The 55,104-nt window shown below is 61.7% G+C and carries 57 protein-coding genes and 1 tRNA gene (2 of these 58 cut by a window edge); 30 read left to right on the top strand and 28 right to left on the bottom strand.

Going from position 1 to position 55,104, the window contains the following annotated elements; translation table 11 throughout:
• Positions 1-1,149, bottom strand: partial view of a bifunctional 2-C-methyl-D-erythritol 4-phosphate cytidylyltransferase/2-C-methyl-D-erythritol 2,4-cyclodiphosphate synthase gene (locus FHT75_RS16190; protein WP_063475520.1) — the 5' portion only. 66 nt of this gene lie to the left of the window's left edge; 1,149 of the gene's 1,215 nt are visible here — the first part of the coding sequence; it begins with the start codon at positions 1,147-1,149; its stop codon lies beyond the left edge, outside the window.
• Positions 1,150-1,293: 144 nt separating this feature from the next.
• On the opposite strand from FHT75_RS16190, the gene dusB reads away from it, so the two are divergent.
• Genes dusB through ntrC form a run of 3 tightly spaced genes read left to right on the top strand, consistent with a single transcriptional unit; the run spans position 1,294 to position 4,912 of the window.
• Positions 1,294-2,310, top strand: a complete 1,017-nt coding sequence (gene dusB, locus FHT75_RS16185; RefSeq protein ID WP_176707382.1) for a tRNA dihydrouridine synthase DusB — start codon at positions 1,294-1,296, stop codon at positions 2,308-2,310.
• A complete protein-coding gene (locus FHT75_RS16180; protein ID WP_047615002.1) occupies positions 2,307-3,464 on the top strand; it encodes a two-component system sensor histidine kinase NtrB in 1,158 nt (385 codons plus the stop codon). Before dusB ends, FHT75_RS16180 begins: the two co-directional genes overlap by 4 nt.
• Complete coding sequence (gene ntrC / locus FHT75_RS16175) at positions 3,461-4,912, top strand: nitrogen regulation protein NR(I) (RefSeq protein ID WP_047615004.1); 1,452 nt, start codon at positions 3,461-3,463, stop codon at positions 4,910-4,912. Before FHT75_RS16180 ends, ntrC begins: the two co-directional genes overlap by 4 nt.
• A 124-nt stretch (positions 4,913-5,036) precedes the next feature.
• Here the strand turns inward: ntrC and FHT75_RS16170 are convergent, their stop codons facing one another.
• The gene (locus FHT75_RS16170; RefSeq protein WP_047615750.1) at positions 5,037-5,387 is read right to left on the bottom strand and encodes a TraR/DksA family transcriptional regulator; all 351 of its coding nucleotides are present in this window, start codon (positions 5,385-5,387) and stop codon (positions 5,037-5,039) included.
• 259 nt (positions 5,388-5,646) lie between these two features.
• Entirely contained in the window at positions 5,647-6,531 is an 885-nt protein-coding gene (locus tag FHT75_RS16165; protein ID WP_063475521.1) for a universal stress protein, read from the bottom strand.
• Between the two features lie 167 nt (positions 6,532-6,698).
• Between FHT75_RS16165 and FHT75_RS16160 the strand changes: the two genes are divergently transcribed.
• Positions 6,699-7,394, top strand: a complete 696-nt coding sequence (locus FHT75_RS16160; RefSeq protein ID WP_047615010.1) for a VIT family protein — start codon at positions 6,699-6,701, stop codon at positions 7,392-7,394.
• A gap of 110 nt (positions 7,395-7,504) precedes the next feature.
• Here FHT75_RS16160 and FHT75_RS16155 read toward each other — a convergent pair whose 3' ends face one another.
• From FHT75_RS16155 to FHT75_RS16130, 6 genes are all read right to left on the bottom strand, one after another.
• Positions 7,505-7,894 carry a DUF302 domain-containing protein gene (locus tag FHT75_RS16155; RefSeq protein ID WP_063475522.1) on the bottom strand — a complete coding sequence of 130 codons (390 nt, stop codon included), beginning with the start codon at positions 7,892-7,894 and terminating at the stop codon, positions 7,505-7,507.
• Positions 7,895-7,953: 59 nt separating this feature from the next.
• Positions 7,954-8,337 carry a hypothetical protein gene (locus tag FHT75_RS16150; RefSeq protein ID WP_063475523.1) on the bottom strand — a complete coding sequence of 128 codons (384 nt, stop codon included), beginning with the start codon at positions 8,335-8,337 and terminating at the stop codon, positions 7,954-7,956.
• Positions 8,338-8,495: 158 nt separating this feature from the next.
• Complete coding sequence (locus FHT75_RS16145; RefSeq protein WP_063475524.1) at positions 8,496-9,416, bottom strand: FAD:protein FMN transferase; 921 nt, start codon at positions 9,414-9,416, stop codon at positions 8,496-8,498.
• A gap of 1 nt (position 9,417) precedes the next feature.
• Positions 9,418-11,616, bottom strand: a complete 2,199-nt coding sequence (locus tag FHT75_RS16140; protein WP_063475525.1) for a PepSY domain-containing protein — start codon at positions 11,614-11,616, stop codon at positions 9,418-9,420.
• A 17-nt stretch (positions 11,617-11,633) separates the two neighbouring features.
• On the bottom strand, positions 11,634-12,104 hold the full coding sequence (locus tag FHT75_RS16135; protein ID WP_047615764.1) for a DUF2271 domain-containing protein: 471 nt from the start codon (positions 12,102-12,104) through the stop codon (positions 11,634-11,636).
• 34 nt (positions 12,105-12,138) lie between these two features.
• Positions 12,139-12,459: a hypothetical protein gene (locus tag FHT75_RS16130; protein WP_063475526.1), complete on the bottom strand. Its 321-nt coding sequence runs from the start codon at positions 12,457-12,459 to the stop codon at positions 12,139-12,141.
• 187 nt (positions 12,460-12,646) lie between these two features.
• Between FHT75_RS16130 and FHT75_RS16125 the strand changes: the two genes are divergently transcribed.
• The gene (locus FHT75_RS16125) at positions 12,647-13,306 is read left to right on the top strand and encodes a response regulator transcription factor (RefSeq protein WP_097623125.1); all 660 of its coding nucleotides are present in this window, start codon (positions 12,647-12,649) and stop codon (positions 13,304-13,306) included.
• A 14-nt stretch (positions 13,307-13,320) separates the two neighbouring features.
• Entirely contained in the window at positions 13,321-14,673 is a 1,353-nt protein-coding gene (locus FHT75_RS16120) for a sensor histidine kinase (protein WP_245294590.1), read from the top strand.
• 89 nt (positions 14,674-14,762) lie between these two features.
• Here FHT75_RS16120 and FHT75_RS16115 read toward each other — a convergent pair whose 3' ends face one another.
• Positions 14,763-15,581 (bottom strand): DUF1206 domain-containing protein, encoded by an 819-nt coding sequence (locus tag FHT75_RS16115; protein ID WP_063475661.1) that lies wholly within the window; start codon positions 15,579-15,581, stop codon positions 14,763-14,765.
• A 350-nt stretch (positions 15,582-15,931) separates the two neighbouring features.
• Between FHT75_RS16115 and FHT75_RS16110 the strand changes: the two genes are divergently transcribed.
• From FHT75_RS16110 to hflX, 5 genes are all read left to right on the top strand, one after another.
• The gene (locus tag FHT75_RS16110; RefSeq protein WP_063475529.1) at positions 15,932-18,202 is read left to right on the top strand and encodes a sensor histidine kinase NtrY-like; all 2,271 of its coding nucleotides are present in this window, start codon (positions 15,932-15,934) and stop codon (positions 18,200-18,202) included.
• Positions 18,192-19,556 (top strand): sigma-54-dependent transcriptional regulator, encoded by a 1,365-nt coding sequence (locus FHT75_RS16105; RefSeq protein WP_047615027.1) that lies wholly within the window; start codon positions 18,192-18,194, stop codon positions 19,554-19,556. The genes FHT75_RS16110 and FHT75_RS16105 overlap by 11 nt, the downstream gene beginning before the upstream one ends.
• Positions 19,557-19,625: 69 nt before the next feature.
• On the top strand, positions 19,626-20,489 hold the full coding sequence (locus FHT75_RS16100; protein WP_047615029.1) for a D-amino-acid transaminase: 864 nt from the start codon (positions 19,626-19,628) through the stop codon (positions 20,487-20,489).
• A 111-nt stretch (positions 20,490-20,600) separates the two neighbouring features.
• Entirely contained in the window at positions 20,601-20,843 is a 243-nt protein-coding gene (gene hfq / locus FHT75_RS16095) for an RNA chaperone Hfq (protein ID WP_003539403.1), read from the top strand.
• Positions 20,844-20,920: 77 nt separating this feature from the next.
• Positions 20,921-22,246 (top strand): GTPase HflX, encoded by a 1,326-nt coding sequence (gene hflX, locus FHT75_RS16090; RefSeq protein WP_097623129.1) that lies wholly within the window; start codon positions 20,921-20,923, stop codon positions 22,244-22,246.
• 120 nt (positions 22,247-22,366) lie between these two features.
• On the opposite strand, the gene mazG is transcribed toward hflX, so the two are convergent.
• Together mazG and FHT75_RS16080 are read right to left on the bottom strand one after the other, a co-directional pair.
• Entirely contained in the window at positions 22,367-23,206 is an 840-nt protein-coding gene (gene mazG / locus FHT75_RS16085) for a nucleoside triphosphate pyrophosphohydrolase (protein ID WP_047615033.1), read from the bottom strand.
• Positions 23,207-23,212: 6 nt separating this feature from the next.
• Entirely contained in the window at positions 23,213-23,800 is a 588-nt protein-coding gene (locus tag FHT75_RS16080; protein WP_063475531.1) for a deaminase, read from the bottom strand.
• 268 nt (positions 23,801-24,068) lie between these two features.
• Between FHT75_RS16080 and cysG the strand changes: the two genes are divergently transcribed.
• From cysG to FHT75_RS16055, 5 genes are read left to right on the top strand one after another with little or no spacing between them, the layout of a single operon-like run.
• Positions 24,069-25,505, top strand: coding sequence for a siroheme synthase CysG (gene cysG, locus FHT75_RS16075; protein ID WP_063475662.1), 1,437 nt, complete (start codon positions 24,069-24,071; stop codon positions 25,503-25,505).
• Between the two features lie 2 nt (positions 25,506-25,507).
• Positions 25,508-25,822 (top strand): DUF2849 domain-containing protein, encoded by a 315-nt coding sequence (locus FHT75_RS16070; protein ID WP_011651871.1) that lies wholly within the window; start codon positions 25,508-25,510, stop codon positions 25,820-25,822.
• 8 nt (positions 25,823-25,830) lie between these two features.
• Complete coding sequence (locus tag FHT75_RS16065) at positions 25,831-27,501, top strand: nitrite/sulfite reductase (RefSeq protein ID WP_063475532.1); 1,671 nt, start codon at positions 25,831-25,833, stop codon at positions 27,499-27,501.
• Between the two features lie 10 nt (positions 27,502-27,511).
• Positions 27,512-28,024 carry a DUF934 domain-containing protein gene (locus tag FHT75_RS16060; protein WP_063475663.1) on the top strand — a complete coding sequence of 171 codons (513 nt, stop codon included), beginning with the start codon at positions 27,512-27,514 and terminating at the stop codon, positions 28,022-28,024.
• Between the two features lie 38 nt (positions 28,025-28,062).
• Positions 28,063-29,274, top strand: coding sequence for a UbiH/UbiF family hydroxylase (locus FHT75_RS16055; RefSeq protein ID WP_063475533.1), 1,212 nt, complete (start codon positions 28,063-28,065; stop codon positions 29,272-29,274).
• Here FHT75_RS16055 and FHT75_RS16050 read toward each other — a convergent pair.
• From FHT75_RS16050 to FHT75_RS16030, 5 genes are all read right to left on the bottom strand, one after another.
• Complete coding sequence (locus tag FHT75_RS16050; protein ID WP_063475534.1) at positions 29,242-30,204, bottom strand: AEC family transporter; 963 nt, start codon at positions 30,202-30,204, stop codon at positions 29,242-29,244. The two genes, FHT75_RS16055 and FHT75_RS16050, sit on opposite strands and share 33 nt — an antisense overlap.
• A gap of 157 nt (positions 30,205-30,361) precedes the next feature.
• A complete protein-coding gene (locus FHT75_RS16045; RefSeq protein ID WP_063475535.1) occupies positions 30,362-31,297 on the bottom strand; it encodes an MBL fold metallo-hydrolase in 936 nt (311 codons plus the stop codon).
• Between the two features lie 255 nt (positions 31,298-31,552).
• A complete protein-coding gene (locus FHT75_RS16040; RefSeq protein WP_063475536.1) occupies positions 31,553-32,347 on the bottom strand; it encodes a potassium channel family protein in 795 nt (264 codons plus the stop codon).
• A 111-nt stretch (positions 32,348-32,458) separates the two neighbouring features.
• A complete protein-coding gene (locus tag FHT75_RS16035; RefSeq protein ID WP_063475664.1) occupies positions 32,459-33,229 on the bottom strand; it encodes an SDR family NAD(P)-dependent oxidoreductase in 771 nt (256 codons plus the stop codon).
• A 266-nt stretch (positions 33,230-33,495) separates the two neighbouring features.
• Positions 33,496-34,245: a cytochrome c biogenesis CcdA family protein gene (locus FHT75_RS16030; protein WP_063475537.1), complete on the bottom strand. Its 750-nt coding sequence runs from the start codon at positions 34,243-34,245 to the stop codon at positions 33,496-33,498.
• Positions 34,246-34,475: 230 nt separating this feature from the next.
• On the opposite strand from FHT75_RS16030, the gene FHT75_RS16025 reads away from it, so the two are divergent.
• Together FHT75_RS16025 and FHT75_RS16020 are read left to right on the top strand one after the other, a co-directional pair.
• Positions 34,476-34,551 (top strand) — tRNA-Lys (locus FHT75_RS16025).
• Between the two features lie 481 nt (positions 34,552-35,032).
• Positions 35,033-35,236, top strand: a complete 204-nt coding sequence (locus tag FHT75_RS16020) for a CsbD family protein (protein ID WP_028758090.1) — start codon at positions 35,033-35,035, stop codon at positions 35,234-35,236.
• 71 nt (positions 35,237-35,307) lie between these two features.
• Here the strand turns inward: FHT75_RS16020 and FHT75_RS16015 are convergent, their stop codons facing one another.
• Positions 35,308-35,535, bottom strand: coding sequence for a hypothetical protein (locus FHT75_RS16015; RefSeq protein WP_063475538.1), 228 nt, complete (start codon positions 35,533-35,535; stop codon positions 35,308-35,310).
• Between the two features lie 166 nt (positions 35,536-35,701).
• Between FHT75_RS16015 and FHT75_RS16010 the strand changes: the two genes are divergently transcribed.
• On the top strand, positions 35,702-35,872 hold the full coding sequence (locus FHT75_RS16010) for a hypothetical protein (RefSeq protein ID WP_176707383.1): 171 nt from the start codon (positions 35,702-35,704) through the stop codon (positions 35,870-35,872).
• 330 nt (positions 35,873-36,202) lie between these two features.
• Positions 36,203-37,696 (top strand): FAD-dependent monooxygenase, encoded by a 1,494-nt coding sequence (locus tag FHT75_RS16005; RefSeq protein WP_063475539.1) that lies wholly within the window; start codon positions 36,203-36,205, stop codon positions 37,694-37,696.
• 26 nt (positions 37,697-37,722) lie between these two features.
• Here the strand turns inward: FHT75_RS16005 and FHT75_RS16000 are convergent, their stop codons facing one another.
• Together FHT75_RS16000 and FHT75_RS15995 are read right to left on the bottom strand one after the other, a co-directional pair.
• Positions 37,723-38,460 (bottom strand): hypothetical protein, encoded by a 738-nt coding sequence (locus FHT75_RS16000; protein WP_063475540.1) that lies wholly within the window; start codon positions 38,458-38,460, stop codon positions 37,723-37,725.
• Positions 38,461-38,989: 529 nt separating this feature from the next.
• Complete coding sequence (locus tag FHT75_RS15995; RefSeq protein WP_080759892.1) at positions 38,990-39,172, bottom strand: hypothetical protein; 183 nt, start codon at positions 39,170-39,172, stop codon at positions 38,990-38,992.
• A 317-nt stretch (positions 39,173-39,489) separates the two neighbouring features.
• Between FHT75_RS15995 and FHT75_RS15990 the strand changes: the two genes are divergently transcribed.
• Positions 39,490-39,783 carry a DUF982 domain-containing protein gene (locus tag FHT75_RS15990; protein ID WP_047615776.1) on the top strand — a complete coding sequence of 98 codons (294 nt, stop codon included), beginning with the start codon at positions 39,490-39,492 and terminating at the stop codon, positions 39,781-39,783.
• A gap of 172 nt (positions 39,784-39,955) precedes the next feature.
• Here the strand turns inward: FHT75_RS15990 and FHT75_RS15985 are convergent, their stop codons facing one another.
• Positions 39,956-40,783 (bottom strand): nickel-binding protein, encoded by an 828-nt coding sequence (locus FHT75_RS15985; RefSeq protein ID WP_028758097.1) that lies wholly within the window; start codon positions 40,781-40,783, stop codon positions 39,956-39,958.
• Between the two features lie 462 nt (positions 40,784-41,245).
• On the opposite strand from FHT75_RS15985, the gene FHT75_RS35855 reads away from it, so the two are divergent.
• The 3 genes from FHT75_RS35855 to FHT75_RS15970 all read left to right on the top strand — a co-directional run bounded on the left by FHT75_RS35855 (position 41,246) and on the right by FHT75_RS15970 (position 42,075).
• On the top strand, positions 41,246-41,503 hold the full coding sequence (locus tag FHT75_RS35855) for a DUF982 domain-containing protein (RefSeq protein WP_028758098.1): 258 nt from the start codon (positions 41,246-41,248) through the stop codon (positions 41,501-41,503).
• 120 nt (positions 41,504-41,623) lie between these two features.
• Positions 41,624-41,794: a hypothetical protein gene (locus tag FHT75_RS15975; protein ID WP_164735986.1), complete on the top strand. Its 171-nt coding sequence runs from the start codon at positions 41,624-41,626 to the stop codon at positions 41,792-41,794.
• Positions 41,794-42,075, top strand: a complete 282-nt coding sequence (locus tag FHT75_RS15970; RefSeq protein ID WP_063475541.1) for a hypothetical protein — start codon at positions 41,794-41,796, stop codon at positions 42,073-42,075. Before FHT75_RS15975 ends, FHT75_RS15970 begins: the two co-directional genes overlap by 1 nt.
• A 173-nt stretch (positions 42,076-42,248) precedes the next feature.
• On the opposite strand, the gene FHT75_RS15965 is transcribed toward FHT75_RS15970, so the two are convergent.
• Positions 42,249-43,742 (bottom strand): FAD-dependent oxidoreductase, encoded by a 1,494-nt coding sequence (locus FHT75_RS15965; protein WP_063475542.1) that lies wholly within the window; start codon positions 43,740-43,742, stop codon positions 42,249-42,251.
• 44 nt (positions 43,743-43,786) lie between these two features.
• On the opposite strand from FHT75_RS15965, the gene FHT75_RS15960 reads away from it, so the two are divergent.
• The gene (locus FHT75_RS15960; RefSeq protein WP_063475543.1) at positions 43,787-44,311 is read left to right on the top strand and encodes a MarR family winged helix-turn-helix transcriptional regulator; all 525 of its coding nucleotides are present in this window, start codon (positions 43,787-43,789) and stop codon (positions 44,309-44,311) included.
• A 110-nt stretch (positions 44,312-44,421) separates the two neighbouring features.
• Positions 44,422-44,898 (top strand): DUF2938 domain-containing protein, encoded by a 477-nt coding sequence (locus FHT75_RS15955; protein WP_063475544.1) that lies wholly within the window; start codon positions 44,422-44,424, stop codon positions 44,896-44,898.
• Positions 44,899-45,127: 229 nt separating this feature from the next.
• Here FHT75_RS15955 and FHT75_RS15950 read toward each other — a convergent pair whose 3' ends face one another.
• From FHT75_RS15950 to FHT75_RS15940, 3 genes are read right to left on the bottom strand one after another with little or no spacing between them, the layout of a single operon-like run.
• Entirely contained in the window at positions 45,128-45,769 is a 642-nt protein-coding gene (locus tag FHT75_RS15950) for a ThuA domain-containing protein (RefSeq protein WP_028758103.1), read from the bottom strand.
• Between the two features lie 18 nt (positions 45,770-45,787).
• On the bottom strand, positions 45,788-46,888 hold the full coding sequence (locus tag FHT75_RS15945) for a Gfo/Idh/MocA family protein (RefSeq protein ID WP_063475545.1): 1,101 nt from the start codon (positions 46,886-46,888) through the stop codon (positions 45,788-45,790).
• Between the two features lie 34 nt (positions 46,889-46,922).
• Positions 46,923-48,122 (bottom strand): ROK family transcriptional regulator, encoded by a 1,200-nt coding sequence (locus tag FHT75_RS15940; RefSeq protein WP_028758105.1) that lies wholly within the window; start codon positions 48,120-48,122, stop codon positions 46,923-46,925.
• A gap of 202 nt (positions 48,123-48,324) precedes the next feature.
• Between FHT75_RS15940 and FHT75_RS15935 the strand changes: the two genes are divergently transcribed.
• The 4 genes from FHT75_RS15935 to FHT75_RS15920 all read left to right on the top strand — a co-directional run bounded on the left by FHT75_RS15935 (position 48,325) and on the right by FHT75_RS15920 (position 52,599).
• On the top strand, positions 48,325-49,629 hold the full coding sequence (locus tag FHT75_RS15935; protein ID WP_183845046.1) for an ABC transporter substrate-binding protein: 1,305 nt from the start codon (positions 48,325-48,327) through the stop codon (positions 49,627-49,629).
• 81 nt (positions 49,630-49,710) lie between these two features.
• Positions 49,711-50,649 (top strand): carbohydrate ABC transporter permease, encoded by a 939-nt coding sequence (locus FHT75_RS15930; RefSeq protein ID WP_047615059.1) that lies wholly within the window; start codon positions 49,711-49,713, stop codon positions 50,647-50,649.
• Entirely contained in the window at positions 50,642-51,490 is an 849-nt protein-coding gene (locus FHT75_RS15925; protein ID WP_003539503.1) for a carbohydrate ABC transporter permease, read from the top strand. The genes FHT75_RS15930 and FHT75_RS15925 overlap by 8 nt, the downstream gene beginning before the upstream one ends.
• A complete protein-coding gene (locus FHT75_RS15920) occupies positions 51,376-52,599 on the top strand; it encodes an ABC transporter ATP-binding protein (protein WP_409527368.1) in 1,224 nt (407 codons plus the stop codon). The genes FHT75_RS15925 and FHT75_RS15920 overlap by 115 nt, the downstream gene beginning before the upstream one ends.
• Before the next feature lie 147 nt (positions 52,600-52,746).
• Here FHT75_RS15920 and kdgD read toward each other — a convergent pair whose 3' ends face one another.
• From kdgD to FHT75_RS15905, 3 genes are all read right to left on the bottom strand, one after another.
• On the bottom strand, positions 52,747-53,673 hold the full coding sequence (gene kdgD, locus FHT75_RS15915) for a 5-dehydro-4-deoxyglucarate dehydratase (RefSeq protein ID WP_028758110.1): 927 nt from the start codon (positions 53,671-53,673) through the stop codon (positions 52,747-52,749).
• Positions 53,674-53,703: 30 nt separating this feature from the next.
• A complete protein-coding gene (locus tag FHT75_RS15910) occupies positions 53,704-54,678 on the bottom strand; it encodes a mannonate dehydratase (protein WP_063475548.1) in 975 nt (324 codons plus the stop codon).
• A 65-nt stretch (positions 54,679-54,743) separates the two neighbouring features.
• On the bottom strand, positions 54,744-55,104 hold the 3' portion of the coding sequence (locus FHT75_RS15905) for a FadR/GntR family transcriptional regulator (protein WP_028758112.1). It continues 350 nt past the right edge of the window; only the last 361 of its 711 coding nucleotides appear in the window; the start codon falls outside the window, past its right edge; its stop codon occupies positions 54,744-54,746.

Below are 55,104 nucleotides of genomic sequence, written 5' to 3'. Positions count from 1 at the left end.
GAAGCCGATCGTCTCGTTGGTCGTCGCCTTGACCGAGCAGCGCTCGATATCGATGCCGAGATAATCCGACAGTTTCGCCCGCATGGCGTCGCGATGCGGGCCGACCCGCGGCGCTTCGGCGATCAGCGAGACATCGGCATTCATGATCGTGCCGCCGCGCTCGCGCACAATCCGGGCAGCGTGTTCGATGAAGATCTTTGAGGGCGCGCCCTTCCATTGCGGATCGGACGGTGGGAAATGATCGCCGATATCGCCGGCACCGCAGGTGGCAAGCAGCGCATCCGTCAGCGCATGCAGCGCGACGTCGGCATCGGAGTGGCCTTTGAGCTTCTGGTCATGCGGAATGAACACGCCGCAGAGTGTGACACCATCGCCGGCTTCGAGCTGGTGCACGTCGTAGCCGTTGCCGGTGCGCACGTCCGGAAGCAGCGAAGCCGACAGCTTACCGTCGGCCATGGCGATATCGTCCTTGACCGTCAGCTTGACGTTATCGGCCGTGCCCTCGACGATCGTCACCGGAATGCCCAGCCATTCGGCGATCGAAGCATCGTCGGTGAAATCGCTTCGTCCGCTGGCGGCCGCCTTCTCATGCGCATCGAGGATCGTTTCGAAGGCGAAGGATTGCGGCGTCTGCGCCGCATAGAGGTGCTCGCGCGAAACCGTCGCCAGCACGGTGCCGGTGCTGTCGGCGCGTTTCAGCGTATCGGTGACCGGGATCGCCGGCAACACCGCCTGCGCGCCGTTGCCAAGGCTGTCGGCAATACGATCCAGAAGCTCATGGTCGAAGAACGGCCGCACGGCATCATGGATCAGCACGTGGCTGATCTGCTTGTCCTTGAGGTATCTGAGGCCGGCCAGCACGGATTGCTGCCGGGTCGCGCCGCCATGCACCGTTTCGATCGGCGTTGCCGAGATGATGTGGCGGAAAGCTCTTGCAAACAGCGCCTCGTCATCGGGATGAATGACGACGACGATCTGCTTTGCCTCCCATGTCATGAAGTTTTCAAGCGTATGGACGATAACCGGCTTGCCGCCGATCATGCGATACTGCTTGGGGCCTTCCTTGGAGGATCCTGCGCGCTCGCCGCGGCCGGCGGCGACGATGACAATTCCAGCCGATATCGGTTGCTTAGAAGGCATTTGCAGCATAAATCCCCTAATTATGCGGAATTGACCCGAGTGCTCTAACGTCTTGCTTTGGCGTTTTCCAGCATCTGCCCGAAAAATATCAATTCCCATCCCAGCCCCCTTGGCAAGCTAGGGAATAGTGGCTAAAAATAATGCAGTTCTATTGTGTGCCCGAAAGATAATCATTTGATTTCCAAGGACCTCGCAGCGCCTTTCCGAATCGGACCTGTGTCCGTGCGGAACCGCGTTGTGCTGGCGCCGATGTCCGGCGTCACGGATATGCCCTTCCGCGAGCTTGCCTGGCGCTTCGGCGCCGGCCTCGTCGTCACCGAAATGGTGGCGAGCCGCGAATTGGTCAATGACACGGCCGAATCATGGTCGCGGCTGCGGGCTGCGGGCTTCCGGCCGCATATGGTGCAGCTTGCCGGACGCGAGGCGCACTGGATGGCGGAAGCCGCCAAGATCGCCGCCGATCATGGTGCCGATATCATCGACATCAATATGGGCTGCCCGGCCAAGAAAGTGATCGGCGGTTATTCCGGTTCGGCGCTGATGCGCGATCCCGATCACGCGCTCGGCCTCATCGAGGCGACGGTCAAGGCCGTCGACATTCCGGTGACGCTGAAGATGCGCCTCGGCTGGGATGAGAATTCGATCAATGCGCCCGACATCGCGCGCCGCGCCGAGGCGGCCGGTATCCAGCTTGTGACCATTCACGGGCGTACCCGCATGCAATTCTACGAAGGCCGTGCCGATTGGGACGCGATCCGCGCTGTCCGCGAGGTGATCTCCATACCGCTGATCGCCAATGGCGATGTCGAAACCGCAGGCGACGCGCAGGAAATATTGCGCCGCTCCGGCGCCGATGCCGTCATGATCGGCAGGGGCTGCCAGGGCAGACCGTGGCATGCCGGCGTCATATCAGGTGCGGCCGAGCCGCTGTCGCTTGAAATCGCCGATATCGCCGTCGAGCACTATCGGATGATGCTGGATTTTTACGGCGAAGCGGTGGCGATCCGCCATGCCCGCAAACACCTGGGCTGGTATCTCCAGCGTTTCGCCCCGGATCTCGCCGGCGGCGAAAAGGCTGCGATCATGACCTCGCGCAATCCCAGCGAGGTGGCTGCACGGCTTTACGATGCATTGGCGGCAGGTGTTGTCGACAGCCGGGAGGCGGCATGACGAAGGATATGACATCTCCGACCGATCAGGCCGGCGGAACCACCGTCGCCATGGCCGTGCTGAACGCCATCCAGAACCCCGTTATCATGGTCGACGAATCCGGCTTCGTCGTTTTCGCCAATTGGGAAGCGGAGGCCTTCTTCGGCGCCAGCGCCTCGCATCTGGCGCGGTACCGGATTTCGACCTTCATTCCCTTCGGCAGCCCGTTGCTGGCCTTGATCGATCAGGTGCGCGAGCGCAAGGCGCCGGTCAACGAATATCGCGTCGACCTGAGTTCGCCGCGCCTTGGCCAGGACAAGCTCGTCGATCTCTACGTCGCCCCGGTGCTCAGCGAACCCGGCGCCGTCGTCATCGTCTTTCAGGAACGCTCGATGGCCGATAAGATCGACCGGCAACTGACGCATCGCGCTGCTGCCCGCTCGGTGACCGGCCTCGCCTCGATGCTGGCGCACGAGATCAAGAACCCGCTTTCCGGCATACGCGGCGCTGCCCAGCTGCTCGAGCAGTCTGCGATCGACGACGACCGGGCGCTGACCCGGCTGATCTGCGACGAGACCGATCGCATCGTCTCGCTGGTCGATCGCATGGAAGTCTTTTCCGACGAACGTCCCGTCGACCGAATGCCGGTCAATATCCATTCCGTGCTCGATCATGTGAAGGCGGTCGCCAAGGCGGGTTTTGCCCGCAACATCCGCGTCACCGAGAGCTATGACCCGTCGCTGCCGGCCGTTTATGCCAATCGCGACCAGCTCGTGCAGGTCTTCCTCAATCTGGTGAAGAACGCCGCCGAAGCGGTCGGCGATCGGCCGGACGGCGAGATCATGCTGACGACGGCCTATCGCCCCGGCATCCGTCTGTCGGTCGCCGGCACCCGCGAAAAGATCTCGCTGCCGCTGGAATTCTGCGTCCACGACAATGGTCCCGGCGTTCCCTCCGATCTGTTGCCGCATCTCTTCGACCCGTTCATTACCACCAAGCCGAACGGCAGCGGCCTCGGCCTGGCGCTGGTCGCCAAGATCATCGGCGATCATGGCGGCATTATCGAATGCGACAGCCAGAACAGCCGCACGACATTCCGCGTTCTCATGCCGGCGTCGAAGGACGCCTCGCTCGAAGACGCCACTACCGCAAGCTCGACAGGACCTTCTCGATGACAGCCACGATCCTTGTTGCAGATGATGATGCGGCCATCCGGACCGTGCTCAACCAGGCTTTGAGCCGCGCCGGCTATGACGTCCGCATCACCTCCAACGCCGCTACCCTCTGGCGCTGGATTTCCGCCGGCGAGGGCGATCTTGTTGTCACCGACGTGGTGATGCCCGACGAGAACGCCTTCGACCTGCTGCCGCGTATCAAGAAGGCGCGTCCCGACCTGCCGGTTCTCGTCATGAGCGCGCAAAACACCTTCATGACCGCCATCAAGGCCTCCGAGAAGGGCGCCTACGACTATCTGCCGAAGCCCTTCGACCTGACCGAGTTGATCGGCATTATCGGCCGTGCGCTCGCCGAGCCGAAGCGCAAGCCCGCCAAGCTCGAAGAGGACATGCAGGACGGCATGCCGCTCGTCGGCCGGTCGGCGGCGATGCAGGAAATCTACCGCGTGCTCGCCCGCCTGATGCAGACGGACCTGACGCTGATGATCACCGGCGAATCCGGCACCGGCAAGGAGCTCGTCGCCCGCGCGCTGCATGACTATGGCAAGCGCCGCAACGGTCCCTTCGTCGCCATCAACATGGCGGCGATCCCGCGCGACCTGATCGAATCGGAACTCTTCGGCCACGAGAAGGGCGCCTTTACCGGCGCGCAGACCCGCTCGACCGGCCGCTTCGAGCAGGCCGAAGGCGGCACGCTCTTCCTCGACGAAATCGGCGACATGCCGATGGACGCCCAGACGCGGCTCTTACGCGTCCTGCAGCAGGGCGAATACACCACTGTCGGCGGCCGCACGCCGATCCGCACCGATGTGCGCATCGTCGCCGCCACCAACAAGGACCTGAAGCAGGCGATCAACCAGGGCCTGTTCCGCGAGGATCTCTATTACCGGCTCAATGTCGTGCCGCTGCGCCTGCCGCCGCTGCGCGACCGCGCCGAGGATATTCCCGATCTCGTGCGCCATTTCATCCAGCAGGCCGAAAAGGAAGGCCTCGGCTCCAAGCGCTTCGATCAGGAAGCCCTGGAACTGATGAAGGCCTATGCCTGGCCTGGCAACGTCCGCGAGCTGGAAAACCTCATCCGCCGTCTGATGGCGCTCTATCCGCAGGATGTCATCACCCGCGAGATCATCGACGCCGAGCTGCGCTCCGACGTGCCCGACAGCCCGATCGACAAGGGGCCGATCCGCAGCGGCTCGATGACGATCGCGCAAGCCGTCGAGGAGAATATGCGCACCTACTTCGCCAGCTTCGGCGAAAACCTGCCGCCGCCCGGCCTCTACGACCGCGTGCTGACCGAACTGGAATATCCGCTGATCCTCGCCGCCCTGACGGCGACGCGCGGCAACCAGATCAAGGCCGCCGATCTCCTTGGTCTCAATCGAAATACCTTGCGCAAGAAGATCAGGGAACTTGGCGTGTCGGTCTATAGGAGCTCCCGCACCGCCTGAGCGGGCTCTGGCCGGGCTCCGGGTCGCGAGGACGTTTATGAATGGCTCATCGGCGCACGCTCCGACTGAGTTGGCCTGATGTCGGACATCGCTTCACCAGCATGGTGACCCTGCAACTCAGGCTTCAGATCGACTGCGCGCAAGACTGGCAGAAAGGTGTGTGAGGAACGGCGTCAAGCCTCCTCTCGCTGATCGGCCTGCCGCACTTTACACAAGTGCCAAAGGTTCCGGCTTGTATCCGTTCCAGTGCCGCCTGTACGGCCAGGAGTTCCTTCTGTCCAGCCTCGCCGAGCTCTTCCAGGACTTCATCGTTATTGCGCTCTGTGGCGCGATCATCGTCATCAGGATTCCGAGGCTGCACAAAATCATGTTCGATCGCTTGCAGGCGGGTTTGTAGCTCGCGCCGGCGTTGGTCAAGGATCGCCTTGTGCTTTTCGAGATGCTGCCTCGTTTGCGAGGAGGAATGCTTCTGCATGGACGTTCTCCGGCCGGCCTCATATTCGCGACCGACACCTTGTTTTACTGGGAAGTCTTGCCCTTGACGGGAGCCGCAAACCTAGGCGTGTTGGGCGTCCGTCGCATTGATCCGCATCAAGCTGGCTTTCGGTTGGCCAGTGTCGAGATTTCCTCGGGCGAAGGCCAGCTTGCAGGTGCTGTTTCAGTTTGGCTTTTCGCCGACGGCGTTGAATCGGAAACGGCAGAAGCAGGTCATGGATCCATCCGGACAGTTTCCGTCAATGCGACATGAGCACTGGCAGCAAAGGCTTTTCCAGGACGCCATCGGTTGCCCCGCCCAGGACGAAATCTCGCAACCTCGAGTGTCCAAATCCTCCCATGACCAGCATATCGGCGCTCAGTTCCAGTGCCGTTTGCTGAATGCTCTGACCGATCGACGGCGAAGTAACGCGAGCGGCCGTTGCGCTTGCATTGACGCCGCTCGAAACCAGGATCTCAACAAGGTGCGCTCCGCTTGTCTCCGGCAGCGGCTTTTCGCCCGTCAGCGATAGGACCGTAACCCGCTTGGCCTTGCGAATGAATGGGTTTGCATCGCTGACGGCCCGAGCGGCGGCTCGGCTTCCGTCCCAGGCGATGACCAGATGGTCGATCGGACCCGCCAGGGTCTTGTTGGGGATGATGACGGCCGGTCGGCCGGAGCCGAATATGACCGCTTCGGCGACAATACGAGTGTCGGGAACATCCGCGACACATTCGAGAATGGCCAGATCGAAAAAACGTGCTTCGATGGCTGAGGTCTCGTGCAGCAGCGGCACGGTGGTTTTGACCGTTCGGCAAGATAGTTCGACCTTGGCGTTCGCTGCGAGGTTGGTCGCTGCTGCAATCAGCGTTTCGGCGCGCTCACGGCTCAGGGTCTCGGCATGCTCGATCATCTTTGGAGTATCGAGCAGTAGCGATGACCAGGCGTTTGGAATGTGCGGAATCCCGACCCTCAGCGCGCAGGCATGAAGACTGGCACCGTAGTGCCCGGCAAACGCTACAGCGTTTGAAATGATCAGTCCCGAACTTGAATCGGGATATGTTGATAGCGGGAGAAAATATTGTGCCGACATGTCCTGCTCCATCTCTCGCGGACCGCCACGATTGCAATCATCTATCTCCATTCTTCGCCATTCGGCATTGATGTAACGCAATTGCCCCGGCCAAGTTGATCGTTGTCAAATCCTTGTTGGCCGAGGACCGATATGAAATTGGCTGTGTGATCGCGCGTGCGGCGTTGCTCATGTTCGATGTTGCTGCCCTTCGTTAATGTCGCATCCTGGAGACCCTCATGAGCAGATTGCATTCGGAAAATCACCTCGTCTCCCGCATCGGCTGGCTCCGGGCCGCCGTCCTCGGCGCAAACGATGGGATCGTCTCGACGGCGAGCTTGATCATGGGCGTCGCCACCGCATCCGCCGGAACCTCGCAGATCCTTGTCGCGGGCGCGGCTGGTCTGGTTGCGGGCGCGATGTCCATGGCAGCCGGTGAATACGTGTCGGTGAGCTCGCAGGCCGATACCGAGGAAGCCGATCTCGCGCGGGAACGGACGGAGTTGGAGACGCAGCCCGATGCTGAACTCGATGAGTTGACGCAAATCTACGTCAAACGCGGCCTCAGCCACGATCTGGCCAGGCAGGTCGCGGTCCAACTGACGGCCAATAACGTTCTCGACGCGCATTCGCGTGACGAACTCGGTATCGTTGATCACATGGCAGCCCGGCCCATTGAGGCCGCCTTGACGTCGGCCGTCACCTTCGCGGTGGGAGCTGCATTACCCCTGATGATGGTTGTCCTTTCACCCGCCTGGATGCTGGTCTATGGCGTTGCAGGCGCGTCTTTGGCTTTCCTCGCGCTGCTGGGCGCGATCGGTGCGCAAGCGGGTGGCGCAAATGTCCTGAGAGCCACGACTCGCGTCACCTTCTGGGGCGCCTTCGCGATGGCGCTGACGGCCGGAATCGGAGCGCTGGTTGGCACCGCAGTCTGACCGGACGGGACAGATGCGAGGATTGGTCTATTTCTCTGCCGCGGGCGTCACCGCATTCTCCGATCCACATGCGAAACGGATTCTGTAGCCGGCTCTCCGTCGGGTGGGTTTCAAACGTCCGTCACAACATCCGCAAGCATCGAGCGGACCTTGCCTGCCAGAGCGGTCAGCATTTCGTTGTCGATTGCCTGCATCGACGCGACCGGATCGATGGCGCTGACCATGACATTGCCGCCGTCGACGGCGCGCAGGATGACATTGCACGGCAGCATCGCCCCCACCTTCGGTTCCAGTTTCAGCGCCTCGAACGCCATGCGAGGATTGCAGGCTCCGAGGATGAGGTAATCGTCGATGTCTGCATCGATCCTTTTCTTCATGGTCGCCTTGACATCGATCTCCGTCAGAACCCCGAAACCGTGCTTGATGAGAGCGGATCTCGTTCTGCCGACCGCATCGTCGAAACTGATCGCCCAGAGGGTTCTATCGAGCGTATAGGTCATGAGAAGTCTCCTTTCGGCGGTCGCTTCCCTGCAACGGCCGGCAAATGCCGAGTCTCCGATCACATGTCCTGCATAAAGGCCTGCATTTCCTCAGGCGTAACCTTCCCGTCATTGTTCGCGTCGACCGCGTCGAAGACTCGCTTGTGGATTGCGGTCAACTCTTCGAAAGAAACCGCGCCGTCCCCGTCGCTATCTGTGATGGCGAACATGATCTTCATCATATGACCGCGCATTGGTCCCATCATGCGCATTCTTTCGTACATGCCCGGTGGCACCATGTTGCGGCTCATCATGCCTGGCATCATTTCCGTTTCGTCGGACCCGGGCTTATCCTCCGACGAGGCCGGGTCTGGACTTTTCGTCTGGGCGGACGCGGTGCCGAAAGCGCCGACCGCACCGAGCAAGGCCAGCAGAGTGATCGTTGGCAGTCTGACCATGGACATACTTCGTCTCCTCTTTGAGCATTATCCTCCACGAACTGGAGAGGCGATTGAGAGTAGGATGCATCCCGGCTTCACACATTGCGCTGGATCAAACCACTTGGATGGTTGGTCTAAGGCTGCATGGCAGATGACCTTTGATCTGGCCGTTCGGAAGGTGATCACCGCGCAAACAGGCCGCATCCGATTCCTGTCGGCTGGTCATGCTTGAGGAAGAGAACGGAGAGACCAAACTTTTCGGCGAGGGCAAGACCGCACGCTTCGCCGAGAACCATCATTGCCGTCGCCCAGGCGTCGGCGCTCATGCAATCGCAGGCGAGCACGGTCGCTGAGGCAGGCGGATCTCTAAGCGGCATGCCGAGCTGCGGGTCCATAGTGTGCGACAGACGATAGCCGGCGACGTCGATCCAGTGTCGATAGTCGCCGGACGTTGCCACGGCGCAATCCTGTAGCTCGAGCATGGAATGCGCGGCGCGCACTTCCGGGTTTGGCATCTCGACGGCGACGCTCCAGCCGCGACCGTTGGGCTGAGTGCCGAGCGCTCGCACTTCGCCGTCGATGGCGAAGAGGCCGGCTTCGATACCGTGCTGACGCGCAGCCTTCGACAGCTGATCGACGCCATAGCCCTTGGCGATGCCATTGAGATCGAAGCACATCTCGGAGTGCTTGCGGGCGCGGCCGGCGGCCCTGTCCAGCTCCAGAACATCATGAGCCGGGCTGCGCTTCGCAAGGCGGGCGGTCCTGATCCGGTCCTCGCTTGCCTCCGCCGGACCGAAACCCCATGCGGCGGTGGCATCACCCATGCCGATATCGAAGGCACCGCCTGAAATGTGGCCGATGGCAAGACCAGCTCCCAGCACGGTGAGCAGCCCGTCGGGGAGGGCAACCCATCCACCGGGCCGGGCGGCGTTCAAGCGGTTCAGGTCGCTTTCAGGCCTCCAGTTGGACATTTGTTTGTCGACTTCCGTCACGGCGTCGATCATCGCCCTGCGGGCGGAAGAGACATCGAAATCCGATGGCATGTGAAAGACGGCGGACCAGCGCGCACCCATGGTCGGACCGTTGATCGTGTAGCGCTTCATCTTAGTAGACGTCCTCGGCATAGCGGCCGTCGGCTTTCAGGCGTGTGAGGTTGAAGCCCTGCGCCGCCAATATGTCGGCGAGCACGGCGGCGACGGCCGCCGCCATATCCCGACTGCCGCAGATGAGAACCTGACCGCCTGCGGCGATCAGTTTGCCGATGCGCTCGGCGTCCTTGCGCAGAATATCCTGCACGTAGGCCGGGCTCGCAGTTCGCGAAAAGGCGGTCGATACCGAGGTCAGCCGGCCATCCTTTTTCCAGTGGGAAAGCTCCTCGGCGTAAAACGCGTCGCTGGTTGGATGGCGAGTTCCGAAATAGAGGTGCATGGCGCGGCCCGCCCGGTTTCGGCGGACGAAGCCGGCAAGAGGACCGATTCCGGCGCCGGCGCCGATGAGAATGACGGGTTTGCCTCCCCGGGCCGGGCGGAACGAGGGGTTTGGCCTCACGAAGGCCGCAATGGTATCACCGGGTTTCAATGCGATGAGTTGGCTCGAGCAAAGCCCTCCCACTTGCTCGCGGGCGCAGATTTCGAGAAAGCCATCCTTGAGACCGGAAGCAAGCGAGTAGAAGCGCGGCAGATCCGAGCCCTGCGGCACGATGCCGACCAGATCTCCCGCCTCGAACCGCGGGAATGCCTTGCCCGCCAGACGCTGCCAGAGCGAAGTCTTCGGCAGGGCAAAGCGGAGGATGGCGGTGGTGGCCTGTATGCTTGCGCCATAGTCGCGGCGGGATATGAGCGGCAATCTCCAGGTCTTCGGAACAGTCGGTTGGTGGTTCAGTTCGAAATCGAGACCAAGCGTCTCGGCCAGGCGCCGTCCCCAGCGGGCGAAATCCTGTGGCGATTGGCGATCTACCGTGTCGAAAGGTATAAGGGAGGCCCAGCCCTTGTCCTTGGCAATTCTCGCAACCTCGGCGGCGAACCCGCAGAAGGCCGGGAAGCTGTGATCGCCGAAACCGAGTACCGCGAGCGGCATGCCGGCGCTTGCATGCGCTCCCCCGAAGCGCTCGATGAAGCCTTTGGCGGAGGCGGGTGCTGTACCATCGCCATAGGTCGCGGCTAACAGAATCACACGCCGCGCCTTCAACCAGCGGCCCGGCTCGAATTTGGACATCGGGCCGACGTAGACGCGAACGCCCTGTGCGGAAAGAGCGGTCTGCAGCGTATTGGCGAAACCCCAGGTCGTGCCGCTCTCGCTGCCGACAAGCAGGATTGTATCGGCCTCGCTAGCGGCAGCCGAGGCGAGCTTCGGGTCGCGGCGTCCCCTGAGCCAGACCCATAGGCCTGTCCAGCCGAGGACGGGTACCGCAAGCGCGGAGAACCCGAGGATGAGCCCGAGCCAAGCCAGCCCGTGCCCCGTGTGCAGCATCGTGATGAGGCGCGTGACCGTGTCGACCCAACCGGCGTCCGACCAGGCCAGCAGCGCACCGCTGCCTTGGTCGATATAAGCTTCTCCCCTTGCAGTCTTGAGTGTGAAAACATCGGTCGCGTCGCCCGTAGCGGGGAAATTCAACGAGAGCAGATCATCGACCGGCGTCTCTCGAAACAGAGGGACAGAGGTGAGCGCCACGCCGGTATTGCCGCTGACGTCGGCAGGGAAGGCCGGTGCACCGGCGCCTTCCGGCAATACCCCGAAAACAGCAGCCGTCATCCAGAGCGCAGTGAGCGCGGAGAGGAAGAGGCCAGGCAGGGCAAGGCGCGAGACCACGGCATGTAATCGTCCATCACCTGTGCCGCGAACGGATTTCAGAACGAAGCGCCAGCCGCCGGCGCGCCTTGCCGTCAGGAACAGTCCGGAAATTGCAAGGGCAAGCATTGTGGCCGCACCGCCAGCCGCTATGAGCCTTCCGGTATCGTCAAGGAAAAGCGATCGATGGAGATTGATCAACCAGCGCTCCAGCGCCGAGGTTTCGCCACTACCGACCGGCATGCCGGTGGCAGAGTCGATGACGGCGGAGGCGGGTTGGTCGCCTTCGTAGTAATAGGCGGTGATCTGCCCGGACGGCGCCCGTCTGATCTGTTCCACCGTAGGCTCTGCCGCCCGGACTCGCGCGGCGAGTTCCGCGACGCTGACGCGTTGCGCGGCAGGCATGGTGAGCGCCTCTGCGGCAGGGAAGATAGAGAGTAGGGCGCCGCTCAGCGCGAGGACGGTGAGAAGCGCCGCGGCGATCAGCCCGAACCAGCGGTGGAGCGAGCGGTTCATAACCGGCGGCCTCCTGCTCAACGCGCATAGGTGAAGGCGGCGATGTAGCGCGTACCCTTCACCTTTTGGCCTGAGCCTGCCGATGTCAGCGGCACCACGATCTCGTTCGGGCTGTCGCGCATGTCTTCCACGGCGGAATCGATATGAAGCTGATAGCCGGCATCGAACAGTGTATCGGCAAGATCGACCGTGACCTTGAGTGAGCGGCCTGCACCAACGCTGGCGCCGGTGATACCGTTGATCTGGGTGGTATCGCCGCCGGTGGCGCGGTACCAGCCGCTGAGATGCTCGTAATACCTGGTCTTGCCCCCTGCCATCCAGAGGCTGCCGACATATTTGTTCTGCGCATCGGTCACGTAATATGCGAGATAGGCGCCATCCCCGCCATAGTTGCGCATGCTGGTGGTGAGGGTCACTTCACGCGCCATGGCAAGGCCGGGAACGGTAAGGGCCGTGGTGACTGCAAGCATGGCAAGAAAGGATTTCATTCTCATCGATATTCTCCTTGGCAGGACTGGCGCTTCAGTTCGTCTGGGCTTGCGGCCTGGAACCAGGTGTGAATAGGCCGTTGTTTGGCGGAGTGGCGTTCAGTTGCTGCGCCGCGCTGCCCCGACCGCAGGCCTCGACATCCTCGTCTTCGCAGTCATCGGCGGCATAACGGCCGTCGTCGTCATGCCGGCGCTGCAGTTCCTTCTGGTGATCATCGTCGTCGCTTTCTTGGTAACCGGCCAATACCGTGCCGGCGCTCGTCGTCAGTGGGGGGAAGGGCATGGCTTGACTGCCAAAGGCGGCGAAGAAGCCGATGCTGGCGTATGCGGCCAGAAGAATTTTGCGGTACATCATATGTGATCTCCGGTTGGGCATCTTGCTTGGGAGAGGGGCAGCGTTCATCGAGCGGGACGATCTTCCTCTCGTTTCGAGCGGATCAATCGCGTCCTAAACTGACCGGTACCTGACAAGCGGCGCGACATTGCTTCAGCTTCCCGTAAGCTGGCCGGTGGACTAGGAGATGAGAGAAACGGAAAAAGCGATGCGGGTTCTGCTAATCGAGGACGATACGGCGCTGGGCGCGGCTATTCGCGACCAGATCGCCGCCGACGGACATTCCGTCGATTGGGTTAACCGGCTCGACCAGGCAAACGATGCGATCGTTGCCGCTGCCTACGATCTGGTGCTGCTCGATCTGATGCTGCCCGATGGGCTTGGCATTCCCTTCCTGAAGGCGTTGCGCGGGCGGGGTGACGTCACACCTGTCATGATCCTGACCGCGCTCGATCAGGTCTCCGACCGTATTGCCGGATTGAACGCCGGCGCCGACGATTACATGGTGAAGCCCTTCGATCTCGCGGAGCTTTCGGCGCGGATCGGGTCGGTGGCGCGCCGTTATGCCGGCAATCCCAATCCCAACATCACGCTCGGCCCGCTTGCCATCGACCTCGCCGCCAGAAGCATCACGGTGAATGGCAAGGCTGTGGTTCTGACGGCGCGAGAATGGGTCTTGTTTGAGGCCTTCCTGCAACGTCCCGCCCAGCTTCTTTCGAAGGCGCAACTCGAAGAGCGGCTCTATTCCTTCGATAGGGAAATCGACAGCAACGCCATCGAGGTCCACGTCAGCCGGTTGCGCAAGAAGCTCGGCACGCATGTGATCGAGACCGAGCGCGGGCTCGGCTATCGTCTGGGGCGGCCATGAGAATCGGCGCTTCGTTGCAGACGCGCCTGGCGCTCGCCCTCGGCCTTTCGGTGACGCTGCTGTGGCTTGCGGCGGCAGCCGTGACGGCGCACCGCCTAGGCGGGCAGATGGAAGAGGTGTTCGACGATGGGCTGAAGGCCACAGCGCAGCGCATTTTGCCGATTGCCCGGCACGACCTGCGCGAAGGCCATCAAAACCGCGATGCGACTGACCACGACGACAATGTTGAGGACGACGACGGTGATGCACGCCTCGGCCGAGAGGCACGCTACGGCGAAGACGTAAGCTTCATCGTGCGTGATCAAAACGGGCAGGTGCTGCTCGGTTCGAAGGGTGCTGATGCCTCAAGCTTCCCGCCGTTCACGAAGCGAGGCTTTCTTCGAACCGAAACGCACCAGCTCTATTACGATGCGAGCTTCGACGGCAACCTGACAATTGCCGTTGCCGAACCGCTCGACCATCGCACGGAATTGTCACGCAAGATGCTGCTGGGTCTCGTCCTGCCGCTGATCGTCGTGATCCCTCTCAGCCTGCTCGCAATCTATCTCGCGGTGCGCCGCTCCTTGCGCCCGGTGCGCGCACTCAAGCAGGAACTGGCCAATCGCGGCGCGCAGGATTTGTCGCCCGTCACCGACAGTGGCCTGCCAACCGAGCTTCTTCCGATTTCGGCAGGTGTCAACCAGCTTCTCGACCGCCTGACAGCGGCGTTCCACGCCGAGCGCGCATTTGCTGCGAATGCCGCGCACGAGCTTCGTACGCCGGTGGCCGGCGCAATCGCGCAGGCGCAACGCATTCGCTCTGAAACCAAGGAAAAGCTGACGAGCCAGCGGGCGACGGAGATCGAGACTACGCTGAAGCGGTTGATGCGCATATCGGAAAAACTGATGCAGCTTGCTCGTGCCGAGGGTGGACGTCTGCAAAGTGACGAGCCTTCCGATCTCAGAACCGTCCTGCAGATGGTCCTTCAGGATTTTGCCCGGGCCGGAGAGGGACGAGTCTCGTTGACAGTGCCGATGGTGCCGGTGCTTTCGATGCTGGATCCGGACGCAGTCGGCATTCTCTGCCGCAATCTGGTTGAGAACGCGCTGAAACACGGAGCGCAAGATGGAAAGGTCGAGGTTTCACTTCAGCGGGGCGGCCTGCTGATCGTTGCCAATGACGGCCCGACGCTGTCCCCCGATGCCATAAACAGACTGATGCAGCGCTTTGAGCGGGGGAATGTCAAAATCGGGGGAAGCGGTGTAGGGCTTGCCATTGTCACGGCCATCGCCGATCGCATCGGAGCCGATGTGAAGATGGTGTCTCCGCGAGTCGCGCGGAGCGAAGGTGTTCAGGTTGAAATAAACCTGCCTGTGGCTCACCCCTGACGCCGGTATGTCCCGCCCTCGCCATTGCGGACGCAGTATCTGCCGGCTCAACCTCGGTATATCGGCACCTTGCCGCTGGCAAAGCGACGTTAACCCGCCACCGAGATCGAACGCTTCGCCTCGGCTATCGATGGACTCCGGACGATGCGGTACCGTGCCTCTACAAGATTGTAGATTCCGAAAGCCGCCAAGCCAACGGCGACGGCGATGTACAGAAATGACCCGAGCGGAAGCTGGTGGAGCCATTCCAGAGCATCGCCCATACTGCCGGCCTGTCTGGGATCCACCCGGAAACCTGCATAGGCGAAAAGTATTCCTGTAACCGCGAAGACTACGCCGCGGGCGACCAGGCCGTAAATGCATACGAACGTCACGATACCCTTGTTGTCAGGGACCCGAAGGTAGCGCTCGAACTTCCTGGTGATGCCCTTCACAGCTGTCACGACGCCGCCGATGACAAAACCTACGCCTACGGCGATCGCAAGGTAGGAACCGAACGGCTGCGACATGATCCATCCCGCCAGGCCCTTCTCACCCGAACCCTCGCTGGCGCCCCCCGGGAAAAGAGCATTTCCAAGGGCATAGCCGGCAACTCCGAGGTAAGTGATGGCACTGCCGAAGAGGGCGGCCCGAATCGCCAATGCTTTTGCGTCCCTCCCGTGGCCGTCTGTATCCGCCAGCGATTGGGCAAGCCTCCAGGCAACAAATCCGAGAAGGCCGAGGCCGATCACTCCGACCCAGACGCGGCCGAGCGGCTGCCCAAGGAGCGTCGAAAGCGCCGATTTCGTCTCGGGCCGGCCGCCTGTCACGCCGGAGAAGAGGGCAAGCCCCGCTACAAGCAGAAAGACGATGCCGCGCGCCGCGTAGCCGCCTTTGGCAAGCATATCAAATCGAGATCCTTTGATCATCTGCGGTCCCTGTCTGTCGAAATGCGCGATGTTAACGCGCCAATCTCCCGAAAGTTTGCTGGGGCTGGCAAAGCTTTGCTGGATTGCAGACAACGGCACATCACTGGAATGGACCGGGCGCTCGCGGCCGGGCGTCAGACTGGACGTGGATACCGTCGCAGAACGAGGTGGCGCGGCTTGACAATGTGACGGGGTGCGTTGCATTTTCGCCACAATGCGTTGCTTAAAGGTCACGCAAGGGTTTAGGTATTTCGCTCCCGATCGAGTCGTTGCGCGCTGGCTTTCTGAGCCGGCGTTGCTTGGTTTCGATCGATGGCGAGGGCGGCAGGTGCCGCCTGAAGAGAGGCCGAATGACGCAGGATGGGGTATCGCCGGCGGCGGCGAGCGAGACGGTGACGACGGTGACCGATCGCCGCGCCCTTTTCGCCGTGCCCGGCCTGGTGCTTGCCGGCGGCGCGCTGCTCTGCGCGACGGCGACACTTTTCGTGCTGCTCGGCTTCACGCCGATCGCGCCGACTTCGCATGTCGTTATCACCTCGGTGATCGTCAATTCCTTCTTCGTCCTGACGCTGCTCGCCCTGATCGGCCGCGAGGTGGCACGGTTGCTCAAGGCGCGTACCCGCGGCCGGGCTGCCGCGCGCCTGCATATCCGCATCGTCGTGCTTTTTTCGATCGTCGCCATCACGCCGGCGATCCTCGTCGCCATCTTCGCCAGTATCACGCTGAATGCCGGCCTCGACCGCTGGTTCGCGCTGCGCACCCAGTCGATCGTCAGCTCGTCGCGCAATATCGGCCAGGCCTACATGATGGAGAACGCCAGCTACCTGCAGGGGCAGACGGTTTCCATGGCCAACGACCTGGAGCGCAACCGCGCGCTCTACAGCCTCGACAGGACGGGTTTCGCCGAATTGATGACGCGCCAGGCGAGGGGACGCGGCCTGCTCGGCGCCTTCCTCGTCGAGCGCGACGGTTCCGTGAACGTCCAGGCCGACATCGCCACCGAAAAGCCGCTGCCGGCCATTCCGCAGGATGCGCTGGAAAAGGCCGCTGCCGGCCAGCCGACGCTGATTCCGCCCGGCGTCACCAATCTCGTCGGCGCCATCATCAAGCTCGATGCCATCCAGGGCACCTTTCTCTATACCGTGCGCGCCGTCGATCCCAAGGTCATGGGCGCCATGCGCATGATGGAGGAGAACGCCACCGAATACCGCTCGATGGAGGCCAACCGCTTCTCGCTGCAGGTCGCCTTTGCCGTGCTTTACATCGGCTTTGCGCTGATCGTGCTTCTGGCGGCGATCTGGACTGCGATCGCCGTCGCCGACCGCATCGTCCGGCCGATCCGCCTGCTGATCACGGCGGCCGACAGCGTTGCATCGGGCAATATGGATATCGTCGTGCCGGTGCACGCGGTCGATGGCGATGTCGCCAATCTCTCGCGCACCTTCAACAAGATGATTTCGGAAATCCGCACCCAGCGCGATGAGATCCTCGAAGCCAAGGACGAGGTCGACGACCGCCGCCGCTTCATCGAAGCGGTGCTGTCGGGCGTCACCGCCGCCGTCATCGGCGTCGAGCAGGACCGCCGCATCGCCATCGTCAACAGTTCGGCCGAGACGCTGATGTCGCTGTCGGCCGACGAGATGCTCGGAAAGCAGCTGGCCGACATCGCGCCCGAGGTCGATCAGGTACTGAGCGAGGCGGCGGCGCGTCATCGCGGCGATTTCCGCAAGCAGATCGCGCTGGTGCGCGGTGGCACCGTGCGGACGCTGAGCGTGCAGGTCACCCGCGAGGAAGTGCGCGACATGAGCGAATCCTACGTGATCACGCTCGACGACATCACCGATCTCGTCATCGCCCAGCGCTCGACTGCCTGGGGCGACGTCGCAAGGCGCATCGCCCATGAGATCAAGAACCCGCTGACGCCGATCCAGCTGTCCGCCGAGCGCATCCAGCGCCGCTACGGCAAGCAGATCGACCAGGGCGACCGGACCGTCTTCGACCAGTGCACCGATACGATCATCCGCCAGGTCGGCGATATCGGCCGTATGGTCGATGAATTCTCCGCCTTCGCCCGCATGCCGAAGCCGACCAAGGAGCCGGGCGACCTGCGCGATATCTTGCGCGACGCGATCTTCCTGCGCGAGATGGGCAATCATCACGTCACCTTCGCGCAGGATTTCGGCGACCAGCCGCTGGAGGGCCTGTTCGACAGCCGCATGCTCGGCCAGGCTTTCGGCAATCTCATCAAGAATGCCGTCGAAGCAATCGAGGCCGTGCCGAGCGACGAACGGGACGAACGCAAGATTCTCGTCCGCGCCGCACTCGATACCAGCCGCGACCGCTTTACCGTCGACGTGATCGACAATGGTCGCGGCCTGCCGGTGGAGAACCGTCACAGCATTCTGGAGCCCTATATGACGATGCGCGAGAAGGGCACTGGCCTCGGCCTCGCCATCGTCAAGAAGATCATCGAGGAACATGGCGGGCAGCTCGAGCTGCATGATGCGCCCGCCGATTTTGACCGGGGAAGAGGGGCCATGATCCGCGTGCATCTGCCACGCCTGGATCCGTCGCCTGCTGCTCCCGCAGCCAATGACAAGGAAAGCGTTTATGGCCTCTGATATTCTCGTCGTCGATGACGAGCACGATATTCGCGAGATCGTTTCCGGCATTCTCTCGGACGAGGGGCACGAGACGCGCACCGCCCACGACAGCGACAGTGCGCTGGCGGCGATATCAGATCGCGTGCCGCGGCTGATCTTCCTTGATATCTGGATGCAGGGCAGCAAGCTCGACGGCCTGTCGCTGCTCGACGAGATCAAGACCCGCCATCCGGAACTGCCGGTCGTGATGATCTCGGGCCATGGCAACATCGAGACCGCCGTCTCGGCGATCAAGCGCGGCGCCTTCGATTTCATCGAGAAGCCCTTCAAGGCCGACCGGCTGATCCTGATCGCCGAACGCGCGCTGGAGAATTCCAAGCTGAAGCGCGAGGTCTCCGAGCTGAAGCGCCGCACCGGCGATGCGCTGGAGCTGATCGGCACCTCGGTCGCCGTTTCGCAGCTTCGCCAGACGATCGAGAAGGTGTCGCCGACCAACAGCCGCATCATGATCCTCGGCGCCTCGGGCTCCGGCAAGGAGTTGGTGGCGCGGATGATCCACAAGAAGTCGACCCGCGCTAACGGCCCCTTCGTTGCGCTGAACGCTGCCAACATCACGCCCGAACGCATGGAGGTGGCGCTGTTCGGCACCGAGGGCACGCCTGGCCAGGCGCGCAAGATCGGCGCGCTCGAGGAAGCCCATCGCGGCATCCTCTATCTCGACGAAGTCGGCGAAATGCCGCGCGAGACGCAGAACAAGATCCTGCGCGTGCTGGTCGATCAGCAGTTCGAGCGCGTCGGCGGCTCCAAGCGCGTCAAGGTCGATGTCCGCATCATCTCTTCGACCGCCTACAACCTCGAAAGCCGCATCGCCGAAGGCTGGTTCCGCGAGGATCTCTATCATCGCCTCGCCGTCGTGCCGGTGCGGGTGCCGGCGCTTGCCGAGCGGCGCGAGGACATTCCCTTCCTTGTCGACCAGCTGATGCGCCAGATCTCAGAGCAGGCCGGCATTCGTCCGCGCCGCATCGGCGACGACGCCATGGCGGTGCTGCAGGCGCATGATTGGCCGGGCAACATCCGTCAGCTGCGCAACAATATCGAGCGGCTGATGATCCTTGCCCGCACCGACGGGCCGGATGCGCCGATCACCGCCGACATGCTGCCGACCGATCTCGGCGACATGCTGCCGAAGGTTTCCGCCAAGAACGACTATCACATCATGACGCTGCCGTTGCGCGAAGCCCGCGAGATGTTCGAGAAGGATTATCTGATCGCCCAGATCAACCGTTTCGGCGGCAATATCTCGCGCACCGCGGAATTCGTCGGCATGGAGCGTTCGGCGCTGCATCGCAAGCTGAAGTCGCTCGGCGTCTGATCATGCTAAGGCGCGGCGTATGCCGCGCCGCATCCTTCCCATCCTGATTCTTAGAATACCAGGTTTCCCATGCCGAGAATTGCCTATGTGAATGGCCGCTACGTCAAGCATTCCGATGCCAGCGTCCATATCGAGGACCGCGGTTATCAGTTCGCCGACGGCGTCTACGAGGTCTGCGAGGTCCGACACGGCTACATCGTCGACCTGACGCGCCATCTGAACCGTCTCGACCGGTCGCTCGGCGAATTGCGCATCGCCTGGCCGATGGGCCGGGCGGCGCTGACCCAGGTCATTCGTCAGACGCTGCGCCGCAACCATGTCCGCAACGGGCTTTTCTACATGCAGGTGACGCGCGGTGTCGCCCGCCGCGATCATGTCTTCCCGGCCGAGGGCACGCCGCCGTCGCTTGTCATCACTGCCAAGAGCACAGATCCCAAAATCATTGCTGCCAAGAACGCCAACGGCATCAAGGCGATCACCCTTGCCGACAATCGCTGGGACCGCGTCGACATCAAATCCGTCGGCCTGTTGCCGAATGCCATGGCCCGTCAGCAAGCCAAGGAAGCCGGCGCCCAGGAGGCGATCTATGTCGATGGCGACGGCATGGTGAAGGAAGGGGCGGCGACCAATGTCTGGATCGTCGACCGGGACGGGACGCTGGTGACGCGGCCTGCCGAACACGGAATTCTGCGCGGCATTACCCGCACCACATTGATGGATGTTGCAGCCAAGCTCGGGTTGAAGATCACGGAGCGGAATTTCTCCGTTTCCGAGATGCTCGCAGCCCGCGAGGTCTTCCTGACTGCAGCCACAAGCATTTGTTTTCCGGTCGTTTCCGTCGATGGCCAGCCTATCGCCAACGGTCATCCGGGCAGTGTTTCGCAGAAAGTCCGCGAAGCCTTTTTCGACGTTGCGGAAAAGATTGCGATTTGATACCAAGATTTGCTGGACGGGTGGAATGAGGGTGCTGCCGGTCTTGCATGGTGAGGTTGATTGATATTCTACCGACCAGATCAGGTCGGCAATAAAGAAAGAAGCGGCGCGATGGCGGAACGTTCTCAGAATCTGCAGGACTTATTTCTCAATACTGTTCGCAAGCAAAAGATTTCCCTGACAATCTTTTTGATCAACGGCGTGAAACTCACGGGCGTTGTTACGTCTTTTGACAATTTCTGTGTTCTTCTTCGCCGTGACGGCCATTCGCAGCTCGTGTATAAACATGCGATCTCGACGATCATGCCGGGCCAGCCCATGCAGATGTTCGAGAGCGAAGAAGCAGCGTCCTAACAGGATCAGCCGTCATTTCGACACGCGATACCAAGAACGATTCGATCATCCCTGAAGCCGCCAAGCACAGGGACGACATGCGCGCGACTGTCGTCGTGCCGGTTCTGAAATCGCGCAGTCGCGGCGGCCAGTCCGAATCGGCCTCGACCCGCACGCCGGAAAGCCGGCTCGAAGAGGCGACGGGTCTTGCCCAGGCGATCGACCTCGATGTCGTCAACGGCTCGATCGTCCCGGTCAACGACCCGAGACCGGCCACATTGCTCGGCACCGGCAAGATCGAGGAGATCAAGGCGCTGCTCGACGAGCGCGATTCCGGTCTCGTCATCGTCGATCATCCGCTGACGCCGGTGCAGCAGCGCAATCTCGAGAAGGAATGGAACGCCAAGGTCATCGACCGGACGGGCCTCATCCTCGAAATCTTCGGCCGCCGCGCCTCCACCAAGGAAGGCACGCTGCAGGTCGACCTCGCCCATCTGAACTATCAAAAAGGCCGTCTGGTCCGAAGCTGGACCCACCTTGAACGCCAGCGCGGCGGCGGCGGCTTCATGGGCGGCCCCGGCGAAACCCAGATCGAAGCCGACCGGCGGCTGCTGCAGGATCGCATCATCAAGCTCGAACGCGAGCTGGAGCAGGTCGTGCGCACCCGCCAGCTCCACCGCGCCAAGCGCCGCAAGGTGCCGCACCCGATCGTAGCGCTCGTCGGTTATACCAATGCCGGCAAGTCGACGCTGTTCAACCGCATCACCGGCGCTGGCGTGCTGGCCGAAGACATGCTCTTTGCCACGCTCGACCCGACGCTGCGCCGCATGAAGCTGCCGCACGGCCGCACCGTCATCCTGTCCGACACCGTCGGCTTCATCTCCGACCTGCCGACCCATCTCGTCGCCGCCTTCCGGGCGACCTTGGAAGAGGTGCTGGAAGCCGATCTCATCCTGCATGTTCGCGACATGTCCGATGCCGACAACCAGGCGCAGAGCTCCGATGTCATGCGCATCCTGAACGACCTCGGCATCGACGAGGCCGAATCGGCCAAGCGGCTGATCGAGGTCTGGAACAAGATCGACCGGCTGGAGCCCGAGGTCCACGATACCATGGTGCAGAAAGCCGCCGGCGCCAGCAACGTCGTCGCGGTGTCGGCCGTCAGCGGCGAGGGCGTCGATACGCTGATGGAAGAAATCAGCCGCAGACTGTCGGGCGTGATGACCGAGGCAACGATCCGCCTTCCGGTCGACAAGCTGGCGCTGCTGCCCTGGCTTTACGATCATGCCATCGTCGACGGTCGTGAGGACAATGAGGACGGCTCGATCACCCTCGACCTGCGCCTCTCCGAAACCGAGGCAACCGAACTCGAGCGCCGCATCGGCAACGGACCGAAGCCTGATAAGGAAGATTGGGAGCGGTGAGCGAAATCAAGACTTCCTTCGGCCCCACTGCGGAGAAGGAAGATCTGGCAATGTTTCGCCACCGCAGGCCGGCTGGTCGGCGACAAGGCCAGCCGCACCCTCCGTCATGCTCGATCCAACCTACCCAATCAAAACAGCCCGTTCGATTGCCTTCGCCGCCTGCCAGATCTCCTCCATCCGCTCCAGCGTCGCGTCTTCCAACGTTTCGCCTTCTGCTTCAAGAACATGCTCTATATGACTGAAGCGACGACGGAATTTCGTATTGGTTCCGCGCACAGCCTGTTCCGGATCTGCCTTCACGTGCCGGCCGATATTGACGACGGCGAAGATCAGATCGCCGAGTTCGTCGCTGACCTTGGCCTGGTCGCCTTCCCGAAGTGCCGCCCGCAATTCGCCGATCTCCTCCTCGATCTTGTCGAGGATCGGTTCGGGCGCCGACCAGTCGAAACCGACCTTGGCGGCGCGTTCCTGCAGCTTCAGCGCTTCCGTCAAAGCCGGGAAGCTGCGCTGCACCGAACCGAGGAAGCCGCTCTTGAAGTCCTCGGTGATACCGCGCCGTGACCGGCGCTCGGCGCGCTCGCGTTTCTCCGCCTGCTTGATCTCGTCCCACTGCTTCTTCACTGCATCAGGCGTATCTGCCGCCGAGCGGGCAAAGACGTGCGGGTGGCGGCGGATCATCTTGGCGGTGATGGCGTTGACGACGTCGCCGAAGGAAAATTCGCCCGCCTCTTCGGCCATCCGCGCGTGGAAGACCACCTGAAGCAGCAGGTCGCCCAACTCGTCACAGAGATCGTCCATATCACCGCGTTCGATCGCATCGGAGACCTCATAGGCCTCTTCGATCGTATAGGGCTTGATGGTCTCGAAGTTCTGCTCGATGTCCCAGGGGCAGCCGGTTTCGGGATGGCGCAGCGCCGCCATGATCTCGATCAGCCGCGAAATATCTTTGGAAGGTTCCATGTTGCCTCAGTTGAGCGGAATGTCGTTGGCGCTCTTCGACGACTGGTAGGAGTTGGACAGCGCGTCATAGCGCGCCTTGATGCGGGCGGTCTGCGCCTTCAGCGCGTTTCTCAGCTGAGCCTCTTCGGTCTCGACGAGATCGGCGATGGCAAAGCTGTTCCAGAAGGCGTTTTGCCTGCGGTAGCCGCCGGGTTCAAGCCCGAAGACCTCCTTCAGGATCTTCAGGTCGTGCGGAATCGCGAAGGCATCGCGGGAATCCTCATGGCTGTAGAAATAGTAGAAATTGTCGAAGCCGGCCCAGGTGATCGCCGACATGCACATGGTGCAGGGTTCGTGTGTCGACAGGAAGATCAAATCCTTGGTCGGTGGCTTGTCGCCAAGCTCGTAGAAGCGCTTCAGCGTGTGCACCTCGCCATGCCAGAGCGGGTTCTCCAGCTCGTTGTTGGTCTCGGCGACGACAAGCGAAAGATCGGATTTCCTTAAGATCGCCGCACCGAACACCTTATTGCCAAGCGAAACGCCACGCTCCGTCAGCGGCAGGATATCGTCTTCCATGACCGAAAGCAGGCGGGAGGCAATGGTCGTATCAGGCATGAGGGCCCTCCAGTTTTCCTCAGTCTATCGCCTTGGCGGCGCGAGTGAAATGCGTCAAGCACCGGTGGACGTCTTTTGTCACAGGCTTTATACTGCACTGCAGCAAGCGGGCTTGAGATATGCGGCTTTTTGGCAGCACGGGTGACTTTTCTCAAATCATTGACGGCACGAGCAAAAGAATACCTGCTTGCTTGGGCTTTCGAATTTCTGTTCCTTCAATCCCTTGTCGATCAAGGGCATATTCCGGCAACTTCGAAGTGGATTGATGATGCCTCCCAAGACTGAACAGCTTTCGGTATTTCCCGCCTTCTTTCGCGTGGAAGGCCAGAAGACGGCTGTCTTCGGCAATGGCGACGAAGCTTTCGCCAAGGTGCGGCTGCTGCTCAACACACGGGCGCGGATTGTCGCCTATGCCGAGCGGCCGGAAGCCGATTACCACGCCTTCCTGATCGCCAACCGTATCGAAACCGTGCGCGCTGCCTTTTCCGCCGAACAGGTCGAGGCTTCGGCACTCGTCTTCGCCGCAACCGGCAATGACGCCGACGACCGCGATATCGTCGATGCTGCGCGTGCCGCCAGAATTCCGGCCAATGCCGTCGATCAGCCCGATTACTGCGATTTCTTCACGCCGGCGCTGGTCAATCGCGCCCCCGTTGCCGTCGCGATCGGCACCGAAGGGGCAGGGCCGGTTCTGGCGCAGATGATCCGTGCGCAGATCGATCAGCTTCTGTCGCCCTCGCTCGGCCGCCTCGCAGCATTGGCGACCAGCTATCGCAAGGCCGTTGAACAGCGGGTGCCCCGCGGTGTCTCCCGCCGTGTCTTCTGGCACCGCTTCTTTTCAGGCCCCGTTGCCGATGCTGTCGCCAATGGCAACCTGCCGCAGGCGCATCACGCGGCCGACGGGCTGTTGGGCGCGGTGGACAAGGTCGCAGGCCACGTCTGGCTGGTCGGCGCCGGTCCGGGTGCCGAGGATCTGCTGACGCTGCGTGCCCAGCGCGTGATGATGGAAGCCGATGTCATCGTTTATGACGCCCTCGTGCCGCAGGCGATCGTCGATATGGGGCGCCGCGATGCCGAGCGGCTTTCCGTCGGCAAACGCAAGGGCTGCCACTCGAAATCGCAAGAAGAAATCAACGACTTGCTGGTCGATCTCGGCAGCCAGGGCAAGCGCGTCGTCCGCCTGAAATCCGGCGATCCCCTGGTCTATGGCCGGGCAGGGGAAGAGATGGCCGCGCTGCGCGCTGCCGGCATCACCTATGAGGTCGTGCCCGGCATCACCTCGGCTTTCGCCGCCGCTGCCGATTTCGAGTTGCCGCTGACGCTGCGCGGCGTTGCCTCCTCGCTGGTCTTCACGACCGGCCATGATTTAACCGGCGACGTGCTGCCCGATTGGGCAAGCCTTGCCGTGTCCGGCGCGACGATTGCCGTCTATATGGGCCGCACGGTTGCAGCCTCCGTTGCCGAGCGGCTGATGCAGGCGGGCATTCCCGCTGAGACCACCGTTGCCGTCATCGAAAATGCCAGCCGCGGCGATCGCCGTCTGCTGCATGGCACGCTCGCTGATCTGCCCGATCTGCAGCACCGCGACGAATTGACAGGACCTGTCATGGTCATTATCGGCGATGCGGTCGCCGGCGCCAATTTCGAACTGTCCGAGCCCCTGGTGCGCGCAAACGCCCGGCTCGAGGAACTTGCAAGGAGCTGAATATGGGTGACAAGGTTCTGACCGCCAACCGGCTGACGGACGGCATTGCCGTCTGGCTGGATGCGAACGGGAAGTGGTCCACCTCGCTGCAGGAGGCGCTCGTTGCCCGTCACGCCGAAGCCGTTGCGGCGCTGGAGGCGATCGGCAAGAAATCCTATGCCGACAACGAGGTCGTTGACGTCGCCGTCGTCGACGTTCAGGAAACCAACGGCATTTTATGGCCGCTTCGCCTTCGCGAGCGCATCCGTGCTCAAGGGCCGACCATGGAATATGCCCCGGGCTACGCTCCGGCCGATCCCGAATTCATTGCAGTCTGAGGAAGACGATGTACCGTTACGACGAATTTGACCATGCCTTTGTCAGCGAGCGCGTCGAGCAGTTTCGCGATCAGGTTCAGCGCCGCCTTTCCGGCGAGCTCGCCGAGGACGCGTTCAAGCCGCTGCGTCTGATGAACGGCGTCTACCTGCAGCTGCACGCCTATATGCTGCGCATCGCCATTCCCTATGGCACGCTGAGCGCGCGCCAGCTGCGCATGCTTGCCCATATCGCCCGCACCTATGACCGCGGTTATGGCCACTTCACCACGCGCCAGAACCTGCAGTTCAACTGGCCGAAGCTGTCCGACATTCCCGATGCGCTCGCCGATCTTGCCAGCGTGGAGATGCATGCGCTGCAGACCTCGGGCAATTGCATCAGAAACGTTACGGCCGATCATTTCGCCGGTGCCGCCGCCGATGAGATCGCCGATCCGCGCCCCTACGCCGAGATCCTGCGCCAGTGGTCGTCGGTCCACCCGGAATTCTGCTTCCTGCCGCGCAAGTTCAAGATCGCCGTCACCGGCGCCGAGCGCGACCGCGCCGCGATCCAGGTCCATGATATCGGCCTGCACGTGAAGAGGAACGACAAGGGCGAGATCGGCTTTGCCGTCTATGTCGGCGGCGGCCAGGGCCGTACGCCGATGATCGCCAAGCTGATCCGCGACTTCCTGCCCGAGGAAGACCTGCTCTCCTACACCACGGCTATCGTGCGCGTGTACAATCTGCACGGCCGCCGCGACAACAAGTACAAGGCCCGTATCAAGATCCTGGTGCACGAAACCGGCGCCGAGGAACTGACGCGCCAGGTGGAAGCCGAATTCGCCGCGCTGAAGGATAGCGAGCTCAAGCTGCCGGAAAAGGATGTCCAGGCAATCGCTGCCTATTTCGCGCCGCCGGCTCTGCCCGAACGCGCCGAAGGCTGGGAAAACCTTGCCCGCTGGAAGAAGGCCGATGCCGGCTTCGCCCGCTGGGTGCAGCAGAACGTGCAGCCGCACAAAAACCCCGATTACGGCATGGTGACGATCTCGCTGAAGCCGATCGGCGGCATTCCGGGCGACGCCTCGGATGCGCAGATGGATGCGATCGCCGATCTCGCCGAGGAATATGGCTTCGACGAAATCCGCGTCAGCCATGAGCAGAACCTGATCCTGCCGCATGTGGCGCTGGCCGATCTCGAAGCCGTCTATCGCGGCCTCGTCACCATCAATCTGGCGGAAGCCAATGCCGGTCTGATCACCGATATCATCGCCTGTCCCGGGCTCGACTACTGCGCGCTCGCCAATGCGCGCTCCATTCCGCTGGCGCAGGAAATCTCCCGCCGCTTCGGCAATGCCGAGCGCCAGGCGGAGATCGGCGAGCTGAAGATCAAGATCTCCGGCTGCATCAATGCCTGCGGCCATCACCATGTCGGCCATATCGGCCTGCTCGGTGTCGAGAAGAAGGGCGCCGAACTCTACCAGATCACGCTCGGCGGCTCCGGTGACGAACATACCTCGATCGGCGAAATCATCGGCCGCGGCTTCGAGCCTGACCGGGTGACCGACGCGATCGAGACGATCGTCGACACCTATCTCGGCCTGCGACTCGATCATTCCGAGAACTTCCTCGCCGCCTATCGCCGCGTCGGACCGCAGCCTTTCAAGACCGCGCTCTACGGCTCGGCCGCCGAAGCGGCATAAGGAGGGGATGATGACGAAGATCTGGAGAGAAACCGGTTTTGTCGAAAACGATCCCTGGGTGATCGAAACCGACGAGGTGAAGGCGACCGAGGAGCAGAAGCCGCTGCTCGGTCTCGACGAATTGATCGCCAAGGCCGATGAAAGCAACGATGTCGGCCTCGGCGTGCTGATCAAGCCGGCCGACGATGTGCGCAGGCTCGAGCCCTATCTCGATCGCCTCGAAATCGTCGCCGTCGCCTTTCCGGCGTTCAACGACGGCCGCGCCTTTAGCCACGCCTCGCTGCTGCGCCAGCGCTTGGGTTATACCAGCGAGCTGCGTGCCGTCGGCGACGTACTGATCGATCAGGTGCCGCTGATGCTGCGCGTCGGCATCGACAGCTTTGCCGTCACCAACGCCACGGCGCTGAAGCGGCTTTCCGAAAACCGTCTTCCCGCCATTCCCCATCATTATCAGCCAGCGGTGCGTGACGCCGACGCCGGCAAGGGCTATAGTTGGCGCCGTCAGGCGAAGCCGGCCGCATAAGCGGACGGTCCGCCTTTTTACGATGGCGGAACAGTAGCATGAAGACATTCGAAGTGGCGGTGATCGGTGGCGGGCTCGCCGGCATGATCGCCGCAATCGCGCTCGCGCGCGGCGGTCGCGATGTGGCGCTTGTCGCTCCTCTCGCTCCGAAGGAAGACCGGCGCACCACGGCGCTGATGGACCAGTCGATCCGCTTCCTCGACCGGCTGACGCTCTGGGAAAAGCTTCGGCCGGCAACCGCTCCTCTCACCAGCATGCGCATCGTCGACGGCACCGACCGGCTGCTGCGCGCGCCGACGACCACCTTCCGCGCCGCCGACGTCGGCCTGAATGCCTTCGGCTACAATTTCCCCAACAAGGCCCTGACCGACATCCTCGAGGCGGCTATATCAGGCGAGGGCAATATCACTCGCTTCTCCGACATGGCCGAATCGATCGAAATATCAAGCGATACAGTCTCGATCACACTTGCCGGCGGCGAGACCTTGTCGGCCGACTTTGCCGTCGGCGCCGATGGCCGCGGCTCGAAGCTGCGCGAAACCGCTGGCATCGGCGTGCGCAACTGGTCCTATCCGCAATCGGCCATGGTGCTGAATTTCGCCCATTCGCTGCCGCACCAGAACATCTCGACCGAATTCCACACCAAGCACGGCCCCTTCACCCAGGTGCCGCTGCCAGGAGGCCGCTCCAGCCTCGTCTGGGTGCAGGATCCCGCAGAAGCGGCAAGCCGCGCGGAATTGCCGCTTGCCGAACTCGGGGCTATTGTCGAGGCGCGCATGCAATCCATGCTCGGCAAGATTGATGTCGAGGAGGGCGTCCAGGTCTGGCCTCTCTCCGGCATGATGGCGCATCGTTTCGGCAAGGGACGTATCGCGCTGATCGGCGAGGCCGCCCATGTCTTCCCGCCGATCGGGGCGCAGGGGCTGAATCTCAGCCTGCGTGATATTATGGCGCTCGCCGATATCCTCTGCGACAGGGCGGAACTGCCGGTACCGGCCGATGCCGGCGACAGCTTCGACCGCAGGCGCCGTGCCGACATCATGACGCGCACGGCCAGCGTCGATCTCCTCAACCGCTCGCTGCTCTCGGATTTCCTGCCCGTCCAGATGCTGCGCGCCGCCGGCCTGCATATTCTCTCGGCCATTCCGCCGCTGCGCAACATCGTCATGCGCGAAGGCATCGAGCCCGGCCGCGGCTTCCGGGATATTCCGGATGCTCTACGGGAAAAGCTGAAGCGGAAGAAGGCCTGAGCGGATCACGATCAGCCAGAGCGAAACAGTCACCACCGATAGCACTGTCGTGATCAGGATCGTCGCCGAGGCGCGCTCCTGCCAGACGCCGTATTGCTGGCCGATGACGAAGACGTTGGTCGCCGTCGGCAGGCAGGCAAGCAGCACGGCCGCCTGGATCCACACCGGCTCGAAACCACCAGCCGCCGTCAGTGCGACGAAAACCGCGATCGGATGCAGGATCAGCTTTGCCGGCACGATATAGGAGATCTCCGCCGGGATCCGCTTCAGCGGCCGGAGCGCCAGCGTCACGCCCATGGCAAAGAGCGCGCAGGGCGCCGCCGCCTGGGCGAGATAATCGACGAGGCGCTGAAAGGCCAGCGGCTGGTCGATATCAAGGGCGGCCACAGCAAAGCCTGCCGCCGTCGACAGGATGAAGGGATGCAGCGCCACCTTCCGCACGATATCGGCGGCGAGTTGGCCGGCCGAACGCTTGTCGTCGCCGGCCGCCGCCATCAGCGCCGGCGCGACGATGAAATGCAGCGCGTTCTCGAAGCAGATGATCAGCGCCACCGGCACGGCGGCACCTTCGCCGAGCGCCAGGAGCGCCAGGCCCGGCCCCATATAGCCGATATTACCGTAAGCGCCGGCAAAGGACTGGATGGTGCAATCGGCGAGCGAATTGCCGCGCAGGATGCGGCCGATGGCGAACAGCAGGATGAAGACCGCATAGGTCGCCGCAATATCGGTGACGATGAAATCGACGCGCGTCAGCTCCTCGATCGGCGTGCGTGAGACCAGCTTGAAGAACAGAGCGGGCAGGGCGGCGTAGATGATAAAGGTGTTCAGCCATCCCAACGCTTCGGCTGGCTGTTTGGTCGCCTTGGCGGCGATGTAGCCGATCAGGATCAGGCCGAAGAACGGCAATAGCAGGCTGACGATATCGGCCAAGAGGTCTTCCAGTGCGCGGGGATGATCGGCGGGTCAGGATCTGACATAAGCAATTCCAGCAAAAGTGTGTAGCGGTTTTGCGTCCGGAATTGCGTAAACTAAATCGATAGAGCGTGTACTCATTGAGTACACGCTCTACGACCAACCGAACAACCGATCAGTAGTCCCAGAAGGCCGCTACCCAGCGAAAGGCGTCGCCGTCGACCGCCACCCGGCCGACGGAGGGGAACGGCAGGTGAGTGGCCACCAGTTGCTCGCCAGTCTCCGCCAACTCCCGCAGAAGGCGGACCCGAACGCGCGCCGCCTCCTCGGGGTCGTGTTCGAAGCCGTTGAACCAGTCCGGATGTTCAAACCCGACCGCGAACACGGCGTCGCCGGCAAACATCAGCCGGTCGCCGCCGGACGCCAGGCGGATCACGCTGTGCCCGGGCGTGTGGCCGCCGGTGCGATGGACGACCACGCCCGGCGCCACCTCGTACTCATCATCGAACAGCCTGAGATGGCTGCGATACTCCTTCGCGAACCGCTTGGCGGTCGCCCGAAGCGCGTCCGGGAACCCCGGCGGCATGGAGACCCGGGAGAAATCGGGCGCCTCCCAGAACTTGACCTCGGCCGCCGCCACGTGGATCCGCAGGTCCGGACGCAGTTGGTCCTTCACCCCGTCCACGAGCAGTCCGCCAATGTGGTCCATGTGCATGTGGGTCAGGACCACGTCGGTCACCGACGCAAGATCGATGCCGGCGGCCTCCAGTCGCTTGATCAGTTGCCCGGCCCGCGGCAGGTGCAAGTCCGGGTCGAGCCCCAGCCCGGCGTCGAGGAGTATGGTCTGGTCGCCGCTGCGCACCACGACCACGTTCAGCGCCCAATCCAAAGCGTCCGGCGGCAGGAACATGTCTTTCAGCCAGGCCGCTCGGACGGCGGGATCGATGTTGTGTCCCAGCATCGCGGTTGGGAGCGGTAGCACGCCATCGCTGATCACCAGCACCTCAATCTCGCCGACCTGCACCGCGTAGCGCGACGGAACCAATTCGTCGAGCCGAGGTCTGCCGGTGGGTGCGGTGTTTTCCAGGCTCATCTTTGTCTCAAGGTTCATGTTCGTCTCCTTCTGACCGCCGCCTCAAACACGGCATCGACGACGCTACATGGAGGCGTGTTTGCGATCGATTGGGTCGAGGGATAAGGGCGGGTGGGGCCGAGGGACAGGGCAAGCCATACCACCGAATAGGTGCGGGCCTCGCTTCTTACTGCCGGCGGTGTGCTCGACGAGCGCGGAGTCGATCAGATCAGCGAACGCGGCAAGCCTGTGAATGGGCCGCCACAAATGCCTGGCTCTAGCCAGGGGCGACGGTCACGATCCCTCGTCCGGTATGTTCAAGACGTCTCCGCACGCCTTGCAATGAACGGCGTCGGCGTCATGGCGCTGGAGGCCGCATCGGTGACAGGCAAAGGTCACCTTGTGAGGCCGGACGACTGCCTGAGCAAGCCTGACGAATAGGGAGATGCCGACGATCATGGTCACCACGGAAGTGAGCTTGCCCAGCGTTCCCGGAAGCGTGATGTCTCCAAATCCCGTCGTCGTCACCGTCGCGACCGTGAAATATAGCGCATCGACGAATCCTTCGCCTCCCTCCCTGTTGTAGAAGAAGGACGTATAGACGAACCCGGTTGCCATGAAGAGGAACACAAGGAAATTGATCACCGCCCGGACGACGTCGAGAAGGTGTAAATAGCCGGCCTTGCGCAGCAAATCCTTGAGCAGCGGACTCGTGCCGATCGCCCAGAACCGCATGATCCGCAGGAATGCGAAATTGAAGAGCAGGTCCGGCAGCAACAGCGTGGCCAGCACCACGAAGTCGATCCAGGTCATTGGCCGCCGAATCCACTCGCGCACGGAGGCTGCGGCGATCGCCCGGCCGACCATCTCGGCGGCGATCCACACTGCTATCGCATAGTCGATAATCAGATAGGACGGACCGGATCGCAGGTACGGGCCGAGCAGGAAGAAGGCGAGAATGGCAACGTCAATGGCAGCAAATACCAGCCGAAAGGCGACCGCCTGTCTGCCGTCGGCCCTATCGAGCCTTCGCAGCACCTGGCGGAGCGAATTCTGCTGAGAGCCGTCGCCGGATTCGAAGATTTTCATCCAGGGAATGTAGATCCCTCATCGGCGTCCGCAAGTCGCCGAAAAGATCCTTGTCGGGGGAAATCGTTGTTCTCGTCTGGACAAGGTTTGCGCTGCAGGTTCCGCCTCGCCTCAGGCGACGGACCATCCGCCGTCCACCAGCAGGTTCGCGCCGGTGATCAGGCTCGCAGCCGGTGATGCCAGGAAGACGACGGCACCCACCACATCATCGGTTTCGCCGATTCGGCCGAGCGGAATGTGATCGAGCGTCGCCTTGCGATTGTCGGCATCGGACAGAAAAGGTGCTGTGCCATCCGTGTGGATGAACGTTGGCGATACGGTGTTTACGGTGACATTATAGGCTGCCCATTCGGCGGCAAGGCAGCGGGTGAGGTGATTGATTGCCGCCTTGCTCATGCAATAGATTGCCTCGCCGCGCAGTGCCACGGTACCGGCCTGTGAACTGATGTTGATGATCCGGCCCCCATTGCGCTTGATCATCTGGCGGCCCACAGCCTGCGTCATCAGAAAGGTGCCCTTGATGTTGACATCGAGTATCTCGTCAAGGTCCTTCTCCTCGACGAGTTCTGCGAGATTGCCCGGAGCCACGCCGACATTGTTGACGAGGACGTCTATCCGACCGAATGTAGCAAGCGCCGCGTCGACGGCCTGCGCGATATGGGCCTTGTTGGGAATGTCCAGTTCAACAGGGAGAACTCTTCGTCCCGTGCCTTCGAGTTCGGCAACCAGGCCCGCCGACGCTGCGACATCGCGGACCCCTAAAACAATATCGGAACCTGCTGCGGCACAGGCAAGTGCGCAAGCTCGACCGATGCCACGGCTCGCTCCCGTGACCAAAGTCACCTTGCCCTCAAGGCTGAAGTCCGGCGCATTCTTCTGCATCATCATGCCTCCCTCGATGAAATCAATTTATGACAGCGTCGGCGTGCGGATGCCAGATATTCTCAGCGTGCCGAGGGGCGTCCCCTTGACCAATGGGCGATCCCGCAACGTGGGACACTTTCCCCGATGGGCCCCCGCAAAAATCCGCATTGCCCGCCGGATCCTGCACACGACGACCGACGGCGCGGGAGGAAGCGACGAAGCCGATCTCGCGGCGGCTTCCGATACCGCCACCCACACGACCTGGAAAATCGGTATCCGGTGGCCTAGCCGATCTGCATCAGGACCGGAAAGGTCTGCTGGAACCAGATCGCCACATTGCTGACCCATCCGAACAGGAAGGCGAGGCCGGTAAGCACCAGGAAGAGACCCATCACCTTTTCCACCGTGCCGAGATGGCGGCGGAAGCGCGACAGGAAGCGCATGAAGGCGCCGGAAAAGCCGGCGGCGATCCAGAAGGGGATGGCAAGGCCGAGCGAATAGATGGCGAGTAGCCCGGCGCCGGAGCCGACCGTCTCGCGCGAGGCGGCAACGCCGAGGATGGCGCCGAGCACCGGCCCGATGCAGGGCGTCCAGCCGAAGGCGAAGGCAAGGCCCATGATATAGGCGCCCGTCAGCGTCGCCGGCTTGCCGCCGCCTTGGAAGCGCGCCTCGCGGGTCAGCAGCCCGATTCGGAAGAGGCCGAGAAAGTTCAGCCCCATGACAATGATGATCAGCCCGCCGATCTTCGACAGGAGGTCGAGATGCTGGCGAAGCGCCATGCCGATGCTGGAAGCGCCGGCGCCGAGCGCCACGAAGACGGTGGCAAAGCCGAGCGTGAAGAAGAGTGCGGAGAAGAAAACGCCGCGCCTGACACCGGGCGCGACCACAACCGCACCGCCGCCGCGGAACTGCTCGACGGAGATGCCGGCCATATAGCAGAGATAGGGTGGGACGAGGGGAAGCACGCAGGGCGACAGAAAGGAAAGCGCCCCGGCAATCAGCGCGCTCCACAGGGAAATATCGGCAATCGACACGCATTCTCTCCGGCTGCAATCTGCGTGATGTTCCTAGCTTTGCAGGCCCGGGATTGCCAATCACCTTTTTGCGCGCGCAAGAAATCTGTCTTTGCACGCGAGACATTCGTCTTGCACCGGCAAGAAATGTGCCGACCGTCGGAAAAAGGCAAATTTTTCGGTTGACCGCAATGGGTCACCTGCCTATGTTCCGCCCACTTCCAGCCGGGGTGGTCACACCCGCGGAGAGGGAGAGCGTAGCTCAGCCGGTAGAGCAACTGACTTTTAATCAGTAGGTCTCGGGTTCGAACCCCGACGCTCTCACCATAAATATTTCATGATCAATATGTTAGCGAAACTGCCAGCTGTTTTGACTGGTGTGACGCGATGCTGCCACGGAGCTGACTCTCTGAAAGCCAACCGGAATGGACAAGCCTCTCTGATCAATCCGGCGCCACCGTTGCGGCCAGGACCGCCTTAAACGCGGATACAGCGCCGCAGACGCGCAACGACTTTCACTGCAGATCGATCGGCGTTCCGGATCATTGCCGGTGCGCTCCGGCCTCATTTAACGGGGTCACGATGGACTTTGTTGTCCTTTAAGGAAAGGGATTCCGCTTTCGGATTTCCTCGCCGATTCTCTTTATTCTGGTGACTTTGTTCGCAGTTTGATGTGAACGGAGGGCGGGCTCCGGCCCGCCCCAGCCTCTGTCATGTGACGCGACGGCTTACGAAATCAGCTAGAACTCAGGAACCAACTTCCGCCGCGGTCCGTTTTCTTCTCATCAGCAAAGAGGAGAAATCGACCATGGATTGGAATCGGATCGAAGGAAACTGGAAGCAGGCGAAGGGCAAGATCAAGGAGCAGTGGGGCAAACTCACCGACGATGATCTCGATCAGATCGCCGGCAAGCGCGACCAGCTGGAAGGCAAGATCCAGGAGCGGTATGGCATCGAAAAGGACCGTATCAAACGCGACATCGATGATTGGACCGGTCGCCAGACTTGGTAGTGCCTGAACAAAAACCCGGCGAAAGCCGGGTTTTTGCCGAAGGAGCTACGGCGATCAAGGGCTCTCGGATGTCACGAACCACCGAAAGCCAAGAGAAGTACGCCGATTGCGATGACCGCTAGCGCTGGCCAGTTTTGGGATATCCCGAGGAATCTGAGGCCTTGGCGTCGTGGTTCCAGCGTGGTGCTGCCTTGCGGCAGCATTTGATGCGGATTACTCGGTTTTCGACGAAGCGCCGACGTAAAGAGAAAAAGAAGTCCGCCGATGATGAGAGCGGCTCCGATCAGGATTGCCCACATGGTGACCTCCATAGAAACCAGGGTCTTGGGGTAAACCAGATCCGGACCTGATCGTTCCGTGAGTAGCTCCTCGCGTGAACAACCTCCACGGAAAGATTGACGCAAGCTCGCCGGAACCAAAACAGCTCGCAGTGAATTTGACCGCTGAGCAATCTTGGAGATCCTGATGGACAAGACACCGAAGACGGCCATCCGCGGAATGATGCTGTACGTCATCGCTCTTCTCGTCTTGGGCATTCTGGCCGGCGCCGCCTACACGATCTATGGCCATCCCGCCGATCCGTCTGAGCGACCGGCAGCCGATACGATTCCGGAAAAAGCCACGGCTCCGCAGTGAGATGCGCCGTACCAGCTCATGGATTGATCGCCGTGGGAATGATGACCGGGAAAGGTGCTTGCCAGATCCGGCGCGCACCCGGTCAGGTCGTGTTGAAAGGCCCGCGCTCCCCGGCAAAAGATCCGCAAGTGGCGACCAACATGGCTTTGGAAAGCAAGCCGGAAATCCTGTCGCAAGTCGTTCCAACCAGTCAGAAGATAATATTATAGGGAGAACAACCTGCGACAGAGAAAATCGGCACCTGGGTGGGATCATTTGGATTGCGAAGAAGCCGCCTGTCCGAGGCTTTGAGATATTGCATTGGGACACCAGGCCAAGGGGAGTTTGCGGATGAAAGAACATGTCGTCGTGATATCGGGAGCAGGTCCGACAGGCCTGATGCTGGCAGGCGAGTTGGCCTTGGCAGGCGTCGACGTGGCGATCGTCGAACGCCGTCCCAACCAGGAGCTTGCCGGTATGCGGGCCGGCGGTCTAAGTGCGCGCACGCTCGAGCTTCTCGATCAGCGTGGGATCGTCGACCGGTTTCTCGCCGAAGGCCAGATCGCCCAGGTTACCGGATTTGCGGTCACGCGTCTGGATATCAGCGATTTTCCGACCCGGCACAATTACGGGCTGGCGCTGCGGCAGAAGCATATCGAGCGCATTCTGGCCGGCTGGGTCGAGGAGCTGGCGGTGCCGATCTATCGCGGCCGTGACGTGACGGGTTTTGCTGAGGACGATATCGGCGTCACCATCGAACTCTCCGGCGGCGCCTCGGTCAGGGCAGGTTATCTCGTCGGCTGCGATGGTGGCCGCAGTCTGATTCGCAAGATTGCCGGCATAGAATTTCCAGGATGGGATGCGACGACCAGCCACATTCTCGGCGAAGCCGAGATGGAGGAGGAGCCGCCATTGGGCATCCATCGCACGGCCCTAGGCATGCATGCCTTCGGCCGGGAGGAATATGAAATTCGCGACGGCAAGGTCGTCTTTGCCAGTGAAGGCCCGATCAATGTCATGGTAACGGAAAAGACGGTCGGCGGCACGGGCGAACCGACGCTCAGCGATCTCAAGGAAGCCCTGATTGCCGCATGCGGGACAGATTATGGCATCCATAGCCTCAAGTGGATTTCCAGATTCACCGACATGTCGCGCCAGGCGGCGGCATACCGCAAGGGCAGGGTGTTCCTGGCCGGCGATGCCGCTCATGTGCATTCTCCGGTGGGCGGACAGGGCCTCAATACCGGTGTGCAGGATGCCGTCAATCTCGGTTGGAAGCTGGCCCAGGTGGTGAAAGGAATGTCGCCTGAAGCCCTGCTCGATACTTACCACGCCGAACGGCATCCGGTGGCCGCCCGGGTGTTGCGGGCGACGATGGCGCAGGTCGCGTTGCAACGGACGGACGATCGAACGGAAGCCTTGCGTGAGATGATAACGGAGCTCCTAGGCATGGAGGAGCCTCGCAAAAGGATCGCGGCCGAGATGTCCGGACTGGCGATTCATTACGATCTCGGCAAAGGCCATCCGCTGCTCGGCCGCCGCATGCCTGACCTTGAGCTCACCACGCCGGATGGTCCTTTGCGTCTCTTTACGCTCCTCCATAATGCACGGCCAGCGCTCGTGAATTTCGGCGCACCCGGCAGCGTCGACATCACGCCGTGGTCGGACCGCGTCACCTTGGTCGATGCCCGATATGACGGTCCATGGGAACTGCCTGCACTAGGCATTGTTTCCGCGCCGGCCGCGGTGTTGATCCGGCCCGATGGCTACGTGGCGTGGGTGGGTGACGGGACGCAGGATGGTCTGCAAGATGCGATGAATAGCTGGTTCGGACCAGCCGGCTAAGGACCGAGAATTCGTGAGCTGTTGGCCTATGCGGCGAGCGAAATCGAACCGCAATCCAAAATCGTCTCGGGCTCGGGCATCGGTTTGCCGCGGCGTTCCCAGGTGCGACGGCTGATGCCGAAAGCTTCCCAGGGGCGCGCTTGGCTAAGGGCGTTGGCAAGATAGTCAGCTCTGGGCGGCGCGCCTGCCGCACGCCGTCGCTCTTCTTTTCGGGCTCGGTCCCGCTGCCGCCGCCTTTCGTTTTGAAGTTTTGTTCTTTTCCGCTTCGGCACATCGAATGCACCAATGGTGCGAATGTCGAGCGCGCTCCGCTCTGAGTAACTCAGATGCAGGGCATGACCGAGAGCGTCGGCGGACAACGAGGAAAAACGCACCTTTGTCCGCTCGTAGATGATGTCCTCTATATCGGCTTTTCCAGCCCATGGAAGCCAGCGCGCCGACCAGCCAAGCACCACGTCGACGAACTCTTGCCTGAATTCGACGAACGCGAGGCTGGCGATCACCTCGACGTAGATCAATGCGTCATCCGCCTCCGGCACGATGTCGCCGTGACGATGCCTGATCAGTTTTTCGATCTCGCGCACCCGGCCCCGGAAATGGTTCCAGCGGCTGACCCGCATGCGTCGCTGTACGACCTTGTATCCCAGCAGGCAGTCGCCGAGCTTGATGGTCGTAACATCCCGAGCAAGGCCATCCCGTTGATCCGCCCTTGCAGCCCGTTTCTCCGATTGAGCCGCTTCATCTGCGCCAATAAGACGATCCATCGAGTTCCCCTTGCGATCTGCCTCGGAGGCCGAAACGACGGATTGTAAAGGAAGTCGAAGGGGGTGATATGCACTCTTTACTCGGCATTCTGTGGACTGTTGAAGAAACGGCGGCCGTTCGATGACCTCGACGCTTCCTAATTAAATGCAAAAGACATTGCAGTTGCACTCGGCGGAATCGCCGGGCGGAGAAAGCGCGGTCGAGCCGCCATGTTTACATCAGCGACGATCAGCGAAAGCCGAAGAAACTCAAAATCGCGAGTACGATAACGACAGCGCCGACAAGCCAGATCAAATTGTTCATGGGGAACCGTTCTCCTGTTAAATCGAGCCAACCGTGACCCGATGACGTAATGCGGGGCGGGGCTTGCGGTTCCCTAACCATTCCGATTGCTGCAGCGCGCCTTCTCTCGCGACGCAGTCGTTCAACGGCTGTTTTCTTGCAAAGCGGGGTTCAGCAGCTGCTTGCGCCTCGGCGGTTAGACAATCTCAGCAGCGAAGCGTTGAACGAATGTCGGCCGTCTGTGCTTCAATAGCTGCACGAGCGCGCATTGCCGGGTCTGAATCCACCCGCGCAGGCAGGGTTTATCGAGCTATCGCGTTGATATTGAAAATCCTGGTTGTCGGGCCTTGCCGTCGACGTGCAGGCAGAAGTAATCGTGGATGTACCGAGCAGCGCTGCGGCGGCTACAAATGAAAGAAATCGGTTCATTTGAACTTCTCCTTGCGAGATTGTCATGGTCGCAACCTATTATGCCAATACGAGCCTATACGAAAACTTCCGGCCGGCTTGATCACGCTCACTTGATCTGAAGCATTCGTTACATTGATCAATCGATCTCACTTCGTGATGCGTCGAGGCTCGATTGATGTTCAAATCTATTCTTCTTTAATCTAATCGGGCTATTCTGCCATTATGGAAGTAGTTTCAATGGCGTTTTGAGCGTGACGTAACCAATTTTGACTTGAATTAAACACGTTTTTTCAGTAAATTTATAGCATAAAAAGTATTATAAATGGGAGGATACTATGTCTTCAACTCGGTTTGACCCGGTTTTGCTTCATCGCAAGCATTTCATCGATGAAATCACGTGCCTCGATGAAATCCTGGATTTCCTGGACGAATGGCCGGAGGACAAACGAGGTTTGGCATATGACACGCTGTTGAAGGCGTGCAGGGATACGGCCAGCGGCCGTTTCCCGCTGAGCGCCACGCGCGAGAATTTTCGGCGTTTTCTGAAAATGTCGGGCGTGCTGGCAAACGTCGAGGCTGCCCCCAAATTCGAGCGGCTGATGAACGAGCGAACTGTCGGCAATGCTTAGCAAGATATAGGCTCGTCAACGGGCCTATCCCGCAGGCGAGGGCGCGCCGTAACATCAGTTGCGGCGCGTTCTGGTCTCGGTATTTACGGATCTGACCATCGCCTATTTCTTGGCCACAAAGCACCGCGACAAGCACCTGTAAGAGGCAGGCGGTTGTCGGTTCTCAGCAGACTTAGGCCGCGCCCGCACTGGCCCAGTCGCATCGGAAGGCCAGCACAGGCTTCGAAAACCCTTTGAGCCGTCGGCGCGTTGCGTGACCGAAAAGATCGGCGGCGCCATATTCCCGAAAAATATTCTCCGAGACGAGGATCTGGTCGCTGGAGGCTGCTGCGCAGAGACGCGCGGCAAGTTGCACGGTCGAGCCGAAAAGGTCATTGCTGTCCTCCACTGGTTCGCCGCAATCCAGTCCGATGCGGATATGAATCGGCTCGGCGTTTCCGCCGTTGTAACGATCGAATTCGCGCTGAATCGCCATGGCGCATTCCACCGCTGCAGCCGTCGTGGCAAAGGCCGCCATGATGCCGTCGCCGGTGTGCTTCACTTCCCGGCCTGAATTCTGGCTGAGGCACCGGCGCACGATTGCGTCATGAGCCCGGACCATTTCGGTCGCCATGCGGTCGCCGAGGCGTGATGTCATCGCGGTCGAGCCGACGATATCGGTAAACAGGATTGCCCGGTGGCCGGGATCCACGTCGACAGAGGATTGGCCGGGCGCCGGCTCAGGATCGTGAATGCGGCCGAGGAAAGCCTCGACGGCTGACAAGGCGACCTCGACGATCTCGTTGGCGACGAAGCCGTGCGCCTCGCGATGCACACATTGCGCGGTTTCCGCGTCCGGCGCATCCACCAGGCAAAAGGCGGTTCCGCGCCGCTGATCGAACCAGTAGGTGAGGAACTTGACGCCGTACCGATCCTGAATGTCGAGATCCATGCGATGCGCCCGGGCGACGTCGGCGGCTGACGTTCCCTCGAGATAGTGCCGGTCCATGAAGATAGGCATCGCGCGCTCCTCCCAGATCCGCCGCGTGAGAGATGGACGGCATTGTACGACCTCGAGGCAACTCCGTCCATCTATGGCACAGTCAAGGAATGATCATAAATGCTCTTTCTTCCAGAAAAACATGGCGTTGCTGTAAACAATTTGGAGTATAGAAAGGAGATGTTTGAGTTTTAATCAGTCAACCCTGGATGTGAACCCGATTTTTACCATAATTGATCGATTAGTGGCTGATCGCAGGACTCTGGCGGCCGTTCAGCAGGCTTCAGGCGTTTCATCTTCAAGGACGCCGGGAGAGCTGGCGGGCCGGGACACCGCAGGGCCGGGAGACTGAAGGGATGGAGAGACACGTCTGTTCCAACATCAAATCCGTGCAACACGCTTCGGCTGTACCTAGCCTGGCAACGGCACGCAAATTGCATCGCACTCATAAGCTCCACCGAAATTGGGAAAAGCTGTAGCAAAGTGAGACAGACGGCACATTTTCGACCGGTCGGCTTGGCCTCGATGGGGCTCGGTCATTATGCCGTTATCAACTCTGTGTGGGACGCCGCGCGTACGCTTTTGCACGACTGGCCCGTCGATGACGGCGAAGATTATCTCGAGGCCGTCAAGTCATGCCTGGATGCGATCATCGGCGATCTCCCGCCCGACGAAGTGCGGGCGGCATTCATCCGGGCGGCGCAGGAGGCGGGCATCGCCGTCATAGAGGCTGCGGACTGAATGTTGGCCGCGCCCAAGCCGCCAGCTTGATACGCCCGTCCCGAACCCGAAATCACCCAGCGCTTGACTTCTTCGGCCAAAGTTCTATTTTAGAACAAAACAGGAACATTGGAGATGATCATGACGCATACGGAACAGGTGATCGCCAACGCCCTTGCGCTTGTCGAAGCGTCCCGCGCAGCGCGCGAGCGGGATCAGTTGCGGCGTGCCGCCTGGCAGAAGAAGGTCGAACTCAGCCGGCCGCTGCCGCCATTGCCGCGTCCGGTTCAATTGCCGCTGGCGCTGAACTGATGCAGCCGGCAACGATCTTGGAACCCAATCGGGCAAGCACGAAACAGGCATTGTCCGACCGAGCTGGGCCTGATCAAGCCTCCTCGGATCAAGCTTGGCCCGATCAGGCTTGGGAAGTCGAGGCCGTGCTCGCCTGGCATGACGACAATCCTAAGGCGGCGATACGCTCGCTGCTCGACGACTGCAAACATCTCCGCCAGCAACTGGCGCTGGCGGAAAGCATGATGAGCCGCGGAATGGCCCGCGGTTGGACGCCGCGATACGAGCGCGACGCCCTCTGAAACGGAGGCGATCCGGAGCGCCAATCGGCCGCGTGACATGCGCCCGTTCCGAAAAACCCGCATAGGCGCACATATCCGGCTCGTCCGCGATCGCGGCGGTTTTCCCGCAGCCGGGGCTCCGCGCCGCCTGTTATCGGATCCGGCGATGACCCCGTGACTCTTTGAATTGGCGCCTATCCCGTCAGGCCGACATTCGCGAGATAGGCCTCCAGCGCCCACACATCCGCGGAGGCGACGATGGCGCCGACATAGCCGTCCGGACGCACGAGCACCCAGTCGCCCGCTGTGGGGGCATAGGCGTCACGGAAATGGCCGCCGTCGTCCATGAGGTCGCCGCGTCGGCCGATCCGGTGGATGTGCAGGCCTGTGCGCGGCGGCAAGGCGACTTGCACTTCATAACCGAGCAGCGTCCAGTGCGCGCCCTTGAACAGCTCGAACAGACGCACCGGCTGGCCGGCGGCGCCACGCATGGGCGCATCCGGCGCACGGTCGCCCGCAAGCAGGCCGCCATGTCGCTCCGGCTTTTCCAGCGCGAAGGAGGATTCGGGGTAGCCGATGTCGAGTTGATGGACCTCGCGGCCGCGCCGCATCTCGCCGCGTTTGAGAGCGTCGAGAAGACTGGTGGCGAGACCGAGCATCGTCGCTGCGACGGGGCGGCGCTCTTCCTCATAGCTGACGAGCAGCGCGTCGGGGGCGCCCGCTGCGACCGCCGCCAGTTTCCATCCGAGATTATAGGCGTCCTGAACGCTGGTATTGAGACCCTGTCCGCCGGTCGGCGGATGCGTATGGGCGGCATCGCCAACCAGGAAGACGCGGCCCAGCCGGTAGCGATCGGCAAGCCTTGCATTCATGTTGAAGGCCGAAGCCCAGGAGACCGACTGGACCTCGATGTCGTCGCGGCCGCTGCGCTCCTTGACCAGGGCGGACAAGCCTGCCGCGGAAAGATCGACCTCGCCTTCGAGCGGGATGGGTGCCTGGATCTGGAACAGATCCGTTCCGGCGAGCGGGCAAATCGCAATCTGCCGCTGCATGTCACCTTGGCCGAAGCGATGCCATGCGTCGCGATCCAGTCCGGTCAGCAGGACATCGGCGACGATGGCGCGCACGCCGAGCGTCTTGCCGGGAAAACCGATATCGAGCGCATGGCGCACGAAGCTGCGGCCGCCGTCGGCGCCAATCAGCCAGCGCACGCGGACGGTCTCTTCGCCGGATTGACCGCTGAGCCGCGCAGTCACGCCGGCCTCATCCTGTTCGAAGCCGATGAGTTCGCTGGCGAATTCGGGCCGGTGGCCAAGCTCGAGCAGGCGCCCGCGCATCACGCCTTCGGTGAGGAACTGCGGCACCATCAGCGGAAGATGATAGGGCTCGGCCGGCGTCGGCTCCTCACCCACCACGGCGTCGGATTCGCTGAAGCTGCCGTCATCGCGATATTCCCGCTGTCGGGGATAGGCGCCGCCGAGTGCGACGATCCGGTCGAGAATGCCGAGATCCTCGAAGACCTCCTGGGTTCGCGGCTGGATACCCTTGCCGCGGGAACCGCGGAACGGGTCGTTCAATTTCTCGATCAGGCGGAAGGATACGCCGCGCCGCGCGAGCTCGATCGCCAGCGTCAGGCCAGCCGCACCGGCGCCCGATATCAGCACGTCGACTGTCGAATTCTCTGTCATTGTTTTCTCCATATGTGTATTATGCACATAATAGGAGAATCGGCATGGCGTCAACAAAGAATGTGCAAAATACACATATAAGCGAGAAGCTGCGCGAGTTGCATGGAGCATTGATCGAGATCGTCAGCGTCATGAACCGCCCGCAGCGCGACGAGCAGATGGTCCGCGAGGCGGGCATTTCGCTCGATCGCGCCCTGTTTCCGCTGCTGGTCACGATAGAGCGGCTCGGTCCCATTGGGGTCGTCGAACTCGCCGACCGCGCCGGACGCGACTACACCACCGTCAGCCGCCAGGTCGCCAAGCTCGAAAGCCTCGATCTGGTGGAGCGCCGCGGCAGTGCCGCCGACCGGCGCGTGCGCGAGGCGGTCATCAGCCCCAAGGGCAAGGCAATGACCGATCGCATCGATGTCGCCCGCGAGAGGATCGGCCGCGCCATCTTCGAGACCTGGGACGAGCAGGACTTCAATGAACTCGTGCGGCTCATGCGGAAGTTTGCAAAGGATATCAGCGGCGATATCGGCAGCAGCGCGGGGGAAACGCTGGGCGAGGGCGGACCGCAACCGGGTTAACCTCGGAATCCTTGCTTGATGTGGCGGTGAATTCACCGGAGCCATTGCGCCGACGCGTCTGCAATGGTTTTGTAGCCTCCTGCAATCGCAACGCTTTCCGGTGATTCCCAATGTTCGATATTCTGTGGCGCGGCCTGTTGATCGGCGCCGGCGCAACCATCCTCATGGACCTCTGGGCGATCCTGCTCACCCAGTTCGGCCAGGCGGCGCCCAACTGGGCACCGGTCGGCCGATGGTTCTGGCACCTTCGCCGCGGCAAAGTCTTTCACGACAGCATCGCCGATGCCGAGCCCTATGCCAATGAACTGGCGCTCGGCTGGATCAGCCATTACGCCGTCGGCATTCTCTATGGGATGATCTTTGCCATCATCATGGGCTCGGCCTGGTTGGCGGCCCCGACATTTCTTCCCGCCTGGATCTTCGGCATCGTCACCGTCGGGGCAGGGTGGTTCTTGCTGCAACCGGGCCTCGGCATCGGCTGGGCCGCCTCCAAACACCCGACCCCGAACAAGGTCCGCTGCTTCAACCTGCTGGCTCATACGGTGTTTGCATTGGGGCTCTATGGGACTGCGCTGATTATTGGGTGAGCGCGGGGTCGGTTTGGTCCGGCCTAAGGGCTGCCCCTCACCCTAACCCTCTCCCCGTAAGGACGGGGAAAGGGGACGTGCCCTGCGAGAGCGAGGTGGGACGGATAGGTTGCGGCATGTCCCTTCGCCCCGCGAGCGGGGAGAAGGTGCCGGCAGGCGGATAAAGGGCAGGCGGCGATCATGGGGCGACGCAGAGCCCTTGCCAAAGGTCTCCCCAGACAGCCTCGCCTTACCGCGCCGCCCAGTTGGCGCCGCGGCGGAAGATGGTCTTCATCTGGGGCACGTCGAACTCCTTGGCCTGATGGCCGAGCGAGGAATAGAAGACGCGGCCCTTGCCGTATTTCCGTTTCCAGACGACCGGCATGACGACGCCGTCGATCCAGTAGGCGTGCTCGCCGGTGAATTTCGTCGTCGCCAGAACCTCGTTCGAGGGGTCGACATGCATATAATATTGCTCTGACGTATAAGGGAAATCGGCGATGCCTTCGACGAGAGGGTCGTCGGGTCGGGTGATGTTGACGGTATAGTCGATGATGTTGCCGGGGTGAGCCACCCACTGGCCGCCGATGATGAACTGATAGTCGACGGAATCGCGGAAGGCATCGCCCGCACCGCCATGATAGCCGGCAATGCCGACGCCGCTTTCGATCGCCGCGGCGAGGTTCTTCACCTCCTCCTTCTCGATCTTCGACATCGTCATGATCGGCACGACGAGGCTGAGATCATGGACGGAAGGATCGGCAAGCGCCTCGGTGCCGTGTTCGAGATAGACCTTGAAACCGTCTTCCTCAAGCATGGTCTTGATGATTTCGGCGCATTCCTGCGGCTCATGCCCGCTCCAGCCGCCCCAGACGATCAGTGCTTCACGCATAGTCTTTCCTCCTGAATCTTATTTCGCCAGTCGTCCGTCGACGATGGAATCGGACAAGGGGGCAGGGCGCTCCGTTGCCGTGGTGATCGCCACTGTCCGGCCGGTCGCGGCTGCGGTATGGAACGCTTCCATGACTTCGAGCACATGCAGCGCCAGATCGCCATTGGCCCGATGCGGCCGGTTGGAGCGGATCGCATGCGCCATGTCGGCGACGCCGAGCGAGCGATAATTGCCGTCGGCATAAGGCGCTGTGACCGGCTGGTCCTCGAACGAACCACCCTTCTTCAGATATTCCACCGGGCCGGCGAACTTGTTCGGATCGGGCACAAGAAGCGTGCCCTCGGTTCCGTAGATTTCGAGCGGCACATGCTTGTGGCCGGCGACATCGAAGCTCATGGCGATCTGGACGACGGCGCCGTTGGCAAAAGCCATCATGCCGGCAACATGGGTCGGCACATGCACGGGAATGCGCTCGCCATTGCGCGGTTCGCTTGATATCAGCCGTTCCGATCGCGGCGTCGTCGCAAAGCCTGCAACCTGCGCAACAGGTCCGAGAAGATTGACGAGATCGGTGATGTAATAGGGGCCCATGTCGAGCATCGGCCCGCCGCCGACTTCGTAAAAGAAGGCCGGGTTCGGATGCCAGCGCTCATGGCCCGGGCACATGAAGGTGGCCGAGCCGCCGACCGGCTGGCCGATGACGCCCTGGTCGATCAAGGCGCGGGCCGTCTGGTGGCCGCCGCCGAGGAAGGTGTCGGGAGCAGCGCCGATGCGCAGATTCCTGGCCTTGGCGGCCTCCGCCAATTTTTTCCCTTCCGCGAAATTAATCCCGAGCGGCTTTTCCGAATAGGTGTGCTTGCCGGCCTCGAGCGCCTGCAACGCCACCGCAACATGGGCCTTCGGGATCGTCAGGTTGACGATGATCTCGACCTTGGGATCGGCGAAAAGCTCCTCGACCGATTTGACGGGAACGTCGAATTCCGCAGCTTTTGCTTCCGCCAACTCCCGGTTGAGATCGGCGACGCCGCGAATATCCAGGATGGGGAAGGACGCCATCGCCGTGAGATAGGCGCCCGAAATATTGCCGCATCCGATGATGCCGATACCGACTTTGTCCATGAATTCCTCCATTCAATCTTGATTGTGCCGCCCGTCAGAGCGCCGGCCCTGTCGTGTTCCAGGGCGATTCGTAGAGTTCGTAGAGCGCCACCGCAGCCGCACCCTGCGCCCAGAAATCATCGCTCGAATCGTCGAAGACGAGTTCGCTCACGCCGCGCAGCGACGGCGGAATGGCGAGCGCATAGGCATCGCGCAGGCTGTTGAGGAAGGGTTCGCCGAGCGCCAGGCTCGATCCCACAAGAATGACCCGCGGCGGCGCAAACAGCGTGACGATATTGGCGATGGTCAATCCGACCGCTTCGCCGGCGCGGATGGCGGCGCTGATCAGCCGGTCGTCATCGGCCTTGATCAGGGCCTGGGCATGGTTCATGCCGCGACCGAGGCGGATCGCTTCGGCAAAACGCCCGTCGGCCTGCTGTTCGCCGAGGATGGCACTTTCGCCGGCCTGGCTGAAAAGCCGCACGACGCCATTCGGCCCCATGCCGAGCACGAGGTCGCCGAGATTGTGGCTGAGACCGCCGGCGCCGCGAAACAGGCTGTTGCCGTGCAACACGCCGAGCCCCAGCGTCTGTTCCAGCGAAATCAGCACCATATCCTCGAGATCGCGCGCCTTGCCGAACCAGTGATGGCCAAGCGTGATGGCATGGGCGTCACTTTCGACAATGGTCGGCGTCGAAAGCCGCGCCGACATCTCGGCGGCGAAATCGACATTGGTGTCGCGAAAGATCGGGCTGCTTCTGATGTAGCCGGTGCGGTGCTCGATGACGCCGGGAAAGCCGAGGCAGACGCTGTCAACATCCTCCAGCGACAGCCCGGCATCGACGACGCAGCGCCTCACTCCATCCTCGACCAGATCGGCGATGACGCCGATCGGCTGCCGGTCGATGCGGATCGGCAGAGCGAGCTTCGACAGCACATCGCCGCGGAAATTGGTGACGACGAAGACCATCCGGTTGGCGGCGATCTTGGCGCCCACCACGCGGGCTGCATCGGGATTGAGTTCCAGCATCACCCGCGGGCGCCCACGCACCGCCTCGTTGCGGATATCGCCTTCATGACGCGGCAGGATCAGCCCGTCGTCGAGCAGCGAGGCGGTAATGGCGGAAACGGTCGTGGTGGAGAGTTCGGTGCGCTCGCTGATCTCGATACGCGAGATCGGACCATGGCGCCGGACGGTATCGAGCACGTTCAAGCGATTGATCGCGCGCATTAATTCTGGATCTGCGGTCTTCATCGGGTCTAGCCAGGCGATCGTTTCGTTGGGTCGGAACCCAAATATTTTTAACGGGTTACGAAATAAATAGCGGGCAATTCGGCGGCTCTGTCAAGCGCATTTGATAAAAATAGAGGCATTGGGTTGACATTGCGTCAAAGCTCCGTTGAATTAATCCGCATAGGGGAAAAATTGTGAGGACAGGGCCCCTGGGAGGAAAATCATGAATTTTATGTTGAAGAGCGCCGGTCTCGGCGGCAGACGCATCGCATCCATGGCCGCGGCAGCCGGCATGTTGCTGGCCGGGGCAGGTGCGGCCTCGGCGACGACGGTGGTCAAGTGGCTGCATCTCGAGCTCGACCCCAAATACGTCGCGGCCTGGGAAGACATCGTCAAGAAATACGAAGCCCAGCATCCCGACGTCGACATCCAGATGCAGTTTCTCGAAAACGAGGCCTTCAAGGCCAAGCTGCCGACCTTGCTGCAGTCCGACGACGTGCCGGATTTCTTTTTCAGCTGGGGCGGCGGCGTCCTGAAGCAGCAATCCGAGACCGGCGCGCTCCAGGATGTGACAGCGGCACTCGATGCCGATGGCGGCAAGCTGCGCAGCGCTTATAGCCCGGCTTCGGTCAGCGGCCTGACATTCGACGGCAAGACCTGGGCCATTCCCTACAAGGTCGGCCTGGTCAGCTTTTTCTACAACAAGGAACTGTTCGCCAAGGCCGGGGTGAAGGCCGAGGACATCAAGAACTGGGCTGATTTTCTGGACACGGTGAAGAAGATCAAGGCGGCGGGCATCGTGCCGATTGCCGGCGGCGGCGGTGAGAAGTGGCCGATCCACTTCTACTGGAGCTATCTCGTCATGCGCGAAGGCGGCCAGAAGGTCTTCGAAGCGGCAAAGACGGGGCAGGGCGAAGGTTTCCTCGATCCGGCGATCATCAAGGCCGGCGACGATCTTGCCGAACTCGGAAAGCTCGAACCCTTCCAGCCCGGCTATCTCGGCTCGACCTGGCCGCAGGCGCTCGGCGTTTTCGGTGACGGCAAGGCTGCGATCATCCTCGGCTTTGAAAATACCGAGGCCAATCAGCGCAAGAACGCCGGCGACGGCAAGGGCCTCGCACCCGACAATATCGGCCGTTTCGCCTTCCCGGCGGTCGATGGCGGCGCCGGTAAGCCGACCGATACGCTCGGCGGTCTGAACGGCTGGGCCGTCACCAAGAAGGCCTCCAAGGAAGCGATCGATTTCCTCGCTTTCCTGACGAGTGCGGACAACGAGCGGGCGATGGCCAAATCAGGCATGTTACTGCCCGTTGCAGTCGGCGCCGGTGACGGCGTCACCAACCCGCTGCTTGCCGAATCGGCAAAACAGCTTGCCGGCTCGACCTGGCATCAGAACTATTTCGACCAGGATCTCGGCGCGGCCGTTGGCCGTGTTGTCAACGACGTGTCGGTGGAAATCGTCTCCGGTCAGATGAATTCCAAGGACGGCGCCCAGATGATCCAGGACGCTTTCGAACTGGAACAATAACCAGCGCCTGCAGATCCTCCCGGCGCTCCTGTTGAAAGCGGGCGCCGGGATTGCTGCCGACGAGATGCGAAAGCAGGAACCATGGCCAATATCTCAGTCCCATCGATAACGACGGCCGCAAGGCCGGCAAGAAAAGCCGCAAACAGCAGGAGTTCGGTCGCCCATGACCGGCTGACGGTGCTTTTGATCTTTTTGCCGCCGGCGCTGCTGCTTTTCACCCTCTTCGTCATCATGCCGATGGGCGAGGCGGCCTGGTACAGCCTCTACAAGTGGAATGGTTACGGCACGCCGACCGAGTTCATCGCGCTGCGCAATTTCCAGGTTCTGTTTCGAAATGCGGCTTTCACCCAGGCGTTGGTCAATAACGGCCTGATCATCGTCATCTCGATCTGCATCCAGGTGCCGCTCGCCATCTGGCTGGCGACCATGCTGGCGCACCGCATTCCGGGCGTCGTCGGCTACCGCCTGATCTTCTTCCTGCCCTACGTGCTGGCAGACGTTGCCGCGGGTCTTATCTGGCGCTTCGTCTATGATGGCGATTACGGCCTGTTTGCCGCCGTTTCCAACTTTTTCGGCTTCGCCAACCCCTATGTGCTCGCCGACAAGGATGTGGCGATCTATGCCGTGCTTGGGGTCATCGTCTGGAAATATTTCGGCTTCCACATGATGCTGTTCATCGCCGGCCTGCAATCGGTCGACAAAAGCGTGCTGGAAGCCGCCGAAATCGACGGCGCCACCGGCTGGCAGAAGTTCCGTTACGTCACGCTGCCGCTGCTCGGCTCGACCTTGCGTCTTTCGATCTTCTTTGCCGTCGTCGGCTCGCTGCAGCTCTTCGACATGATCATGCCGCTGACCGGCGGCGGGCCGTCCAACTCCACCCAGACGATGGTCACCTTCCTCTACACCTATGGCGTCATGCGCATGCAGGTCGGCCTCGGCAGCGCCGTCGGTGTCGTGCTCTTCGTCATCTGCGTGACGCTCGCCTTCGGTTACAAAAGGATTTTCATGCGCCATGACTGATATGAGCTCTTCCATCCGCATGAGCACGTCCACGCGCGTCTATCTCTACGTGTCGCTGAGCCTGATTGCCGCAATCGTGCTGGTGCCGCTGCTGACGACCGCACTCGGCGGCTTCAAGACGCTGGGTGACCTGCGCACCAATCCCTTCGGCCTGCCGACGGAGTGGCAATGGGCGAACTATACCGATATTCTTTTCGGTGAGCGCTACTGGCTGCAGATCGGCAATTCGCTGGTGATCGCGTCGCTCACCGTCCTCCTGACGCTGATCGTCTCGTCGATGGCGGCTTTCGCCTTTGCCCATGTCCGGTTTTTCGGATCGTCGTTCCTGCTCAATTATTTCCTGCTCGGCCTGATGTTTCCGGCGGCGACCGCGATCCTGCCGCTCTTCATCCGCATCCGCGATCTCGGCCTGCTCGATACCTATTGGGGCGTGGTGCTGCCGCAGGTGGCCTTCGGCCTTGGCATGAGCATCCTGCTGTTTCGAAACTATTTCCGCAACCTTCCGGAAGAATTGTTTCAGGCGGCCTTCGTCGACGGTTGCGGCTATCTCCGCTTCTTCTGGCATATCTCGCTGCCGCTTTCCCGGCCGATCGTCGCCACCGTCAGCATCATTTCCTTCGTCGGCAGCTGGAACAGCTACATCCTGCCGCTGATCATGCTGAACTCTGAATCGAAATATCCCTGGCCGCTCGGCATCATGGTCTATCGCGGCGAATATGGCACGGAATGGCAGCTCGTCCTGGCCTTCATCACGCTGACCATCCTTCCCACCATCATCGTCTTTTTCGTCGCCCAGAGACACATCATCGCCGGTTTGACCGCCGGCGCCGTCAAGTCCTGAGCCGAACCATTGCCCAAACCATTGGAGCTGCAATCATGGCATCCGTTCAACTCACCGATATCAGCAAGACCTATGGCGCCGTCGACGTCATCCACGGCATTTCGCTTCATATCGAGGATGGGGAATTCGTCGCCCTTGTCGGGCCGTCCGGTTGCGGGAAATCGACACTGCTTCGGATGATCGCCGGCCTCGAGGAGATCACCGATGGCGAGATCGCGATCGGCGGCAAGGTCGTCAACGCCATGACGCCGCGCGAACGCAACATCGCCATGGTCTTCCAGTCCTATGCACTCTATCCGCACATGACCGTGGCTGAAAACATGGGCTTCAATCTGAAGCTCGCCGGCGTTGCCAAACCCCAGATCGAGGCCCGGGTGGCGGAGGCCGCCCGCATGCTGGATCTCGCCGAGCTCCTCGAGCGCAAGCCGGCCCAGCTTTCCGGCGGCCAGCGTCAGCGTGTCGCCATGGGCCGCGCCGTCGTGCGCAATCCCGCCGTCTTCCTGTTCGACGAGCCGCTCTCCAACCTCGATGCCAAGCTGCGCGTGCAGATGCGCTCGGAAATCAAGACGCTGCACCAGAAGGTCAGGACGACCTCTATCTACGTCACCCACGACCAGATCGAAGCGATGACGCTGGCCGACCGCATCGTCGTGCTCAATCAGGGCAGGGTGGAGCAGCAGGGCACGCCGCTCGAACTTTACAGGAAGCCCGCCAATCTCTTCGTCGCCGCCTTCATCGGATCGCCGGCGATGAACATGCTGGACGGCACGGTCGACGGCGAAAACGGTGAACCCGCCGCCCGCCTCGAGGACGGCACGGCAATCCGCATCGCCCCCGACCGCAAGGTCAGGCCCGGCCAGGCCATCACCATCGGCCTGCGCCCCGAACATCTCGTTCCCGGCACATCAGCCGGCACGCCGCTCGCCGGCCGCACGATGCTGGTGGAACCCACCGGCGCCCAGACCCATGTCGTCTTCGACCTCGCCGGCCAGCAGGTGACCGCCATCGTCGACGGCGAATATCCCGCCCGTTACGGCGCCGTCTTCGAGGCGAGTATTACAAGCGATCAGGTGCATGTCTTCGATCGCGGCACTGGTGTGGCGCTGTAGCGAATCCTCGGCCCAGGAGATCGCCGATAGCAGCCCCTTGCATGTTCAATTTGCGCTGATTGTTGGATGATCGGTGCGCACTCCGGCGGATGGCGATCCGCCGGAGTGCGGACGGCCGTGACGTCGGCCGCCTGCTGCCGCGATATATTATTCCGCCGCAATCCGTTCGACGCCGTTGGCCTGGACGATCTTCTCCAGCAGCGCGAGCTCGTCCGGGGTGAGATCCGTCAGAGGCGGGCGCACAGGCCCCGGATTCTGACCGAGCACCCGGAGGCCGGCCTTGATGATCGAGACGGCATATCCCTTCTTGCGGTTGCGCAAGGCGACGAAGGGGAAGAAGAAGCTCTTCAGGATCTCGTCGACGGTCGCCTGATCGCCGGTGCGCAAGGCGCCGTAAAAGCGTTGGGCCAGTGCAGGCACGAAGTTGAAGACGGCGGACGAATAGGTCGTCACGCCGGCGGCAAAATAGGCTTGGGCATAGACCTCGTGGGTCGGCATGCCGCCGACATAGACGAGACGGTCGCCGAGCAGGGTGGTGATCTCGATGACCTTGTCGACATCGCCGACGCCGTCCTTGAAGCCGATCAGGTTCGGGCATTCCTCCGCCAGGCGCGAAATGCTTTCGGCCGAAAGAATGGCGTTGTCGCGGTTATAGACGATGACGCCGATGCCGACCGACTGGCAGACCGCCTTGACGTGGGCAATCAACCCGGCCTGTTCGGCAAACATCAGATAGGGCGGCAACAGCAGCAATCCGTCCGCGCCGGCCTTCTCGGCCGCCTTTGCGATCTCGATCGCCAGCGACGTGCCGTAGCCGGTTCCCGAGATGATCGGCGTCTTGCCCGCCGACGCCTTGGCGGCCCGGACGACCTGTGGAATCTCGGCGGGATTGAGGGAGAAGAACTCACCGGTGCCGCCGGCGGCAAACAGCGCGGCCGCGTCATATCCTGCAAGCCACTCGACATGACGGCGGTACTTGGCTTCGTCGAATTTGAGTTGATCGTCGAAATGCGTCACCGGAAACGAGAGGAGACCACTGCCGACGGCCTTCTTCAATTCAATCGGGTTCATCATGAATTCCTATTCTTGACCTGTTAAAAATTGTCAGGCGCTTTCGAGCGCTTGCAGAAGTGCCGCGATATAGCCGTAGCAGAAGGCAAAGGCGGTGGCGGAGGGGTCCTTGCCGCTGACGGTCGGCACATGGTCCGGCATCAGCATGTATTTGAAGCCGACTTCCTTGTAGATCCTGACCGAGCGGACCATGTCCATGTCGCCCTCGTCCGGGAAGGTCTCCATGAACGAAAGCTTGCCGCCGCGAATGTTGCGGAAGTGAACATTGAAGATCTTGCCGCGTTGGCCGAACCAGCGAATGATGTCGTCGATTTCTTCGCCCGGATTTTCGAGCATCTCGCCGACTGAGCCCTGGCAGAAATTGAGGCCGTGATACGGGTTTTCCCGCATCAGCACGAATTTCTTCAGGCCTTCCACCGTACCCAGCACCCGCGTGACGCCGCGGTAGCCCGGCGGCGTATAGGGATCGTGCGGATGGCAGGCGAGCCTGACGCGATTGCTTTCGGCCACCGGAACGACGCGTTCGAGGAAATAGTCTATCCGCTCCCAGTTTTCGTCTTCGGAGAGAACGCCGGCAAGGCCGGGCGCGGCCTGCTGGTCCGTCTTCTCCCAGCGGAAGCTGGCGTTCAGCGAGCCGCCGCGTCCCGGTTCGTCCTGCGTGCGCGGAATGCCGATCAGGTTGAGATTATATTTGACGGCGGGAATGCCGGCCGCCGCGACATTCTCGATCATCTTGCAGACGGCGTCGATCTGCCGGTCGCGATCAGGTCCGGCGAGCAGGATATCGGGATAGGACGCCTTCTCGATCGGCTGCGAGGGCAGGGGCAACTGGATCATGTCGAGGATCAGGCCGAAGCTCTCGACCTTGTCGCGATGCCGCTCGATGTCGGAGAGTGTCCAGCTGCTCGGCTTTCCCGGCGGGTCGGCACTGATATGCTTCACGCCCAGTTGCGCGAAGATGCGATAATCGTCGTCATCCCGCGCGGCCACCTGTGTTCCCAGATACATTTGAGTCTCTCTCGAAATTGCACAATGTCATATGACATAATATGAATTTCGGAGAGTGTCGAGCCCTATTGCTGTTCGGCGAGCATGCGGTAGCGGCGTTGGCTGGCCATCAGATGCGCGCGCATCGCCTGGCGGGCGCGTTCCGGATCCTGATCGGCGATGGCCGACAGGATTTCGACATGTTCGGCATAAACCTTTTGGAGATAGTCGCGGTCATTGGCCTCGGGCAGCGTCGGAAACTGTCCGCGAGGGATGGCCCGGGCGCCGAAATGGCGCAGCACGTCGACATAGAATCGGTTGTTGGTGGCAGCCGCAATCGCCATGTGGAAGGCGTAATCCGCCTCCACGGTCTGCTGTCCGGTTTCGATGAGTTGCGCCATTTTGCGGTTGGCATCGCGGATCGCCGCCTCCTGCTCGGCTGTGCGG

It is taken from the genome of Rhizobium sp. BK112, from assembly GCF_014193215.1.
Taxonomy (GTDB): domain Bacteria; phylum Pseudomonadota; class Alphaproteobacteria; order Rhizobiales; family Rhizobiaceae; genus Rhizobium; species Rhizobium anhuiense.
The sequence above is the reverse complement of the archived record's forward strand: the minus strand, read 5'-3'. Positions and strand labels throughout refer to the sequence as shown.

Excerpts from the sequence above, each read along its gene's own strand:
- FHT75_RS16080 (WP_063475531.1), bottom strand. The coding sequence starts at position 23,800 with ATGCCTGATACGACCATTGCCTCCCGCCTGCTTTCGGTCATGGAAGAC.
- FHT75_RS16100 (WP_047615029.1), top strand. The coding sequence starts at position 19,626 with ATGCCGAGAATTGCCTATGTGAATGGCCGCTACGTCAAGCATTCCGAT.
- FHT75_RS16040 (WP_063475536.1), bottom strand. The coding sequence starts at position 32,347 with ATGAAAATCTTCGAATCCGGCGACGGCTCTCAGCAGAATTCGCTCCGC.
- FHT75_RS16110 (WP_063475529.1), top strand. The coding sequence starts at position 15,932 with ATGACGCAGGATGGGGTATCGCCGGCGGCGGCGAGCGAGACGGTGACG.
- FHT75_RS15990 (WP_047615776.1), top strand. The coding sequence starts at position 39,490 with ATGTCTTCAACTCGGTTTGACCCGGTTTTGCTTCATCGCAAGCATTTC.
- FHT75_RS16045 (WP_063475535.1), bottom strand. The coding sequence starts at position 31,297 with ATGAACCTTGAGACAAAGATGAGCCTGGAAAACACCGCACCCACCGGC.
- FHT75_RS16055 (WP_063475533.1), top strand. The coding sequence starts at position 28,063 with ATGAAGACATTCGAAGTGGCGGTGATCGGTGGCGGGCTCGCCGGCATG.
- hflX (WP_097623129.1), top strand. The coding sequence starts at position 20,921 with ATGCGCGCGACTGTCGTCGTGCCGGTTCTGAAATCGCGCAGTCGCGGC.
- hfq (WP_003539403.1), top strand. The coding sequence starts at position 20,601 with ATGGCGGAACGTTCTCAGAATCTGCAGGACTTATTTCTCAATACTGTT.
- FHT75_RS16150 (WP_063475523.1), bottom strand. The coding sequence starts at position 8,337 with ATGTCCATGGTCAGACTGCCAACGATCACTCTGCTGGCCTTGCTCGGT.
- FHT75_RS15910 (WP_063475548.1), bottom strand. The coding sequence starts at position 54,678 with ATGTATCTGGGAACACAGGTGGCCGCGCGGGATGACGACGATTATCGC.
- FHT75_RS16140 (WP_063475525.1), bottom strand. The coding sequence starts at position 11,616 with ATGAACCGCTCGCTCCACCGCTGGTTCGGGCTGATCGCCGCGGCGCTT.
- FHT75_RS15960 (WP_063475543.1), top strand. The coding sequence starts at position 43,787 with ATGGCGTCAACAAAGAATGTGCAAAATACACATATAAGCGAGAAGCTG.
- FHT75_RS15920 (WP_409527368.1), top strand. The coding sequence starts at position 51,376 with ATGGCAGCTCGTCCTGGCCTTCATCACGCTGACCATCCTTCCCACCAT.
- kdgD (WP_028758110.1), bottom strand. The coding sequence starts at position 53,673 with ATGATGAACCCGATTGAATTGAAGAAGGCCGTCGGCAGTGGTCTCCTC.
- FHT75_RS15985 (WP_028758097.1), bottom strand. The coding sequence starts at position 40,783 with ATGCCTATCTTCATGGACCGGCACTATCTCGAGGGAACGTCAGCCGCC.
- FHT75_RS15930 (WP_047615059.1), top strand. The coding sequence starts at position 49,711 with ATGGCCAATATCTCAGTCCCATCGATAACGACGGCCGCAAGGCCGGCA.
- FHT75_RS16060 (WP_063475663.1), top strand. The coding sequence starts at position 27,512 with ATGACGAAGATCTGGAGAGAAACCGGTTTTGTCGAAAACGATCCCTGG.
- FHT75_RS15975 (WP_164735986.1), top strand. The coding sequence starts at position 41,624 with ATGACGCATACGGAACAGGTGATCGCCAACGCCCTTGCGCTTGTCGAA.
- FHT75_RS15945 (WP_063475545.1), bottom strand. The coding sequence starts at position 46,888 with ATGGACAAAGTCGGTATCGGCATCATCGGATGCGGCAATATTTCGGGC.
- FHT75_RS15940 (WP_028758105.1), bottom strand. The coding sequence starts at position 48,122 with ATGAAGACCGCAGATCCAGAATTAATGCGCGCGATCAATCGCTTGAAC.
- FHT75_RS16160 (WP_047615010.1), top strand. The coding sequence starts at position 6,699 with ATGAGCAGATTGCATTCGGAAAATCACCTCGTCTCCCGCATCGGCTGG.
- ntrC (WP_047615004.1), top strand. The coding sequence starts at position 3,461 with ATGACAGCCACGATCCTTGTTGCAGATGATGATGCGGCCATCCGGACC.
- FHT75_RS15965 (WP_063475542.1), bottom strand. The coding sequence starts at position 43,742 with ATGACAGAGAATTCGACAGTCGACGTGCTGATATCGGGCGCCGGTGCG.
- FHT75_RS16065 (WP_063475532.1), top strand. The coding sequence starts at position 25,831 with ATGTACCGTTACGACGAATTTGACCATGCCTTTGTCAGCGAGCGCGTC.
- FHT75_RS16145 (WP_063475524.1), bottom strand. The coding sequence starts at position 9,416 with ATGAAGCGCTACACGATCAACGGTCCGACCATGGGTGCGCGCTGGTCC.
- FHT75_RS16155 (WP_063475522.1), bottom strand. The coding sequence starts at position 7,894 with ATGACCTATACGCTCGATAGAACCCTCTGGGCGATCAGTTTCGACGAT.
- FHT75_RS16130 (WP_063475526.1), bottom strand. The coding sequence starts at position 12,459 with ATGATGTACCGCAAAATTCTTCTGGCCGCATACGCCAGCATCGGCTTC.
- FHT75_RS15970 (WP_063475541.1), top strand. The coding sequence starts at position 41,794 with ATGCAGCCGGCAACGATCTTGGAACCCAATCGGGCAAGCACGAAACAG.
- FHT75_RS16105 (WP_047615027.1), top strand. The coding sequence starts at position 18,192 with ATGGCCTCTGATATTCTCGTCGTCGATGACGAGCACGATATTCGCGAG.
- FHT75_RS16015 (WP_063475538.1), bottom strand. The coding sequence starts at position 35,535 with ATGTGGGCAATCCTGATCGGAGCCGCTCTCATCATCGGCGGACTTCTT.
- FHT75_RS16005 (WP_063475539.1), top strand. The coding sequence starts at position 36,203 with ATGAAAGAACATGTCGTCGTGATATCGGGAGCAGGTCCGACAGGCCTG.
- FHT75_RS15955 (WP_063475544.1), top strand. The coding sequence starts at position 44,422 with ATGTTCGATATTCTGTGGCGCGGCCTGTTGATCGGCGCCGGCGCAACC.
- FHT75_RS15995 (WP_080759892.1), bottom strand. The coding sequence starts at position 39,172 with ATGAACCGATTTCTTTCATTTGTAGCCGCCGCAGCGCTGCTCGGTACA.
- FHT75_RS16135 (WP_047615764.1), bottom strand. The coding sequence starts at position 12,104 with ATGAAATCCTTTCTTGCCATGCTTGCAGTCACCACGGCCCTTACCGTT.
- FHT75_RS16020 (WP_028758090.1), top strand. The coding sequence starts at position 35,033 with ATGGATTGGAATCGGATCGAAGGAAACTGGAAGCAGGCGAAGGGCAAG.
- FHT75_RS15950 (WP_028758103.1), bottom strand. The coding sequence starts at position 45,769 with ATGCGTGAAGCACTGATCGTCTGGGGCGGCTGGAGCGGGCATGAGCCG.
- FHT75_RS16125 (WP_097623125.1), top strand. The coding sequence starts at position 12,647 with ATGCGGGTTCTGCTAATCGAGGACGATACGGCGCTGGGCGCGGCTATT.
- FHT75_RS15935 (WP_183845046.1), top strand. The coding sequence starts at position 48,325 with ATGAATTTTATGTTGAAGAGCGCCGGTCTCGGCGGCAGACGCATCGCA.
- FHT75_RS16180 (WP_047615002.1), top strand. The coding sequence starts at position 2,307 with ATGACGAAGGATATGACATCTCCGACCGATCAGGCCGGCGGAACCACC.
- FHT75_RS16115 (WP_063475661.1), bottom strand. The coding sequence starts at position 15,581 with ATGATCAAAGGATCTCGATTTGATATGCTTGCCAAAGGCGGCTACGCG.
- FHT75_RS16165 (WP_063475521.1), bottom strand. The coding sequence starts at position 6,531 with ATGGAGATAGATGATTGCAATCGTGGCGGTCCGCGAGAGATGGAGCAG.
- FHT75_RS16035 (WP_063475664.1), bottom strand. The coding sequence starts at position 33,229 with ATGCAGAAGAATGCGCCGGACTTCAGCCTTGAGGGCAAGGTGACTTTG.
- FHT75_RS16010 (WP_176707383.1), top strand. The coding sequence starts at position 35,702 with ATGGACAAGACACCGAAGACGGCCATCCGCGGAATGATGCTGTACGTC.
- FHT75_RS16070 (WP_011651871.1), top strand. The coding sequence starts at position 25,508 with ATGGGTGACAAGGTTCTGACCGCCAACCGGCTGACGGACGGCATTGCC.
- cysG (WP_063475662.1), top strand. The coding sequence starts at position 24,069 with ATGCCTCCCAAGACTGAACAGCTTTCGGTATTTCCCGCCTTCTTTCGC.
- FHT75_RS16000 (WP_063475540.1), bottom strand. The coding sequence starts at position 38,460 with ATGGATCGTCTTATTGGCGCAGATGAAGCGGCTCAATCGGAGAAACGG.
- FHT75_RS15925 (WP_003539503.1), top strand. The coding sequence starts at position 50,642 with ATGACTGATATGAGCTCTTCCATCCGCATGAGCACGTCCACGCGCGTC.
- mazG (WP_047615033.1), bottom strand. The coding sequence starts at position 23,206 with ATGGAACCTTCCAAAGATATTTCGCGGCTGATCGAGATCATGGCGGCG.
- FHT75_RS16170 (WP_047615750.1), bottom strand. The coding sequence starts at position 5,387 with ATGCAGAAGCATTCCTCCTCGCAAACGAGGCAGCATCTCGAAAAGCAC.